Below are 51,629 nucleotides of genomic sequence, written 5' to 3'. Positions count from 1 at the left end.
CTGATCCCATCCCGAACTCAGAAGTGAAACGACGCATCGCCGATGGTAGTGTGGGGCTTCCCCATGTGAGAGTAGGTCATCGTCAAGCTTATACACCAAACCCCCGACCATCTATGATGGCCGGGGGTTTGTCTTTGTGGGCTGGAAAATGATCCACGAGGATGCGAGGCTTCACGTAGATATCTGTTGTGTGAATGTGATTTGTGCTGAGCGCGACAGGGCACGGTCGGCCTCGCTCTGCCATGTTCCTTGAGAATATACCTTGGGGACCGCCTGCTATCCCTTTGAGGCTGTCAGCGAGAAAGCAGCAGTGCGAAGCAGGCGTTAACAGTGTCTTCATCTCGCTGTTCCACTGCGCCGTTAGCGTTATGGGTGCGGCTCGCCTTCAGGCCGGCGAGTCCGGACTATGAGCGATTGGTTTCAGTGCTGGCCGGCCTCGTTACACTTGGATCCGGTTAACCACTAACGAGCCTTGAATGCAGCGATTGAATTCCGATGCTTGTACCGCTTTACCACTGGTCCTGGCCGGACCTTTATTGCGGCGTATAGAAGCGGACAGGCTGGTGTTCTGGCTTGTCGCGTCTGATACGTTGTCGCTGCGCCTGATACTGCAACCTGAGAGCGCCCCAGAACTCGCGATGGAGTGTGACGGCGGGCGTTGCCAACGGGTCCGTTTCGGCGCGTCGGCGTGGCTGCATCTTCTCGATATCCGTCTGGACCAAGCTCTGCCCGTTGACACCTTGGTCGGCTATGACCTTCTTGTTGCTCGCCCCGAGGGCCCGCTTGGGATCGTGGCGTATGCGCCGCACCTGCTCTATCAGGGCGAGTGCCGGCCCGCATTCGTAATCAAGGCGCGATTCGATGATCTCATGCATGGATCCTGTCGAAAGCCGCACCACCCCTCTGCCGATGGGCTGGTGGCCATCGATAGCCTCATCGAGAACGCGCGTCATTGCCCGGCGCGCTGGCCAGCGACACTCTTGATGACCGGGGATCAGGTATATGCCGACGATGTCGCAGGGCCAACGCTCGTCGCCATTCATGCCTTGGTTCGGCGGTTGGGACTCTATGCTGAACAGCTTGAGGGTGCGGTGGTTGGTCACAGCGACGAACTCATGAACCACCCCGCTACCTATTATCGGCGTGAGCAGCTTCTACCGGCCTTCAAATCGAACGAGGCGGTGCGGGAACGCTTTTTTGGCGGAGTGGAGAAGCCAATTTTTACGACTGCTAACGCGCACAACCACCTCGTATCGCTGGGCGAAGTCATGGCGATGTACATGCTGGTGTGGTCGCCCGTGCCTTGGGGCTTGATTGATATGAGCATGCCGATACTCGACGGGAAGCTGGCCGGCCGCTACGCACGGGAAATCCACGCCGTCCAGGCCTTTAGAGCGGGACTGCCGCGGGTCGCCCGAGTATTGGCGCACCTCCCGACATTCATGATCTTTGACGATCACGACATCACTGATGACTGGAACCTGAGTGCCCGCTGGGAAGCGACGGCGTATGGCCATCCCTTCTCGCGGCGGATCATTGGCAATGCCTTGCTTGGTTATCTCCTATGCCAGGCGTGGGGCAACGAGCCTGAGGCCTTTGATGGCTTGCTAGTATCGGTGCAGCGGTTCATGGCAAGCGAAAAGGACGGAACGCTGGATTGCATCGCGCACAACCGCGTCGTCGATGAGGTGTTAAAGCATCCAGGCTGGGGTTACGTCGTGCCGAGCGATCCCCCGGTCGTGGTGCTCGACACCCGTACCCGACGCTGGCGCAGCGAGCGAAACCTGAGCCGGCCTTCCGGGCTGATGGATTGGGAAGCGTTGACGGACTTTCAGCAGGAATTGCTTGATCATCGTTCGGTGATTATCGTCTCGCCGGCGCCGATGTTCGGCGTCAAGCTGATCGAGACCGTACAACGCGCATTCAGCTGGGCCGGGCTGTCGCTGTTGGTCGATGCGGAAAACTGGATGGCCCACCGCGGCGCAGCGCAGGTCATGCTCAACATCTTCCGTCATACCCGCACGCCGGGTAACTACGTGATCCTCTCCGGCGACGTGCACTATTCGTTCGCCTATCAGGTGCATGTCCGTGGGCGGGCAGAAGGGCCGAACATCTGGCAGATCACCAGCAGCGGCGTGAAAAACGAGTTTCCCCGGCGCCTGCTGGATCTGTTCGACCGGCTCAATCGCTGGCTGTATTCACCGCGCTCGCCGCTGAATTGGTTCACCAAGCGCCGCCGGGTGCGGGTCCAACCGTGGTTGCCGAGCCGCAGCCGATCTGGCGAACGCCTGTGGAACGGCTCGGGCATTGGTCGCATTCGGCTCGATGCCGAGGGCCGGCCGTCGCAGGTGCAGCAGATCAACGCCGATGGGTCACCACCTGTGAGCTTCGCTCCCGAACGCGACCAGACGCCTTAGCCGAACGCCGCGCGCAGCTCGGGCAGCGTGGCGTAGTAATACGCTGGCGATTGCGCCATCAGCTCGGCATGGCTGCCGAAGCCGTAGCCCACCGCCGCGGCTTTCAGCCCGTTCTGGTGCGCGCCGATCAGGTCGTGTTTGCGGTCGCCGATCATCAGTGTCTGTTCCCGATCGAGCCCTTCTTCGGCAATCACATGGGCGATCAGCTCGACCTTATTGGTGCGGGTGCCGTCCAGCTCGCTGCCATAGATCAGCTTGAAGTGGTGGTCGAAGGCGAAATGTCGGGCAATCTCGCGGGCGAAGACTGACGGCTTCGAGGTCGCGACGTAGAGCGTCCGGCCTTGCCCGCGCAGGTGTTCGAGCAGCTCCAGCACGCCGTCGAACAGCAGGTTCTCGTACAGCCCGACCGTCTTGAAACGCTCGCGGTAATGACCGACGGCTTCCCAAGCCCGCGCTTCGTCGAAGCCATAGAACTCCATGAATGCCTGCAGCAGCGGCGGCCCGATGAAGGGTTCGAGCTTGCTCAGGTCCGGTTCGTCGATGCCAAGCTGGGCCAGTGCATGCTGAATCGAGCGGGTGATGCCCTCGCGCGGGTCGGTGAGGGTGCCGTCGAGGTCGAAAAGAATGGTGGAGTGGTGCATGGAGGGCGGCCGGCTGCTGGGTGGGTCCACAATTGTCCCGAACCCGCGGCGTCAGGGCAAACGGTGACGGGCTCAGCTGGCCCGCGTTTGCATGTGCTGGGCAAGCGCCTGCGCGGCGGCCAGGTCTTGTTCAATCAGCGCGGCCAGCCAGTCCATGAACGCGCGCACCCGGCGCGGCAGGTTGCGCCGGTGGGCGTATAGCAGCGATGCGCTCATCGGCGCCGGAACGTAGTCCGGCAGCACCATCTGCAGCTCGCCGCTTTCGAGGGCATCGCGGACCCCGGCGAGCGGCACCTGAATCAGGCCAAAACCGCCGATGCAGGCCAGTTTGTAGCTGTCGCTGTTGTTGACCGTCACCCGGCCCTGCATCGGCAGGCACATCGGCTTGCCGTTTTCCTGGTATTCGAAGCCGGCCGAACGTGCGCCGAGCACCGGCACGTAATGGATCAGCTGGTGGTCGGCGAGGTCCGCCAGCGTCTTGGGTATGCCGTGCCGTTCCAGATAGGCCGGGCTGGCGCAGTTCACCAGCGGATAGCGGCCGAGCCGCCGTGCAACCAGGCCGGTGTCTGCCACCTCGCCGATGCGCAACACACAATCGAACCCCTCGCGCACCAGATCCACCAGCCGGTCGGTGGCGCTGACTTCGATCTCGATGGCCGGGTGCCGCTCGAGAAACTCACCCAACCGCGGCATTACCAGGCTGCGCGCCAGGGCCACCGGCAGGTCGATGCGAAGACGCCCGGTGAGCGCGCGGCTGTCACGGAACAGCACCTCGATGTCGTCGGCCTGGTCGAGCATGTCGCGGCTGCGCTCGTACAGCAGCTGGCCATCCTGGGTCGGCTGGACCCGCCGCGTGGTGCGCTGAAGCAGCCGGGCACCGAGGCGTCGCTCCAGCGCGCGAATCTGTTCGGAAACGGTGGAGCGGGGTAGGCCGAGGTTGTCCGCCGCAGCGGTGAAGCTGGCCAGTTCATAGACGCGGACAAAGGTCCGCAGCAGTTCGAGAATGTTGGTCATGACGGTCTCGATTGGTCGGTGTGTACGAACAGTCTATCCAAGCTTAATGGATTTAACCGGGCATCCTGGGCCAATACGCTGGTCCCGTCACCAACCAGTCGGGAGATCCCCCATGAAACGCAAACTCGCTTTGATCACCGGTGCCAGCCGCGGGCTGGGGCGTAGTGCGGCCCTGCATCTCGCCGCAGAAGGCGTCGACATCATCGGCACCTACCACAGCAAAGCGGCCGAGGCGCAGGCGGTGGCGCACGAGATCGAAAACCGCGGCGCGCGGGCCTTGATGCTGCAGCTGGATGTGACGCAAAGCGCGAGCTTCCCGGCGTTCGCCGAGCGCTTGCGCGGTGCGCTGCCGGAGCGCTTCGGCCGTTCCGATATCGATTTTCTGTTCAATAACGCGGGCGTCGGCGAGCACGTGAGCTTCGTCGACACCAGCGAGGCGCAGTTCGACCTGCTGATGAACATGCATCTCAAGGGGCCGTTCTTCCTGACCCAGACGCTGCTGCCGCTGATCGCTGACGGCGGGCGCATCCTCAACGTCTCCAGTGGTCTGGCCCGTTTTTCGCTGCCGGGCTACGCCGCCTACGCCGCGATGAAAGGCGGCATCGAAGTGCTGACCCGCTATCAGGCGCGCGAGCTGGGTGCGCGTGGCATCAGCGTCAACGTGATCGCCCCGGGAGCCATCGAAACCGACTTCGGTGGCGGCGCGGTGCGTGACAACGCCGACCTCAACGCCTTCGTCGCCAGCAACACGGCCTTGGGGCGGGTGGGGCAGGCCGATGACATCGGTCTCGCCGTGGCCGCCCTGTTCGGCGAGGGCGGACGCTGGATCAATGGGCAGCGGATCGAGGCGTCGGGCGGGATGTTTCTCTAGCGGGGCGTGACCGCCGGATCGCGGGCAGAGCCCGCTCTTACAGGAACCGTGCGTGCGAGGATGGCTGCGAGCGGGCGTGGCTGGGTCGGCTTTTGTGGGAGCGACCTTGGTTGCGAATGAGTGTCTGGAGTGGCTCGGCGTGGCTCCGGGGTCGCGGGCAGAGCCCGCTCCTACAGGGGCGTGCGTGTAGGTTGGCTGCGTGCTGGCTTCGCTGGGTCTGCTTTTCTTGTAGGAGCGGCCTTGGTCGCGAATAGGGGCTTGGAGTAGCACGGCGCGGCTCCGGATCGCGGGCAGAGCCCGCTCTTACAGGAACCGTGCGTGCGAGGATGGCTGCGAGCGGGCGTTGCTGGGTCGGCTTTTTGTGGAAGCGACCTTGGTCGCGAATAGGGGCTTGGAGTGGCACGGCGCGGCTCCGGGGCGAGGGCAGAGCCCGCTCCTACAGAGTGTCTAGCAGCGCCGCGCCAGGCCACGGCGCGTTGTGGGCCTGCGTCGGTCGTCAGCCGTCGCAGCCCTCGGCCAAGTGCTGATTTTTCAGCTTCACGTAATTGACGGCGGTATAGCTGAAGAAGCTGCGCTCTTTTTCGGTCAGCGGCCGGGCCTGCTTCACCGGGCTGCCGACGTAGAGGTAACCGCTTTCCAGCGTCTTGCCCGGTGGCACCAGGCTGCCGGCGCCGATGATGACCTCGTCTTCGACCACCGCCCCGTCCATCACGATCGAACCCATGCCCACCAAGATGCGGCTGCCCAGGGTGCAGCCGTGCAGCGTGACCTTGTGACCGACGGTGACTTCGTCGCCGATGGTCAGCGGGAAGCCGTCCGGGTTGAACGGGCCGGCGTGGGTGATGTGCAACACGCTGCCGTCCTGGATGCTGGTGCGCGCGCCGATGCGGATGCGATGCATATCGCCGCGGATCACGGTCAGCGGCCAGACGGAGCTGTCTTCGCCGATCTCGATGTCGCCGATGAGCACGGCGCTGGGGTCGACGAAGACGCGCTCGCCGAGTGCCGGCGTGTGGCCTTGGAAGGTTCGGATGCTCATGGGTGGCTCCTGTAGACGTAAGGACGCTCGGTCACTGATAGACCCGACCTTCGGCGGCGTTGCTGCCGGGACGGAAGAATTCGCCCGGCGTGGCGCCGAACTGTTCACGAAAGGCGGCGATAAACGCCGATAGGGATTCATAACCGCAGCCCAGCGCCACGTCGGTCACCCGCTCGCCACGCTCCAGTGCCGGCAGGGCGCTGAGCAGCCGCATGCGCTGGCGCCAGGCACGGAAGGTCAGGCCGGTTTCGCGCAGGAACAGCCGGCTCAGGGTCCGTTCCGAAACGCCGAGGGTACGGCTCCAGTCGGCCAGCCCTTCCTGGGATTCCGGTTGCGCCTGCAGGCTTTTGCACAACCGATGCAAACGTGGCTCGGCCGGCAGCGGCAGCACCAGTTCGACCTCCGGCGCGCAACCTAGTTGATCGAGCAGCACCTGCACCAGGCGCCCCTCCGCGCCGTCTTCGGCATAGGCTTCGGGCAGGGTGCTGAAATGCCGGATCAGTTCGCGCAGCAGCGGGCTGACCTGCAGCACGCGGCAATGCTCGGGCGCATCGCCGGCCACGGCTCGGTCGATGTAGAGGCTGCGGATGCAGGTGTCCGGCGCGCAGAAGACCTGGTGTGTCACGCCGGCCGGAATCCACACCGCACGCAGCGGTGGCGCAATGAAGCGACCATTGTCGGTGCGCACTTCGAGCACGCCTTCGACCGCGTGGGACAGCTGCACCCAGGGATGGCTGTGGCGGTAGCCAAGCTTGAGGTTGGGCGGTGAGTCGAGCTGGCCATAGACCGGCCGTGGCAGCGACTTGAGCGCACCGAGGCGGGTGATCAGCGCGGCTTCTTGTCCGATTGGCGACATTTCGTGCCTGCTTGGCGTTAGTCGGAAGGTGGCGCCCACGTTAAGGTCGATTCCTGTCGCCCGCAAGCCCAAGGAAGCCGTTCAATGGCCAAGCTCCGAATCGTCTTTGACAACTTCACCCTGGCCCTGCTCGCCGTGGTTGCCATCGCTACCCTGTTTCCCTGCGAAGGGCGCGGCGCGGTGTTCTTCGAATGGCTGACGGCCGCCGCCATCGCCCTGCTGTTCTTCATGCACGGCGCCAAGCTGTCGCGAGAAGCCATCCTCGCCGGTGCCGGTCACTGGCGCCTGCATCTGTTGGTGTTCGCCTGTACCTTCGTCATGTTTCCGCTGCTGGGGCTGGCACTGAAACCGGTGCTGACCCCGCTGGTGGGCAACGAGCTGTACATGGGCATGCTCTATCTCTGTGCGTTGCCCGCCACGGTGCAGTCGGCTATCGCCTTTACCTCACTGGCGCGCGGCAATGTGCCCGCCGCGATCTGCAGCGCCGCGGCGTCCAGCCTGATCGGCATCTTCCTCACACCTCTGCTGGTGCTGCTGTTGATGGGCGTCGAAGGCGATAGCGGCTCGACGCTGGACTCGATCGGCAAGATCGTCCTGCAATTGCTGGTGCCTTTCATCGCCGGGCAGGTCGCGCGCCGCTGGATCGGCGCCTGGGTGACGCGCAACAAGAGCTGGCTGAAGACGGTCGATCAAAGCTCGATCCTGCTGGTGGTCTACACGGCGTTCAGTGGCGCAGTGGTCGAGGGTCTCTGGCAGCTTGTGCCGCTGGGTCATCTGCTGGGGCTGGTCGTCGCTTGCTGCCTGCTGCTGGCCATCGTGCTGTGGCTGACGGCCATGCTGGCCAAGCTGTTCGGCTTCAATCTGGAAGACCGCATCACCATCCTCTTCGCTGGTTCGAAGAAGAGCCTGGCGACCGGCGTGCCCATGGCGCAGGTGCTGTTCGCCACCAGCGCGGTCGGCATGATCATCCTGCCGCTGATGCTGTTTCACCAGATCCAGCTGATGGTCTGCACCGTGCTCGCCCAACGCTATGCGCGGCGGCCTGAATTGCCCGAGGAGGTGGCGGTCCAATAACCGGTACGGATGCCCGCTGCCCGCGTCGTTTGGTCGTACATAGAGCCGCTCTATCGCCGCGTTCCCCAGCTGCGCGGTCGGGCATTTGTCTTTAACATGCACCGGTGATCATTCATTCAGAAGGGGCAACTGCCGTGACCGATACCAACCCGCTGCTTCGGGACTTCGACCTGCCGCCCTATTCCGAGATTCGCCCGGAGCACGTCGAGCCGGCGGTCGATACCGTCCTCGGCGAGAACCGCGTCGCCTTGCAGGAGTTGCTCAGCCGCCCGGCCGAGAGCCTTGACTGGAGCACCCTGGTGGTCGGCCTCGACGAAATGAACGAGCGCCTCAGCCGCGCCTGGGGCCCGGTCAGCCACCTCAACGCGGTGCGCAACAACCCCGAATTGCGCAGCGCCTACGAGGCCTGCTTGCCGAAGCTGTCGGCCTACGCCACCGAATTGGGTCAGAACGCCGACCTGTTTGCCGCCTACCAGGCGCTGTCGGTGAGCCCCGAGGCCGACGGCTTCGATGTGGCGCAAAAGACCATCATCGACCACGCCCTGCGTGATTTCCGCCTCTCCGGCATCGATCTGCCGCCAGCCGAGCAGCAACGCTTCGGCGCGATCCGCATGAAGCTCGCCGAGCTGGGCAGCACCTTTTCCAACCAGCTGCTCGATGCCACCCAGGCCTGGACCAAGCACGTCACCGACGAAAGCCTGCTGGCCGGCATCACCGATTCGGCCAAGGCGCAGATGGCCGAAGCCGCCAAGGCCAAGGAGCTGGATGGCTGGCTGATCAGTCTCGAATTCCCCAGCTACTACGCCGTGATGACCTACGCCGACAATCGTGAGCTGCGCGAAGAGGTCTACGTCGCCTATTCCACCCGTGCTTCCGACCAAGGGCCGAACGCCGGCCAGTTCGACAATGGCCCGGTGATGGAGCAGATCCTTGACCTGCGTCAGGAACTGGCGCAGCTGCTGGGCTTCGGCAACTACGCCGAGCTGTCGTTGGCGACCAAGATGGCCGATAGCACCGACCAGGTGCTGGGCTTCCTGCGGGATCTAGCCACGCGCAGCAAGCCGTTCGCCGAGCGCGACCTGAAAGAGTTGCGCGCCTTCGCCGCTGAGCAGGGTGTCACCGATCTGCAGAGCTGGGATGTCAATTACTTCGGCGAGAAGCTGCGCCAGGCCCGCTACAGCCTGAGTCAGGAAGAACTGCGTGCGTACTTCCCGGTGGATAAGGTGCTGTCCGGCCTGTTTGCCATCGTCAAGCGCCTGTACGGCATCGAGATTCACGAGCTGGAGCACTTCGACAGCTGGCATCCGGATGTTCGCCTGTTCGAAATCCGTGAGAAGGGCGAGCACGTCGGGCGCTTCTTCTTCGACCTTTACGCGCGGGCCAACAAGCGCGGTGGCGCCTGGATGGATGGGGCGCGCGACAAGCGCCGTACCTGCCTCGGCACGCTGCAAACGCCGGTCGCCAACCTGGTCTGCAACTTCACTCCGCCAGTGGGTGAGCGCCCGGCGCTGCTGACGCACGATGAAGTCACCACGCTCTTTCACGAGTTCGGCCATGGCCTGCACCACCTGCTGACCCAGGTTGAGCATGCCGGTGCCTCGGGCATCAACGGTGTGGCCTGGGACGCGGTCGAGCTGCCGAGCCAGTTCATGGAAAACTGGTGCTGGGAGCCAGAAGGCCTGGCGCTGATCTCAGGCCACTACCAGACCGGTGAAACCCTGCCGCAGGATCTGCTCGACAAGATGCTGGCTGCGAAGAACTTCCAGTCCGGCCTGATGATGGTGCGCCAGCTGGAGTTCTCACTGTTCGACTTCGAACTGCACGCCACCCATGGCGACGGCCGCAGCGTGCTGCAGGTCCTGGAGAGCATCCGCGACGAGGTCTCGGTCATGCGTCCGCCGGCCAGCAATCGCTTCCCCAACAGCTTCGCGCACATCTTCTCTGGCGGTTATGCGGCGGGCTATTACAGCTACAAGTGGGCCGAGGTGCTGTCCTCCGATGCCTTCTCGCGCTTCGAGGAAGAGGGCGTGTTCAACCCCGACACCGGCCGCGCCTTCCGCGACGCCATCCTGGCGCGCGGCGGCTCGCAGGAGCCGATGGTGCTGTTCGTCGACTTCCGCGGTCGCGAGCCGTCGACCGACGCCTTGCTGCGCCACCTCGGCCTGACGGAGAACGTGGCATGAGCGACGCGCCCAAGGTGACCACCAAGCGCTTCATCGCCGGGGCTGTATGCCCGGCGTGCAGCGCCAGCGACAGCATCAAGATGTGGGATGTCGACGGCGTTCCGCATCGCGAATGCGTCGAGTGCGGCTACGCCGATACCCTCAACGCCCAGGGCCAGTCGGTGCCCATGGAATTAGGTACGCGGGTCAACCAGGCCAAGCCGAAGCCGGCCGATCCGCAGGTGCAGGCCGTGCAATTCTTTCCCAATCCAAAGCTGAAGAAAAAAACCGACTGATCCGAAGGAGGCTCGCCATGTGGCATCTCACCTGTGGCGACCTCGCGGCGGACAACGTCCGGCAGTTGCTGGCCGAAGGCAATGAGCTTCGGATCCTGCGGGATGATCTTGCGGTTGGCCCCCTTGCCGATATCGAATCACCGCCTTGCGCTGAGCGGGTGGTGTTCTGGGAGCGCGTCTGGCCTGCCAGGCTGGAGCCTCAGCCCGACTTCGCCGGTGTGGCGGCCGACGCCGAATGGCTCGCCAGCATCGGCACCCAGTCGCGCCAATTCACGGTCTGGCATGGCGATAGTGCGTCCGAACAGCTGATGTTGGCGCGCGTGGCGGCGGCGCTTGAAGGCTCGCCGTTACCGTTTTACGAAGTCGTGTGCGGCACTGGTGACAGCCGCGCCGGTGCCCGCATGGCAGTGTCCATGCACGCACCCGATGCCTTGGCAGCGCTTTATCAGCCGCGCCTTGTAGAGCCGATCCGAACGGCCAACCTCGCCAGCCAATGGCGCGCTGCCGTTGCTGAAAATGCAGCGATACGGCGTTGGGTCGATGGGCGCTTCGTTGGCGAGGACAATGCGCAGATCGACGAAGCATTAGTTGGGGCCTGCCGCGACGACTGGATGCCATTGGCACGCGCCATGGCCGAGGTCATGGGCCACTGCAATGGGTTCTTCGCCACGGACATGTTTCTCTACTGGCGCGCCCGCGAGCTGGCGAGACGCGGCGTTCTTTTGCTCAGTGACGACGCGCAGGCTGAATACAGCAAGGTGCAGGTGCGACGTCCTTCGAGCTGACTCGATCTCGGCCGTCTGCAGGGGGCTGGCTCGATAGGCGCAATCAACCTACGCGACGGGCGGGTGCGGTGACATTGGCGATGCTTCGCCATGTTCTGATACTGTATCGATATACAGTATTCCGGAGCCTGCCATGTACCCGCCGAAGAGCACGCCGCGCGGTCGCGGCACTGCGATCAACCCGGACAATCGTTTCGCCCCGACTCGCAGCGAGGCGTACGACGATGGCTGGGAGCAGGACGTGCCCACGACCCGCGCGACCGAAGTGCGATTCGAGACGGCGAAAAGCGTGCTCACCCGCAACCAGTCACCGGATGTCGGCTTCGATCGTTCGGTCAATCCCTATCGCGGCTGTGAGCACGGCTGCATCTACTGCTTTGCGCGGCCGAGCCATGCGTACTGGGACATGTCGCCCGGCATCGACTTCGAGACTCGGTTGATTGCGAAGACCAACCTCGCCGAGCGCCTGGAGCAAGAGCTGAGCAAACGAGGCTACGTACCGCAGCCCATCGCCCTCGGGGTGAACACCGATGCCTATCAACCGCTGGAACGCGAGCAGCAGCTGACGCGTCAGGCGCTGGAGGCGCTGCTGCGCTTCAAGCATCCGGTGCACATCATCACCAAGGGCTCGCTGGTGCTGCGCGATCTCGACCTGCTGGTGCCGTTGGCGGAACAACGATTGGTCAGCGTCTCGGTCAGCCTCACCACGTTAGACGATGAACTCAAGCGCATCATGGAGCCGCGTGCGGCCTCGCCGTCGGCCCGGCTTCGCGTGCTGCGCACATTGAACGAAGCGGGCGTGCCGGTCAGTGTGATGTGCGCGCCGATGATTCCCATGATCAATGACATGGAGCTGGAACGCATGCTCGAGGCCGCACGTGATGCCGGGGCCCGCTCAGCCGGTTACGTGCTGCTGCGGCTGCCCCATGAGGTGGCTACGTTGTTCGATGAGCGGCTGCAGGAGCATTTCCCTCAGCGGGCCGCGCATGTGATGAGCCTGGTCCGCCAGTCACGAGGCGGCAAGGATTACGACAGCCGTTTTGGCAGCCGCATGCGCGGCGAAGGGCAGTTCGCTCAACTGCTGGCCCAGCGCTTCCAGCTGGCCTGCAAGCGATTGGGTTTTACTCGCCGCGACCAGAACTACGGTCTCGACTGCACCCGGTTCGCCGTGCCGGGCGTGCAGATGTCACTGCTCTAGCGCTATTCCATACGCTCGACATGGCATCACTGCGCAATTGGACGTTTCGTCTGAAAGCGGCGAGATAGAGCGGTTCGTTCAGTTTCGGTTAAGTCTCGGTGACTAGCCTCCAGGCAGGCGTGACCAGTCAGTCACGGGCCGCAGTGGGCCCGGACGATGGCGCGCCCATCGCCCATCAGGAGACCCGCCATGCGTGAACCCATCCATACCCGCCCCGAGCCCATCGACTTGCCTGCACGCGGCGAAAGCGCCGACGAGTCCTTCACCCGTCTCGTCGACGGCTTTCGCCGCTTCCGTACTGAGATCTACCCCGAACAGCAGGCGCTGTTCACTCGCCTGGCCAGAGCCCAGCAACCGCGCGCCATGTTCATCACGTGCGCCGATTCGCGCATCGTGCCGGAGCTGATTACCCAGAGTTCGCCCGGCGATCTGTTTGTCACCCGCAACGTCGGCAATGTGGTGCCACCGTACGGCCAGATGAACGGCGGCGTGTCGACGGCCATCGAATACGCCGTGATGGTGCTCAACGTCCAGCACATCATCATCTGTGGCCATTCCGATTGCGGCGCGATGAAAGCGGTGCTGAACCCGCATGGGCTGGAGCGGATGCCCACGGTCCGCGCCTGGCTGCGGCATTGTGAGGTCGCGCGCAGCTTGGTCGAGCAGAACTGTGGCTGCGGCGGCGAGCACCTTGGTGTGCTCACCGAAGAAAATGTCGTGGCTCAGCTGGACCATCTGCGTACGCACCCCTCTGTCGCCGCGCGGCTGGCAGGCGGCCAGCTCGCTATTCATGGTTGGGTGTACTGCATCGAGACGAGTGAGATCCTCGCCTATGACGCCCGGTCGGGCCGCTTTGCGCCCCTCGACGGTGACGGGCAGGTACCGGTGGCGACGCCGGTTCCGCGCTATGCGTCAGCCTGAGGAGGTGACCATGAACCTAGATTCGATCAAGGCGAACCTGCCGCGGGACCTGATGGCCTCGGTGGTGGTTTTCCTAGTAGCGCTTCCGCTCTGCATGGGCATCGCCATCGCATCGGGCATGCCCCCGGCCAAAGGCGTGGTGACCGGCATCATCGGCGGATTGGTGGTTGGCTGGCTGTCTGGCGCACCGTTGCAGGTCAGCGGCCCGGCCGCAGGGCTTACGGTATTGGTGTTCGAGCTGGTGCAGCAGTATGGCGCGGCCATGCTGGGGCCGATTCTGTTGTTGGCTGGCGCGCTCCAACTGCTGGCGGGGCGGCTGAAGTGGGGATGCTGGTTCCGAGTCACGGCGCCTGCGGTGGTATACGGGATGCTGGCGGGCATCGGCATCCTCATCGTGCTATCGCAGCTGCATGTGATGATGGATGCTCAGCCGGCTGCCTCGGGATTGGGCAACCTCAGCGCTTTTCCGGGCGCGCTGTGGTCGGCGTTGCCGTTTCAAGGTAATGGCGACGGCATGCTGGCCGCGTCGCTCGGTTTGCTGACGATCGCCTGCATGTGGCTGTGGGATCGCGTCCGGCCTCAGCGCCTGCGCCTGTTGCCAGGTGCATTGCTCGGGGTCGCGGCGGCGACGTTAGTAGGCTTGTGGTTGGGGCTGGACGTGCGCCGCGTCGAGGTGCCAGACAACCTCGCCGAGGCGGTGACCTGGCTGCGACCGGCCGACATGTTGGCGCTAGCCGATCCAGGGCTGCTGGTCGCAGCGCTGGCACTGGCCTTCATCGCCAGTGCCGAGACGCTGCTTTCGGCTGCTGCGGTGGACCGTATGCACCAGGGCCCGCGGGCTGATTTCGATCGAGAGCTGGCGGCGCAGGGTATCGGCAACATGCTGTGCGGTGTAGTCGGCGCGCTGCCGATGACCGGCGTGATCGTACGCAGCTCGGCGAACGTGCAAGCAGGGGCGCGGACGCGCCTGTCAGCGATGCTGCATGCGGTGTGGCTGCTCGCGGCGGTGGTGCTGTTGGCGACGTTGCTCGAGCGAATCCCGGTGGCGAGCCTGGCGGGCGTGCTGATTTATACCGGCTTCAAGCTGATCGACTTGAAGGCGCTGCGCCAGCTGGGCCGTTACGGGCGCATGGCGATGCTGATCCACGTCGCGACGGCGCTGACCATTGTCGCCACCGACCTGCTGACCGGCGTGCTGGTGGGCTTTGCCTTGACCCTCGCGCAATTGGCCTGGCAGGCGTCGCGCCTGAAGATCAACCTGACCTGCAACGGCCGCCAGGTCGAGTTGCGCATGCAGGGCGCGGCGACCTTTCTCAAGGTGCCACAACTGTCGAAGGCGCTCGAATCGGTCCCACAGGGTGCCTGGCTGCAGGTGCCGATGGAGCATCTGCGCTACATCGACCATGCCTGCATGGAGCTGCTCGAGGAGTGGCGGCGTTCCAACGACGTGCACGGCGCTCGGCTGATCATCGAGCCACGCGCACTGACGCGGCGTGTCGAGGGGCGGCGTCGACAGGCGGAGCACTTGGCCGGCACCGCATAGGGGAACTAATCGGAGCCGCAGGCCACCTGACTCTCTGGCAAGGGGCGCTTGAAGTGCGTTCCCAGATCGCAGCGCATCGGCTATCCCGGTGCGCTGCTGTTCGTTCTGGAGGACTGAATTGGACGTTTTTATCGATCTGCTGCAGTGGCCCGCTATGGTCGTCACGGTTCTGGCGGCCTGGCTTATCGGCTCGCTGAAGCCGCGGCGGCGCACGGTGGGCTTCTGGTGCTTTCTGCTGAGCAACCTGCTCTGGGTGATCTGGGGTTGGTCCGCCGAAGCCTGGGCGTTGATCACGCTGCAGGTGTGCCTGGCGCTGATGAACATCCGTGGCGTGAAGAAAAACGACCACCCCGCAGAGGCCGAAGCCAGAGCCTGATGTTGACTAAATTGCCAGTCTTCAAACGCTGTCTATACTCCGATCGTAGGCGTACTGATCGAATCCGACTGTGCGTGCAAAGCGAAGCCTGGCAACCAGGAATTGGGGGGAGCCAGTTCGGAGCCTAGTCTGGATGTTGGTGCGAGCGATTTGCTTGCCCGCAGCCGGACAGCAGCAGTCGGCGGGATAACAAGAACCATAAGGGGAACCCGCAATGCCGCGACATCCACGAGCCTGGATGGGGATCGGACTGTGTTCGCTGTTCGGTCAGGCCGAAGCGGCCTGGGACGTGAACATGCGCTCCGGCGCCACAGAAGTCAGTCGTTCCGTCTTCGACCTGCACATGACCATCTTCTGGATCTGCGTGATCATCGGCGTGCTGGTGTTCGCTGTGATGTTCTGGTCGATGCTTGCGCACCACCGCTCCAAGCGGAAGACGTCAGCCAATTTCCATGAAAACACCAAAGTCGAAGTGCTTTGGACCATCATCCCGTTGCTGATTCTTGTCGGCATGGCAGTACCGGCCACGCGCACGCTGATCCACATCTACGATGCGTCGGAGTCGGACGTCGACATCCAGATCACCGGTTATCAGTGGAAGTGGCACTACAAGTACCTGGGTGAGGACGTCGAGTTCTTCAGCAACCTCACCACCCCACGCGACCAGATCAACAACCTCGAACCGAAGGGCGAGCATTACTTGCTGGAGGTTGATGAGCCTCTGGTGATCCCGACGGGCGCCAAGGTGCGCTTCCTGATCACCGCGGCCGATGTCATCCATTCCTGGTGGGTGCCGGACCTGGCGGTGAAAAAGGACGCCATCCCAGGATTCATCAATGAATCCTGGACCCGCATCGATGAGCCCGGCATCTACCGCGGCCAGTGCACCGAACTCTGTGGCAAGGACCACGGCTTCATGCCCGTGGTGGTCGACGTCAAGACGCCCGAGGACTACGCCACCTGGCTCGGCGAGAAGAAAGCCGAGGCTGCCAAGCTTGCCGAGCTGACCAGCAAGGAATGGACGCTCGAAGAGCTCGTCGAGCGTGGCGAGAAGGTGTACCAGTCCAACTGCGCCAGCTGCCACCAGCCCACCGGCGAAGGCCTGCCGCCGATGTTCCCGGCGCTCAAGGGTTCGCCCATCGCCACCGGCGAACCGGAAGGGCACATCACTATCGTCGTCAAAGGTAAGCCGGGCACCTCGATGCCGGCGTTCGGGCCGCAGCTATCGGAAGTCGATATTGCCGCAGTCATCACCTACGAGCGTAACGCCTGGGGCAACGACAAGGGCGACATGGTCACGCCGAAAGACGTGCTCGACTTCAAACAGGCCGAAGAAGCCAGTCAATAAGAGGAGTGGCGGCGATGAGTGCAGTGATCGACGATCATGGTCATGCCGGGCATGACCACCACCATGGCCCGGCCAAGGGGATCTCCCGCTGGCTGCTGACCACCAACCACAAAGACATCGGCTCGATGTACCTGTGGTTCAGCTTCTGCGCCTTTCTGCTGGGCGGTTCGATGGCGATGGTGATTCGCGCCGAGCTGTTTCAGCCGGGCCTGCAGATCGTGCAGCCCGAGTTCTTCAATCAGATGACCACCATGCACGGCCTGATCATGGTCTTCGGCGCGGTGATGCCCGCCTTCGTCGGCCTCGCCAACTGGATGATCCCGCTGATGATCGGCGCACCGGACATGGCGCTGCCGCGGATGAACAACTTCAGCTTCTGGCTGCTGCCCGCCGCGTTCGGATTGCTGGTGTCGACCCTGTTCATGGAGGGTGGCGGGCCGAACTTCGGCTGGACGTTCTACGCGCCGCTATCGACGACCTATGCACCGGAGTCGGTGACCTTCTTCATCTTCGCCATCCACCTGATGGGCATCAGCTCGATCATGGGCGCGATCAATGTGGTTGCCACGGTGCTCAACCTGCGCGCGCCGGGCATGACATTGATGAAAATGCCCCTGTTCGTCTGGACCTGGCTGATCACTGCCTTCCTGCTCATCGCGGTGATGCCGGTACTGGCTGGCGTGGTGACGATGATGCTGATGGACATCCACTTCGGCACCAGCTTCTTCAGCGCCGCGGGCGGCGGCGACCCGGTGTTGTTCCAGCATGTGTTCTGGTTCTTCGGGCACCCAGAGGTGTACATCATGATCCTGCCAGCGTTTGGCGCGGTCAGCTCGATCATCCCGGCGTTCTCCCGCAAGCCGCTGTTCGGCTACACCTCCATGGTCTACGCCACCGGTGCCATCGCCTTTCTCTCGTTCATCGTCTGGTCGCACCACATGTTCACCGTCGGCATCCCGCTGACCGGGGAGCTGTTCTTCATGTACGCGACCATGCTGATCGCGGTGCCCACCGGGGTGAAGGTGTTCAACTGGGTGTCGACCATGTGGCGCGGCTCGCTGACCTTCGAGGCGCCGATGCTCTTTGCGGTGGCCTTCGTGATTCTCTTCACCATCGGCGGTTTTTCCGGGCTGATGCTGGCCATCGCGCCGGCTGATTTCCAGTACCACGACACCTACTTCGTGGTGGCGCATTTCCATTACGTGCTGGTGCCCGGCGCGATCTTCGGCATCTTTGCCTCGGCCTACTACTGGCTGCCCAAGTGGACCGGGCACATGTATGACGAAACCCTGGCCAAGCTGCATTTCTGGATGAGTTTCGTCGGCATGAACCTCGCGTTCTTTCCGATGCACTTCGTCGGGCTCGCTGGGATGCCGCGACGGATCCCGGACTACAACATGATGTTCGCCAACTTCAACATGGTCTCTAGCATCGGGGCGTTCATGTTCGGGGCGACGCAGTTGCTGTTCTTGTTCATCGTCATCAAGTGCATTCGCGGCGGTCCGGCGGCGGCGGCCAAGCCCTGGGACGGTGCCGAGGGGCTGGAGTGGAGTGTGCCGTCGCCTGCGCCGTATCACACCTTCAGCGTGCCGCCGAGCGTGGAAGAACTGCACGAGCACCGGACGGGCCCGAAGCATGACTAATCTGCCCACCTCGGAGCGTCGCCATGAACACTGAGCTGCCGTTGGGCCGCCTAGTACGTCGACTGTTGCTGGTGGTCGTGGCGATGTTCGCCTTCGGCTTTGCTCTGGTGCCCATTTACGACGTGATGTGCAAGGCGTTCGGCATCAACGGCAAGACGGCGGGCGCCTATGAAGGTGCTCAGACCGCAGACGAGGCGCGCGAGGTGCGGGTGCAGTTCCTGGCCACCAACGCGTCGGGAATGGTTTGGGAATTCAAGCCCGTCGCCGACCAGCTCAGCGTCCACCCGGGCTCCAGCCGGGAAATGCGCTTCGTCGCCTACAACCCGACCGACAAGCCGATGACCGCGCAGGCGGTGCCCAGCGTGTCGCCGTCCAAGGCGGCGGCGTATTTCCACAAGACCGAATGCTTCTGCTTTACCCAGCAAGTACTGCAACCCGGTGAGCGCATCGAAATGCCAGTGCGCTTCATCGTTGATCGTGATCTGCCTGCGGATGTGCGTCACCTGACGCTCGCGTACACCCTGTTCGACATCACGTCTCGCCAGCCTCCCGTCGCCGTAGCCCAGGCGTCTTCGAAGCCGGCCAAGGAGAGTCTGCAATGAGCCAACAGACCACCACGCACGAGAACTACTACGTTCCCGCCCAAAGTAAATGGCCGATCGTGGGGACCATCGCCCTGCTGACGACGGTCTATGGCCTGGGCACCTGGTTCAACGACCTCAAGGCCGAGCGCGACGAGATCAGCGGCCCGGTCATTTTCTTCATCGGCGGGCTGCTGATCGCGTACATGATGTTCGGCTGGTTTGGCTCGGTGGTGCGCGAGGGTCGAGCCGGGCTCTATAGCGCGCAGATGGACCGCTCGTTCCGCTGGGGCATGAGCTGGTTCATCTTCTCTGAAGTGATGTTCTTTCTCGCCTTCTTCGGCACGCTTTTCTATATCCGCTACTGGGTCGGACCCTGGCTGGACGGTGACGGCGACAAGGGCGTGAGCGCCATGCTCTGGCCGAACTTCGAGTACAGCTGGCCACTGCTGAACAACCCCGATCCGCAGGTGTACCCGGCGCCGGAAGGCACGATCAGCCCGTGGGGCTTGCCGCTGATCAACACCATCCTTCTGGTCAGTTCCAGTTTCACCCTGACCTGGGCGCACCACGCCCTGCGCAAGGGCAATCGCAAGCAACTGAAACTGGGGCTGGGCATCACCGTACTGCTGGGCGTGATCTTCCTGCTGCTGCAGGCAGAGGAATACGTGCATGCCTACACCGAGCTTGGGCTGACGCTCGGCTCGGGCATTTACGGCGCAACCTTCTTCATGCTGACGGGTTTCCACGGTGCGCACGTCACCATGGGCGCAATCATCCTGACCGTCATGTTGGTGCGCAGCTTCCGCGGCCACTTTACGCCTGAGCAGCACTTCGGCTTCGAGGCAGCGGCCTGGTATTGGCACTTCGTGGACGTGGTCTGGATCGGCCTGTTCGTCTTTGTCTATGTGCTGTAGGGCGGGAGTAACCCGCCGATGCGCCGCCGGCCTCTCGCTAGAAGCGGCTGCGGCTTAACCGAAGCCTGGATGCAGCTGGCCGGAATAGAAGCCCCAGGCGATCAACGCAACCGTCAGGGCGGTGAGTGACACGCGGACGAAGAGGGCGGTAATCAGGCGCGAGCTGCGGCTTTCGTCCTTGACCAGAAAAAACAGACCACTGAACAGACTGACCAACGTGGCCACTAATAACAGAACAATCGCCGCCTTGAGCATGAGCGGGTCCGCCGTGACAGGGGAACTGGGGGAAGTGGGGGTGCAGTATAGCCAGCCTTATCGACGTGCCGGGGTGCGTGGCATGACCGGGTTCCGGCCCGGGCTCGTGCCGACGCTCGTGGTGCTTGTTTTGCTGCCGTTGCTGGTCTGGCTCGGAATTTGGCAGCTCGAGCGCGGCGAGCAGAAGCGCGAACTGCTGGCGCGGCAGGAAGCTCGTGAACAAGCGCCGCCGGTTGGCCCAGACCAGATCGAACGGCTCGCCGAGCCTGGCTACAGCCGTATCTACCTCCAGGGCACCTTCGACGCTGAACACAGCTTTCTGCTCGATAGCCGCACCCGCGATGGTCAGGTCGGGGTGGAGTTGATTCAACCCTTGCAGGACGAACCCAGTGGGCGCTGGGTGCTGGTCAATCGTGGCTGGATACCCTGGCCGGACCGGCGCGTGCCACCGCAATTCGATACACCGGACCAGCCGGTGAAGCTCGCCGCCTGGGTCTATGCACCACCCGGCAAACCCTTCGTGTTGAACAAGCGGCAGGCCGAGGGCTGGCCGAGGCTGATCAATCATGTGGACGTCGAGGCGCTGTGGCAAACGCTCGATCGCGACGGCGTCGCCTACGAGCTTCGGCTCCAGCCCGGCCCGGCCGCTTACCGTGCCGACTGGCCGGTAACCACCATGCAGCCTGCGCAGCATCTGGGCTACGCCGTGCAATGGTTCGCCCTGGCCGCCGCGCTGCTGGCGCTGTTTATTTACTTTGGCGTGCATCAGGCACGGGGGAGCAAGCAGTGAGCGCGATGAATCCCAGCTATCACCCCGTTCAGCCCTCGCGCCGCCGCGGGCGGCTGCAATTGCTGTTGATCTTTGCCGTAGTGATCGGGCCCATGTTGCTGGCCTCGGCCATGTATCGCTATGGCTTCTGGGTGCCGGAGACGCGCAACTACGACGGCGTGCTGATCGCCACGGGCGAAGGCCGCGAAGCGCTCGGCATCAGCCTGCCGGAGGGCAGCGAACCGCATTGGGAGTTGCTAGTGACCGCTCCGCAAGGCTGCGCTGACGCCTGTCAGGAATTGGTCTATCTGGCGCGGCAGATCAATATCGGCCTGGCTCGCGAAGCCGGGCGCGCCAGCCACGCGCTGGCCAGCGGCACACCGCTTGAGCCTGGCTACGAGGCGCGCCTGCATCGCGAATACCCGCAGCTCAAGCGCTACCCGCTGGACGCGGCGAGGTATGGCGCCAACCCCGCGCTGCCGACCGGTGCGCAGCTCTGGATTGTCGACCCACACGGCAATCTGGTGTTGCGCTACGACGAGCAGGCCAACGGCAAGGCGATCCTCGATGACCTCAAACACCTGCTGAAGATTTCCCAGATCGGTTGAGCCATACGCGCTGAAACCCTAAAGCACGCCCAAGGAGCACCTGATGGCCAAACCCGGATTCCGTCTAGCCGTATTCGCCACGCTGCTCGCCGTGGTGGTGGTGTTACTGGGTGCCTACACCCGGTTGACCCACGCCGGCCTCGGTTGCCCGGATTGGCCCGGTTGCTATGGGTTTCTCGCCGTGCCGATGAGTGAACAGGCGCAGACCTTGGCCGCGCAACGCTTCCCGGACGCACCGGTGGAAGTGCACAAGGGTTGGAACGAGATGGTCCATCGCTACTTCGCCGGCGCGCTGGGCCTGGTGATTCTCGCGCTCTCGGTAAGGGCGGTGCGCCAGCGAGACCTGCCGGGCCAACCACTGAAGTTGCCTCTGCTCCTGCTCGCCGTGGTGATCGCGCAGGCGGCGTTCGGGATGTGGACGGTCACTCTGCAGCTCTGGCCGCAGGTCGTCACGGCACACCTGTTGGGCGGTTTCACCACCCTCAGCCTGTTGTTCCTCCTGAGCCTGCGTCTGGCCGGAAGGCGGCCAGCGATCCCTCCCATTCCACGCCGCTTGAGAACCCTGGCGGTACTCGGCATGGCCGCGGTGATCGGTCAGGTCACGCTCGGTGGGTGGGTCAGCAGCAACTACGCGGCAGTCGCCTGTACTGATTTTCCGACCTGCCACGGCGAGTGGTGGCCAACGATGGACTTCGCCAATGCGTTCAATCTCGCGCATCACGACATTGGCCCCAATTACCTCGGCGGATTGCTCTATGGCGAGGCGCGTACCGCTATTCATGTAACGCACCGGCTCGGTGCGCTGGTCGTCATGCTCGTGTTGCTCGGGCTTGCCTGGCAACTCTGGCGCCACGGCCTTTCGCGCCTGGCTGGGCTGCTCGTAGCGGCGCTCGCGCTGCAGGTCGGCCTGGGCATCAGCAATGTCCTACTGAATCTTCCGCTTGCCGTTGCGGTCGCACACAACGGGGGAGGCGCGTTGCTGCTGCTGGTAACGGTGCTGATCAATCACCGCCTGAGCCTCGGGGCCAGGGCCGTAGCGCCTGAACCTCGGGCGCACCTCGATTCGAACACGACGGGTAGGCTCGACCTGCCACGCGCTTGACCAGAAGGAGAAACCCCATGGCGACTCTACTCAGCGAACGCGGCGCCCAAGCGACGTGGCGGGATTACCTTGAACTGACCAAACCGAAGGTGGTGCTGCTGATGCTCATCACCTCGCTGGTGGGCATGTTTCTCGCGACACGTGCCGGCGTGCCCTGGACCGTGCTGCTATTTGGCAACCTGGGCATCGCCCTGTGTGCCGGCGGTGCGGCGGCCGTCAATCATGTCGTGGATCGACGCATCGATTCGGTCATGGCCCGTACCCACCGCCGTCCGTTGGCCGAGGGGCGAGTCTCGCCAGCCGCCGCCTTGCTTTTCGCCCTGGCTCTCGCTGTGGCGGGCATGGCGCTCCTGCTGACCTTCACCAACGCGCTGGCTGCCTGGCTGACGCTCGCTTCGCTGGTCGGCTACGCGGTGATCTATACCGGCTTTCTCAAGCGCGCCACGCCTCAGAACATTGTCATCGGCGGCCTCGCTGGCGCTGCCCCGCCGCTGCTGGGCTGGGTCGCGGTAACAGGGCACGTGACAGCCGAACCGCTGCTGCTGGTGCTGATCATTTTCGCCTGGACCCCACCTCACTTCTGGGCGCTGGCCATTCACCGCAAGGACGAATACGCCAAGGTCAACGTACCGATGCTGCCCGTGACCCATGGCGAGCACTACACCAAGGTGCACATCCTGCTCTACACCGCCATGCTGCTGGCGGTGAGCGTCATGCCGTTTGCCATCCACATGAGTGGTGTGCTGTACCTGGCCGCAGCCGTACTGTTGGGCGCCCGCTTCCTGTTCTGGACGGTCGTGCTCTATCGCGACAGCCGCCCACATGCCGCGATCAAGACATTCAAGTTCAGCATCTGGTACCTCTTCGCGCTGTTCATCGCTTTGCTGGTTGATCATTATTTGCCGCTGACCTTCTAACCGGCCAAGGACGTTCATGACGCGCATCCACAAAACCGTTTTCATCCTCGTGGCGCTGGTTGCGCTGGTCATTGGCCTGACGGCTTATCGTGTTCTCAACACCGGACAGCAGGTCGACACCGCCGCTCAGCTCGACGCCGGCATCGTCATGCTGCCCCAAGGGCGCGACATACCGGACGTGACACTGACGAATCAGGACGGCGAACCCGTCTCCACGGCTGAGCTCGAGGGGCAATGGAACCTATTGTTCTTCGGCTATACCTTCTGCCCGGATATTTGCCCGGCCACGCTCGCTGAATTGCGTCACCTGCGCGGCAAGCTGCCTGACGAGGTGAAGCAGCGTCTCCAGCCGATACTGGTCAGCGTCGACCCCGAGCGTGATACGCCGGAACAGCTCAAGCAGTACCTGGACTATTTCGGCGCTGGATTCATCGGCCTCACCGGTCCGCTCGAGGATATCCAGACGCTCGCCAACGCGGCCGGCGTGCCGTTCATTCCCGCGGATACCTCCAAGGAAAACTACACGGTCGACCACGGCGGCAACCTCGCACTGATCGGCCCGGACGGTCGCCTGCGCGGTTTCATCCGCGCGCCGCTGCGTACCGACAAGCTGGCCGAGCAGTTGCCCGTCTTGATCGGGCAAGAAGGCTGAGCGTCTCGACTGCTGGCGGCCGAGCAGGCCTGGCAGCCACACGTCGGCCTTCGCCTATCGCGCCGCGGCTGCCTGCCAAGCTGGCGGCGTTGTGCGCAGCCTTTTATCCTCACGCGCAAGCCCTTACCGAAACGTCCCGATGACCCGCGTCTTGCCCCCGCGCCTGCTGTTCGCGCTGCTGGCGGTCCTGCTAGTGCTCTCGATCTGGTTGTCCCTCGCCCTCGGACCGGTGAGCCTGGCGCTGGGTGACACCTGGCGCGCCGCGCTCAGCCTGTCCGGGCTAAGCGAGCCCAATCCGCGGCTGGCGCAGGCAGAACTTATCCTGGGCCAGATTCGCTTGCCCCGCACGCTGCTCGGCCTCGCCGTGGGTGCGGTGCTGGCGCTGACCGGCGTAGCCATGCAGGGACTGTTTCGCAACCCGCTCGCCGACCCAGGGCTTATTGGCGTCTCCAGCGGCGCCGCTCTCGGTGCTGCGGTCGCGATCGTCTGCGGCGCCCTGCTCGGTGGCCTGCCGGCAAGCCTTGAGCCTTATCTGCTGTCAGGTAGCGCCTTTGCCGGCGGGCTGGTTGTGACCGCGACGGTCTACCGGCTAGGCCGCCGAGACGGCCAGACCAGCGTCGCCACCATGCTGCTGGCCGGCATCGCCCTGACCGCATTGGCGGGCGCTGGCATCGGCCTGTTCACTTATCTCGCCGATGACGCGACCCTGCGCACCCTGACCTTCTGGAATCTTGGCAGCCTCAACGGGGCCAGCTACGTGCGGCTCTGGCCGTTGTTGCTGATCACCGTGGCCGTGGCGGCCTGGTTGCCTCGCCGAGCGCAGGCCCTCAATGCATTGCTTCTCGGGGAGTCGGAAGCGCGCCACCTGGGCTTTCAGGTGGAGCGGCTCAAGGGTGAGCTGGTGTTTCTAACGGCGCTTGGCGTCGGCGCTGCAGTCGCAGCGGCAGGGTTGATTGGCTTTATCGGGCTGGTGGTACCGCACCTGATTCGCCTGCTCAGCGGGCCGGATCACTGCGTCCTTCTACCAGCCTCCGCGCTCGCCGGTGCCAGCCTGTTGCTATTGGCCGACCTGCTGGCGCGCCTGCTGCTGGCGCCGGCGGAACTGCCGATCGGCATCGTCACGGCGCTGCTTGGCGCGCCGTTCTTCCTGTTCCTGCTGGTGCGGGAGCGCCGCTGATGCTCATTGCCCACGCTCTATCGGTCAGCCGCGGAACGCGCCCGGTCCTGCAAAACGTCGATCTACAGGTCGGTGCAGGCGAGGTGCTGGGTGTGCTTGGTCCGAACGGTGCGGGGAAGAGCACGTTGCTCGGCGCGCTCTGCGGAGAATTGCCTGCGAGCGCTGGTCAGGTCCTGCTTGCAGGCCGGCCGCTTGCCCAGTGGCCGTCGCGCGAGCGAGCACAGCGGCTTGCCGTGCTGCCGCAGCAGTCCAGCCTGAGCTTTGGCTTTTATGTCGAAGACGTGGTCGGCATGGGCCGGTTGCCGCATGCTGAAGGCCGCGCCGCGGACCGGCGCATCGCGGGCGAGGCCCTCGCTGCGGCCGACGCAGGCCATCTGGCAGGCCGTAATTACCTGTCGCTCTCCGGCGGCGAGCGCCAGCGCGTACATCTGGCGCGGGTGCTGGCACAGCTCTGGCCGGGAGCGGAAGGGCGAGTGCTGTTGCTCGATGAGCCTACTGCGGCGCTCGACCCGCTCCATCAGCACAGCACGCTGCAAGCGGTACGCGGCTTTGCCGAGCGCGGCGCGGCGGTGCTGGTGATCCTGCATGACCTCAACCTGGCGGCACGTTATTGCGATCGGCTCGTGCTGCTGCACCAGGGCCGGGCGCACATCAAGGGCGCCGTGGAAGAGGTGATCAGGCCCGAGCCGCTGCGTGAGGTGTTCGGGCTCGATGTGCTGGTGCAGCGCCATCCCGAGCGTGGCCATCCGCTGGTGGTGGTGCGCTAAAAAAAACGGGCCCTGAAAGGGCCCGTTCTTACTGCAAAGGGTGAGCGGTGACGCTCGGTGTGCCGGTAATCAGAACGCCGGAACGACTGCGCCCTTGTACTTCTCGTTGATGAACTGCTTCACCTCTTCGCTGTGCAGCGCTTCGACAAGCTTCTGCATGGCGGCGCTGTCCTTGTTGTCCGGGCGGGCAACGAGGATGTTCACGTAAGGCGAGTCGCTGCCCTCGATGTACAGGGCGTCTTCGGTGGGGTTCAGCTTGGCTTCCAGCGCGTAGTTGGTGTTGATCAGCGCCAGGTCGACCTGTGTCAGCACACGCGGCAGGGTCGCCGCTTCCAGTTCGCGGATCTTGATCTTCTTCGGGTTCTCGGCGATGTCCTTGACGGTGGCAGTGATGCCGGCGCCGTCCTTCAGGGTGATCACGCCGGCCTTTTGCAACAGCAGCAGCGCACGGCCGCCGTTGGTGGCGTCGTTGGGGATGACCACGGTGGCGCCGTTGGGCAGCTCATCCAGCGACTTCAGCTTGCTCGAGTAGGCGCCGAAGGGCTCGATGTGCACGCCCGCGACGCTGACCAGCTCGGTGCCCTTGCCCTTGTTGAACTCATCCAGGTACGGCTGGTGCTGGAAGAAGTTGGCGTCCAGACGCTTCTCGGCGACTTGGATGTTCGGCTGAACGTAGTCGGTGAAGACCTTCACCTTGAGATCAACGCCCTGCTCGGCGAGCTGGGGTTTGACGAATTCGAGAATTTCCGCGTGCGGTACGGCGGTCGCGGCGACGTTCAGTTCGTCGGCAGCCTGGGCGGAGAAGGCCGCGGCAGCGGCGAAGGCGGCAAGCAGTTTTTTCATGAAGGGCTCCTTGTGGGTTCCTGTAGCGATGCCGGTTAGGCAGTTATTTTCTGGAGAAATGCGTTACCAGCTTGTCACCGACGCTCTGCAGCACCTGAACGAGCACTAGCAGAAGCACCACGGTAACCACCATGACGTCCGTCTGGAAGCGCTGGTAGCCGAAGCGGATGGCCAGGTCGCCCAGTCCGCCTGCGCCCACGACGCCGGCCATGGCGGTGTAGGAGACGAGCGTGATGGCGGTGACGGTCACCGCGGCGATGATGCCCGGTCGTGCTTCGGGCAACAGTGCGTTGAAGATGATCTGCCGGGTGGTCGCGCCCATGGCCTGGGTCGCTTCGATGATGCCGCGGTCGACCTCGCGCAGGGCGGTTTCTACCAGCCGCGCGAAGAACGGCGCCGCACCCACCACCAGCGGCGGAATGGCACCGGCGACGCCCAGCGAGGTGCCGGTAATCAGCACCGTGAAGGGAATCATCACGATCAAGAGGATGATGAACGGCAGCGAACGCAGCACGTTTACCGCAAAGGACAGGAAGGCATACAGGGGGCCGTTCTCGAACAGCTGGCGCGGGCCGGTGAGGAACAACAGCACGCCCAGCGGCAGCCCGAGGATGATCGTGAACAACAGCGAGCCACCGAGCATCAGCAGGGTGTCCAGCGTTGCCAGCCAGATTTCGTACCAGTCGACATTTCCCAGCAAGGAGCTGAACAAGGCGTCCATCAGCGCAATACCTCCACGTGCACGTCCGCTGCATTCAGTTGGGCCAGTGCCGCGGCCATATCGCCCCCCACCAGGGCCAGGGTCAGCTGGCCGTAGGGCGTGTCTTTTATGCGGTCGATGCGACCCGAGAGAATGCTGAAATCGACACCTGTCTCGCGCGCGACCGTGCCCAGCAGCGGTTTATAGGTTGCCTCGCCCTGGAAGGTCAGACGCAGGATGCGGCCGGGCACATGGGAAAAGTCGTCGCGCTGGGCGTTCTCATCGACTGCCTCGTCTTCCAGTACGAAGCGCTGAGTAGTCGAGTGTCTGGGGTGCAGGAACACGTCGGTCACGGGCCCCTGTTCGACGATCTCGCCACTATCCATCACCGCAACGCGGTCACAGACGCGTCGGATGACGTCCATTTCATGGGTAATCAGCACGATGGTCAGCTTCAGCTCGGCGTTGATCTCGGCCAGCAACTGAAGTACCGATGCCGTCGTTTGCGGGTCTAGTGCGCTGGTGGCTTCGTCGCAGAGCAGGATGTCCGGTTCGGTGGCCAAGGCACGGGCAATGCCTACGCGCTGCTTCTGCCCGCCCGAAAGTTGCGCGGGGTATTTTCGCGCCTGGTCCTTCAGGCCGACGCGCTCGAGCAGGGCTGCGACTCGGCGATCGATCTCACCGCGCGAGTGATTGCCGGCCAGGCGCAGGGGCATGGCGACATTGTCGGCAACGGTTTTGGACATCAGCAGGTTGAAATGCTGGAAGATCATTCCGACGCGCTGGCGGAAGCGCCTCAGGCCATCGGCGTCCAGCGCGGTGACATCCTCGCCATTGACCAGGATGCGACCGCCGGACGGCTCCTCGAGACGGTTGATCAGCCGCAGCAGGGTACTTTTGCCCGCGCCGGAATGGCCGATCAGGCCAAATACTTCGCCGGCACCGATACTCAGCGCGGTCGGTTTGAGCGCAGGCACTTCGCGGCCGCCGGCCACCCGGTAGGTTTTGTGGACTTGCTGGAATTCGATCACGGGCGAACCTTGTGGGTACGGTCGTAGATGCCGGGATGATTGGCGAAAGGCGAGCATTCTACGCGTTTAGGCCCGCCTGGCGTAGCGATCACGCCCCGATTGATGTTGGGCATCGAGGCGATAGACGACGCGAATCGTCGCAGCAGGCAACCTCTTGGCGCCGTGCGTGGTCACTAAAACGGCATGCCGTGAATCGATCAGCTCTCAGGCCACGCTAGAACGGCCCGGTCATTTCGCGGTTCGGCTCACCTGCCCAACCGAGGCCCAAGATGACGGACAAGACGCTCAAGAACAGTGAACTCGCCGGTACCGACACCGTCGACCGCAAGAACCACAACACGAAGCTCGACCAGCTCGACACCTTTCGCTCCGACGCCACGGGCGAAGCCCTGAGCACCAACCAGGGCGTGAAGATCGCCGACAATCAAAACACCCTCAAGGCTGGAGGCCGTGGCCCCTCGCTGCTCGAAGACTTCATCATGCGCGAGAAGCTCACTCACTTCGACCACGAGCGCATCCCCGAGCGTATCGTCCATGCCCGCGGCGCGGCGGCGCATGGCGTGTTCGTCAGCTACGACGACCACAGCGCGCTGACCAAGGCGTCGTTTCTTTCGGCGAAGGGCAAGGAGACGCCCGTCTTCGTGCGCTTTTCCACGGTGCAGGGCTCTCGCGGCTCGGCCGATACCGTGCGCGACGTGCGCGGCTTCGCCACCAAGTTCTACACCGACGAGGGTAACTTCGACCTGGTCGGCAACAACATGCCGGTGTTCTTCATTCAGGACGCCATCAAATTTCCGGACTTCGTCCACGCCGTCAAACCCGAGCCGCACAACGAGATTCCCCAGGGCCAGTCGGCCCACGACAACTTCTGGGATTTCGTCTCGCTGACGCCCGAGTCGGCGCACATGGTGCTGTGGACCATGTCCGACCGCGCCATCCCGCGCAGCTACCGGGCGATGGAAGGTTTCGGCGTGCACACCTTCCGCCTGATCAATGCCGAAGGCGTGAGCCGTTTCGTCAAATTCCACTGGAAGCCGGTCGCAGGCGCTTTCTCGCTGGTCTGGGACGAGACGTTGAAGCTGGCCGGCAAGGACCCGGATTTCAACCGTCGTGACATGTGGGAATCCATCGAGATGGGCGACTATTTCGAGTGGGAGCTGGGCGTACAGGTGGTCGAGGAAGCCGATGAGCACAAGTTCGACTTCGATCTGCTCGACCCGACCAAAATCATCCCCGAAGAGCTGGTGCCGGTGCAGAAACTCGGCAAGATGACGCTCAATCGCAACCCGGACAACTTCTTTGCTGAGACCGAGCAGGCCGCATTCCATATCGGCCATATCGTGCCGGGCATCGATTTCACCAACGACCCGCTGCTGCAGGGCCGGCTGTTCTCCTACACCGACACGCAGCTATTGCGTCTTGGCGGACCGAATTTTCACGAGATCCCGATCAACCGCCCGGTCGCACCGGTGCACAACAACCAGCGCGATGCGTTCCATCGGCAGACCGTCAATCGCGGGCGCGCGAATTACGAACCCAATTCCATCGACAACGGCTGGCCCAAGGAGACCCCGCCCGCAGCCCAGGGTGGCGGTTTCGAAAGTTACCCAGAGCGCGTCGAGGGCCACAAGATCCGTAATCGCAGTGAATCCTTTGGCGATCACTTCTCTCAGGCCACGCTGTTCTGGAACAGCATGAGCGCGCCGGAGAAGGAACACATCATCGGTGCCTATAGCTTCGAGCTGGGCAAGGTCGAGCGGGTGTTCATCCGCGAGCGGCAGGTCAACGAGATCCTTGCCAATATCGATCTGGAGCTGGCCCGGCGTGTCGCCGAGAACATCGGCGTTACCCCGCCCACCGCACCAACGGCGAGCCCTCGTCAGCCGAACCCTGCTTCGTCGCCGGCCCTGAGCCTGCTCAACCACCTGTCCGGCAATATCAAGTCGCGCAAGGTGGCGATCCTCGTGGCCAACGGCGTGGACGGCGCGATGATCGATGCCTTCAAGAAGAAACTCGCCGATGAAGGCGCACTGGCCAAACTGATCGGCCCGTCGCCCGCCCCGGTGAAAACCGCTGACGGCAAGCTGCTTATGCCCGATGCAGCAATGGACGGCATGCCCTCGATCGCTTTCGACGCGGTGTTCGTGCCCGGTGGCGCTCAGAGCGTGCAGGCCATGCTCGGCTCCGGCGTGGCCAAGCACTACTTGCTCGAGGCCTACAAGCACCTCAAGCCGATCGCGGTTCTAGGCGATGCTCGGCAGCTGCTCACCGCGCTTAACCTGCCGGAAGATACCGGGCTGGTCGCTGGCGATGCGGGCGATCTGAGCACCGTCTTCAGTGCCTTCGCCAAGGCGCTGGCACAACATCGGGTTTGGGCGCGCGAGGCAGTGGCAGCTCAGGTCCCGGCGTAGCGCTCGGTGTAGCCGCAGCGTGCTGGCGGGCGGTCGGCCTGTGGGTTCGTTCAGGTCCCGGCCGATTCGCCAGCACTCGGGCTATGGGACTGAATCCGCTGGTGACCTGATCCCTTTTTCGTGGGTAGCAGGGGGCTGGCGAAGCGATCAACCGCTAGGCTGCTTTCGTCAACGCGCTGCCAGTTCCCGCCAATGCAAATAGCAGCGCAGATCGAATTCGGTCTGCGCATAACCCGGCATCATGTGCTCGCACAGCTTGTAGAAGGCGCGGTTGTGGTCGCTTTCTCTCAAGTGCGCCAATTCGTGTACCACGATCATCTGCAGAAAATCGGCGGGCGCCTCGCGAAACAGCGCGGCGACGCGGATCTCCTTTTTTGCCTTCAACTTGCCGCCCTGTACGCGCGAGACGGCGGTATGCAGGCCCAGCGCGCGGTGAGTCAAATCCAGGCGGTTGTCATAGCGCACCTTGTCTATAGGCGGGGCGCTCCGGAGGTAGTCCTGTTTGAGCTGCTGTACGTAGCCGTAGAGCGCCTTGTCGCTCTGCACCTGATGGCGCCCCGGGTAGCGTCGCTCCAGGTAGTCACCCAGCCGCTGTGACTCGATCAACTCACGCACCTGGGCCAGCAGCGGCTCGGGATAGCCGCGCAGGTACTTCAGGTCGGTCACGTGCGCTTCGGCCAGGCAAAACTGAGTAGAAAGAGCGCGGCGGCGCTGACCACGATGGACGGCCCAGCCGGGGTGTCTTCGTACCAGGACAATGACAGCCCCAGGCACACCGCCACGATGCCCAGCACGCTCGCGCCCAATGCCATCTGCTCCGGTGTGCGAGCGTGACGCTGCGCTGCAGCGGCAGGGATGATCAGCAGCGAGGTGATCAGCAGCACGCCGACGATCTTCATCGCCACGGCGATCACCATGGCGATCAGCAGCATCAGCGCCAGGCGGATGGCTGTTACCGGCAACCCTTCGACGCGAGCCAGTTCTTCATGCACCGTGACCGCCAGCAATGAGCGCCACAGCGGAATCAAGGCCAACAACACCAGGGCGCAACCGCCGATGATCCAACCAAGGTCGGTGAGGCTGACCGCGAGCAGGTCGCCGAACAGGTAGCCCATCAGGTCGATGCGCACGTCCTGCATGAAGCTCAGCGATACCAGCCCGAGTGACAGGCTACTGTGCGCGAGGATGCCGAGCAGCGTATCGGAGGCCAACGGCTGGCGTTGCTGCAGCGTGACCAGCAGCACCGCGAGCAGCACGCAGCAGACCGTGACGGCAAGCGTCAGGTTGACGTCGAGCATCAACCCCAGCGCCACACCGAGCAGCGCCGAGTGGGAAAGGGTGTCGCCGAAGTACGCCATCCGCCGCCAGACGACGAATGAGCCGAGCGGACCGGCCACCAGCGCCAGCGCGAGGCCGGCCAGCAGGGCGTTAAGCAGGAAATCGGGCATTGCGCGGGCTATCCGTGTTTACAGTCGGGGCCGTGGACGTGGGGTTTACCGGTGACCACGCTGCCATGCAGGTCATGGCTGTGGTCGTGCTGGTGGTGGTAGACCGCCAGGCTGCGTGCATCTTGACCAAAGAGTTCGACGAAGGCCGGATCGGTACTGACCTGTTCCGGGTGACCGGAGCAACAGACATGCCGGTTCAGGCAAACCACCTGATCGGTCGCGCTCATCACCAGATGCAGATCGTGCGAGACCATCAGCACGCCGCAGCCATAGCGCTCTCGCAGCCGACCGATCAGCCGGTACAGGTCGGCCTGGCCAGCGACGTCGACGCCTTGAACCGGCTCGTCCAGCACCAACAGCTCAGGTTGGCGCAGCAGGGCACGAGCCAGCAGGACCCGTTGCATCTCGCCGCCCGAGACCGATTGCAGCGGGCTATCGATGACATGTTCGGCGCCCACTTCACTCAGCGCAGACAGCGCACCCGCACGATCCACGCCCGGAACCAGGCGCAGAAAACGCAGCACCGACAGCGGCAAGGTGGCGTCTACATGCAGCTTCTGAGGCATGTAGCCCACGCGCAGCTTGGGTTTACGCCAGACCTTGCCGCGGTCCGGCTTGATCAGCCCGAGCACCGCGCGCACCAGGGTCGTTTTGCCGGCGCCGTTGGGGCCGATCAGCGTGACGATCTCGCTCCGATTGACCTGCAGCTGAGCTCCTTCGAGCACCGCCTGGTTGGCGAAGCGCACATGGATGTCATCCAGGCGGATCAGCGCATCGCTCATGCCGCATCCCGGCAATGGCCGCAGAGACCGACCACTTCGACCGTTTGGCCTTCCACTGTGAAGCCCACGCTTTGCGCAGCCTGGTCGATGGATTCGCTGATGGCTGGCTGCTCGAGTTCGATCGCCGTATGGCAGTTGCGGCAGATCAGGAACTGCCCCTGATGCGGGTGCGCCGGGTGATTGCAGCCGATGAAGGCATTGAGCGATGCGATGCGATGCACCAGCCCGTTTTCAAGCAAGAAATCCAGTGCCCGGTACACCGTGGGCGGCGCGGCGCGGCGGCCGTCCTGTGCGCTTAGCTCGGCAAGGATGTCATAGGCGCCGAGCGGCTTGTGGCTCTGCCATACCAGCTCCAGCACGCGCTTGCGCAACGCAGTCAGGCGAACACCGGCGCGTTGACAGAGGTGGTCGGCTTCGGCCAGCGCATGGCTCACGCAATGGTCGTGATCATGAGGCGTACAGGCCAGGGGGGACTTAGGCATGGGCGGAGACGATGTGGCTGAGAGACGTTATTATGTTACCCATTCAGTTCGTACGAGTGTTGCCCGTGTTCCGTCTTTTTTCGCTTCCCCTGGTCCTCTCCGCCTTGTTGCTCACCACCGTTCCGGCCCATGCCGATGTGCAATTGGTAACGAGCATCAAACCCCTGCAACTCATTGCTGCCGCGGTTCAGGATGGCGCCGGCACGCCCGCTGTGCTGCTGCCGCCAGGCGCTTCGCCCCATCATTACGCGATGCGTCCATCCGACGTACGGCAAGTGCGCAGCGCCGATCTTCTCTACTGGATCGGCCCGGATATGGAAGGCTTCCTGTCACCCGTGTTGGAAGGCCGCAAGGGGCCGACCATTGCGGTACAGGCGCTCCCTGGCATGAGCTTGCGCCATTTCGGCGAGGCGCATGCGCACGATGAGCAGGGCGATGATGGCCATGCGGCACATGACGAGCATGACGAGCACGACCATGACCATGAAACGTCGGCCGTCGAGGCCCACGAGCATGATCATGATCACCGTCCCGGCAGCCTCGATGCCCATCTCTGGCTGCTGCCGGCCAACGCGCGGGTGATCGCCGAGGACATGGCCCGCCAGCTCGCCGAGGTCGATCCGGCCAACGCCGAGCGCTACGCCGCCAACCTGGCCACCTTCCGCCAGCAGCTGGACGCCCTCGATGCGCGGTTGCAGGAACGTCTGGGCAAGGTGCGTTCCAAGCCGTATTTCGTTTTCCACGAAGCCTATGACTACTTCGAAGCAGCCTACGGACTTCGGCATGCCGGCGTCTTTAGCGCAGGCGGTGAAGCCCAGCCCGGCGCCCGCCACGTTGCAGCCATGCGTGAGCGCCTGGAACAGGCCGGCCCGAGTTGCGTGTTCTACGAGCCGCCGGTACGCCCTCGGCTGGCCGACAGTCTGGTTCGCGGCCTGCCGGTCAAAGTAGCGGAGTTGGACGCCCTCGGTTACGAGATTGCCCCGAACGCGCAGGGTTATGAGCGTTTGATCGACACTCTTGGCAGCTCGCTGGCCGGGTGCCTCGAGTCGCTCTAAGGGCCAGCCTGCCGACGCCGTCCGGCGGCCAGTGGGTCATCCGTCGGTCGACTTGATGCACGTCATAGTGCCGCTGGCGCTGCTGACTATTCTTCGTGCTTTGGATTTCATCGACACGAGGATGCGTAGCGCATGGCGAAGACGGACGGGCCCACCGCGGCAGAAACCAGAACCACCCCCGACGTCGCCCTGCAGGCGGCTTCCGAAGATATCTGGGCGCAGAAGTACCGCCTGACCCGCAAGGACGGCAGCGCGGTCGACGACAGCGTCGATGCCACCTGGCAGCGCGTTGCCCGGGCGCTGGCCGATGTCGAGCCGGCCGAGCAGCGCGAGCATTGGCACGAACGTTTTCTCTGGGCGCTGCGCAACGGCGCCATCCCCGCCGGGCGGATCATTTCGAATGCCGGCGCGCAGGACTACAAGCCCGCCACCTCGACCATCAATTGCACCGTGTCCGGCACCATCGAAGACTCGATGGATGACATTCTCGGCAAGGTTCACGAGGCCGGGCTGACACTCAAGGCCGGGTGCGGCATCGGCTACGAATTCAGCACCCTGCGCCCGCGTGGCTCCTTCGTCTCCGGTGCCGGTGCGCACACCAGCGGCCCGCTGTCGTTCATGGATATCTTCGACAAGATGTGCTTCACCGTGAGCTCGGCCGGTGGCCGCCGTGGCGCGCAGATGGGCACTTTCGACGTCTGCCACCCGGACGTGCGCGAATTCATCCGCGCCAAGCGCGAGGATGGTCGCCTGCGCCAGTTCAACCTCAGCCTGCTCATCACCGACGAATTCATGCAGGCCGTGGAAGCCGACCAGGACTGGCCATTGATCTTCCCGCTGCACCTCAAGGAAAAGGCCGATCTCGATCTTGACGACCCGGACCAGGTGCTCTGGCGCGAGTGGCCGAGCCATGGCGGCTACATCGTTCGCGAGGACGGCCTGGTGGCCTGCAAAATCTACGGGCGGGTCAAGGCGCGTCACCTGTGGGACATGATCATGGTGTCCACCTACGACTACGCCGAGCCGGGCTTCATCCTCATTGACCGCGTCAACCAACTGAACAACAACTGGTGGTGCGAGGCGATCCGCGCCACCAATCCCTGCGGCGAGCAGCCGTTGCCGCCCTACGGGTCTTGCCTGCTGGGCTCGATCAACCTGACCCGTTTCGTCATCGACCCGTTCGGCACCGATGCGCGCTTCGATTGGGACAAGTATCGCGAGGTGGTGCGCGTCTTTACCCGCATGCTGGACAACGTGGTCGAGGTCAACGGCCTACCGCTGGCGCAACAGCGGCACGAGATCGAAACCAAGCGGCGTCATGGCATGGGCTTCCTCGGCCTGGGTTCGGCGCTGACGCTACTAAAGCTGCGGTACGGCAGCCCGGAGGCCTGCGTGTTCACCGAAGAAGTCGCGCGCGAGATGGCGCTGGTTGGCTGGGAAGAGGCGTTGGCGCTGTCGAAGGAGAAGGGCCCGGCACCGTTGCTGACCGAGACATTCGAGATCACCGCCGAGATGCTTCGCAAGCGTCCGGAGATGGCTAAGGATGGCTACAAGGTTGGCGACAAAATACCCGGCCGCGTCCTTCATGCACGTTACTCGCGCTACATGCAAAAGGTTGCCGAGTTCGCGCCGGATCTTGTTGACGCCTTGGCCGAGCAGGGCGCGCGCTTCACTCACCACAGCTCAATCGCGCCCACCGGCACCATCAGCTTGAGTCTGGCCAACAACGCCTCCAACGGCATCGAGCCGAGCTTCGCTCACCAGTACTCGCGCAACCTCATCCGCCCGGGTCGCAAGGCCAAGGAAAAAATCGAGGTGTTCAGCTACGAGCTGCTGGCTTACCGCACGATGATCAACCCCAACGCCACGCCGGGTGGCACCGAGCCGGGGCAGGAACTGCCGGACTACTTCGTGACCGCTGACGACATCACGCCGACTCAGCACGTCGATATCCAGGCCGCCGCACAGAAGTGGGTCGATTCGTCCATCTCCAAGACCGCCAACGTACCGACCGACTATCCCTTCGAGGCATTCAAGGACATCTACCGCTACGCCTGGCATCAGGGCCTCAAGGGCTGTACCACGTTCCGCTTCAACCCGGCGGCCTTTCAGGGCGTGCTGGTCAAGGAAGCCGACCTGGAAAAGACCAAGTACCGTTTCGTGCTCGAGGACGGCAGTGTGGTCGAGCTCAGGGGCAACGAGGAAGTGGAGTACGACGGCGAGGTAAACACCGCCGCCAACCTGTTCGATGCCTTGAAAGAAGGCTACTACGGCAAGTATTGAGCCCGACCTGAAGCCGGGCGGCTGGTGCCGTCCGGATGGAGAATTTGCAATGACTGTAAAAATCACCCAGCGCATCAAGGGCTTTAAGGTCGTGGACGAGACGCTCGAAAAGCCCGCTACCGCCAGTGACGGCAAGACCACCAAGGTCACCGTAATCGAGATGGACGAGAGCCTGGAGCGCCCCGAGACGCTCATCGGCATGACCTACAAGATCAAATCCCCTCTATTCGAGCACGCGCTGTACGTTACGGTGAACGACGTGGTGCTCAACGCCGGCACGCCCCACGAACAGCGCCGGCCGTTCGAGATCTTCATCAACTCGAAGAACATGGACCACTTCCAGTGGATCGTCGCGCTCACGCGGATCATGTCGGCCGTGTTCCGCAAGGGCGGGGATTGCACCTTCCTCGTCGAGGAGCTGAAAGCCGTATTCGACCCGCGCGGCGGCTACCTGAAGAAAGGTGGCGTCTATATGCCCTCGATCGTCGCCGAGATCGGCGCCGTGCTGGAGCGGCACCTGATCGCCATCGGCATGCTCGAAGGCCATGCGCTGGACGAAACCCAGCGCCAGTACCTGGCCGAAAAACGCGCCGCTTACGAAGCCAGCCAGGGCGCCGCTACGGTCGAACCGGGCGAAGGCTTCCCGGCAGGCGCGCAGCTGTGCACCAAGTGCAGCACCCAGGCCGTGGTGCAGATGGATGGCTGCGCGACCTGTCTGAACTGCGGCAATTCGAAGTGCGGATGAGGCTGCGGGCGTAAATCCAGGGGCCGGAATGCCGCCAGGCCTCTTTACGGGGCGATCCTGGCTCTGCTAGGTTCGCTCCATTACCACCTTCCCTGGTATTGATCTGATGTCCTCCCACGCTCGCAGCCCTCTTTCAGCGAAGCCAGCCGGTCTCGGCGCGGCGCGGCTGTGCGCAATCGCACCACCCCCATCTGTCGTTGCCGTTCCGGCAATCGCGCCACCACCTCAGGTGGTAGCGCTGGGCTGATCCGCCCACTTCACAGCTTCAGCCTCGTCACTTCGGCCTTCGAGAGCCGAAGCACATGCTTGCTTGTCCGCGGCTGAGGCCTGTTTCGATTCGACAGGTGATGATTCATGAACTTCAACAAATCGGTTTGGACGTCCTATGGCGTCATGACGCTCTTCGTGTTGCTTTGGGGCAGCGCCGCCATCTTTACCCGCTGGGGTCTGGACCATGGCACCCCGTTCGCCTTACTGATCGTGCGGTTCACGTTGGCACTGGGCGCGGTCGTCTGCATAGGACTTTATCGGGGCCGTTTGTGGCCTGTTCCGGGCTCCGGCCCGCTGGTCCTGGTCACCGGCTTTTTGATGGTCGGTTGTTATTCGATCTGCTACTTCCAGGCCATGGCATTCGGTATCACGCCGGGCGTCATGGCGACACTGCTGGGTGTTCAGCCGATCCTCACGCTGCTGTTACTCGAGCGCCGTTTCTCACCGCTACGCCTTGCAGGATTGTTGTTGGCACTGGTTGGGTTATCAGCGGTCGTGTTCCAGAGCCTGGTGCTGGCGCGTTTCTCAATTTACGGCATGCTGTTCGCCGCGGGAGCACTGCTGTGCATGACGTTCGGTGCGATTTTCCAACGCCGCATACGTCAAAGTCCGGTCGAGGTGCTGCCCCTGCAGTACGCGGCGAGCGTGGTGCTGTGCTTGCTGTTCGTGCCTTTTCAGCCCGTACGATTCGAGGCGGTAGTGGGGTTCGTCGTACCGGTCCTATGGCTGGGCCTGGTCATTTCGGTTGCGGCGCAGTTGTTGCTGTACCGGATGATCCAGACCGGCAATTTGGTCAATGTCACCAGCTTGTTCTATCTGGTGCCCGTCGTGACCGTGGGAATGGACTATCTGTTCCTCGGTAATGCCTTGTCGCGTCTCGGGCTTTTAGGCATGGGAGCGATATTGGTGGGCCTGGCGCTGGTGTTCAGAGCCGCACCTCAGCAGCGGTCCTGAGGCGTGAGCCAGGCAGCCGATCGGCTGCCTGGCTCACGCGGCTGCGTTCAGGTCACCACGCGATAGCAGGGCTCGTACGGGCGCCCGCCCGGGAGCTTCATGCGGTGCTGCTCGACGAATGCCTGGAGCAGCTCGTCGAGCGGCTTCATGATCGTCGGGTGGCCGTGAATCTCGTAACGCCCGTATTGCTCGATGCGGCGGATGCCCTTGTCCTTCACGTTGCCGGCCACGATGCCCGAGAAGGCGCGGCGCAGGTTCGCTGCCAGGATGTGCGGCGGCACTTCATGGGTGAGTTGAAGGCTGGCCATGTTCTCGTGGGTCGGATCGAAGGGGTGCTGGAAGCCTTCGTCGATTTTCAGCAGCCAGTTGAAATGGAAGGCGTCGTTGCGCTCGCGACGGAATTGCTTGACTGCCTTGAGCCCCTCGGCCATCTGCCGCGCGACCTCGGCCGGGTCGTCGATGATGACCTGATAGAGCTTCTGCGCCTCATCGCCGAGCGTGGCGCCGACGAAGTCACGCAGTTGCCGCAGGTAAGGCGCGGCGCTTTCCGGCCCGGTGAGGATGACAGGGAAGGGCAGCTCGCGGTTATCCGGGTGCAGCAGAATCCCGAGCAAATAGAGAAATTCTTCCGCGGTGCCGACGCCACCCGGAAAGATGATGATGCCGTGACCGACTCGCACGAAGGCTTCCAGGCGCTTCTCGATGTCGGGCAGGATCACCAGCTCGTTGACGATCGGGTTCGGCGCCTCGGCGGCGATGATGCCCGGCTCGGTCAGCCCGAGGTAGCGCCCGCCATTGATGCGCTGCTTGGCATGGGCAATGGTCGCGCCCTTCATCGGGCCCTTCATCACGCCCGGGCCGCAGCCGGTGCAGATGTCCAGCTTGCGCAGGCCCAGCTCATGGCCGACGCGCTTGCTGTATTTGTATTCCTCGGTACTGATCGAGTGGCCGCCCCAGCACACCACCATGTTCGGCTCGACACCCGGGCGCAGGGTGCGGGCGTTGCGCAGCAGGTGGAAGACATAGTCAGTGATGCCCTGCGAACTGGTGAGGTCGATGCGCGGGCTGCCCAGTTCGCTTTCGGTGTAGACGATGTCGCGCAGCGCGCTAAAGAGCATCTCGCGCGTGCTGGCGATCATCTCGCCGTCGACGAAAGCGTCGGCCGGAGCATTGAGCAGCTCCAGTCGCACACCGCGATCCTGTTGATGGATGCGCACTTCGAAATCGTCGTAGGCCTCCAGAATCGTTTTGGCATTGTCGATGCGCGCGCCGGTATTGAGGATCGCCAGCGCACATTGCCGAAACAGCGTGTAGGTGCTGCCGGAGCCGGCTTCGCTGAGCTGCTGTACTTCGCGTTGGGAAAGGGTTTCCAGGCTGCCCTTGGGGCTCACCGAGGCATTGATTACATAGCGTGAGGTCATTGTTCTATTCCCTTGAACCCATGCGAGCCTGGCTGCATGGGAATGGTAGGCGCCGGCGCCGATGGCGGCGACGCGGAAATCAGGTCGTGAGTGCTGCGCAGGGTTCGGCCGATCGGCCCGCCAGGTGGGCAACAGGGAGCATGTGCGTTGCGTCGACCGCTCGCGCCGGCCCGCAGCGAGTGGTGTAAACCGGCTTTACTTGACGCCGCACCGGCGATTTCGTTCCTTGCCGGCTTCGCAGGGAGTTGAGTCGTGGGCATTCGCGCGTTCCGCCTGGCCATCCGTGTCATGAGCTTCGACATCATGTATGGCCGTTTGATTGCACGGTGGTCGCGATCACATCGCAGGCGGGCACCGTCAGAAGGCAAACGGCAGGGCGCTGTGGCAGTCCCGGCGGGCGCGGAGCAGGCGGCCAAACTCGTCGGGCTCCTTGATAAGCACCGACTGGCCGGCGAAAGCTTGCTTTGCGATCAGGCGCGACAGCCAGAAGCGCACGCAGGCGACACGCAGCATAGGCCGCCACAATTCGGCCTCAGCAGGGCTGAAGCGACGCAAGGCGGAGTAGGCCGCTAGCAGCGCCTGGCTGCGCTCCTCGTCCAGCTCGCCATTGGGATGCGTACACCAGTCGTTCACAGCAATGGCGATGTCGTACAGCATTGGCCCGGAGCAAGCGTTATAGAAGTCGATCACGCCGCTCAGGTGGTTACCTTCGAACAGCACATTGTCTCTGAACAGATCGGCGTGCAGGTTGGCGCGAGGCAGGGCAAGGATTTTCGGCTTGAGTTCGGCGATCTCGGCCAGGCTGTCGCGCAGCAGCGCAAGCTCGTCGTGTGGCAGGCTCATGGCAAGGGCAGGTCCTTCCTGTTGCATCCAGTCCAGGCCGCGGTCGCTGCGTCGCTCGAGAATCTGCGCCTGCGTCGCCACGTGCAGCCGCGCCAGTAACCGACCTACTTCCGCGCAGTGGTGCGGGTTCGGCGAGGTGACATGTTTGCCGGCGAGCCGCGGCTGCAGCAACGCCGGCTTGTCGGCAAGGCTGCGCAGCGCGTCGCCGGTGCCTGTGCGAAGCGCGAAAGGCACCGGCAGGCGGGCCTGGTGTAGCACGTCGAGCAATTCGATGAAGAATGGCAGGTCGTCGACCGGCCCGCGCTCGACCAGCGTCAGCACGTATTCGCCGCGCTCCATGCTAACGAAGAAGTTGCTGTTCTCGCTGCCGGCAGCGATGCCCTCGAACTCGCGCAGCCGGCCAAGGCCATAGGGCGCGAGAAAGGCTTCCAGTTCGTCGCGTTGCAGGGGGGTGAAAACCGACATTCTGCTCGTTCCGTTATCCGTGGCTTACCAGCTGAAGATTTCCCAGGCGGGAATCAACATATCCGGCCTGTCGCTGCGGATGAAATTGCTGTCGCCGTCGGCGCGTACCAGGAAGTAAGGCTTGCCAGTCTTCGGAATAACTTTGACCGCATAAAGGAAGCCGTTGACGCGATATTCCTCGACGGTCCGTTCGCCTTCCTGACGGATGGTGACGTCCGGCTCGCCCTCGACCGACTCCTGAGCGAAGCCGCTCAGCGGCACCACAACCAGCAGGCTGGCCAGCAGCCAAGCTTTGATCGAACGCATGTTAACCTTGCCCCTTTGTCGACACGTTGTCCGGTGCATTCTAGCCCCGGACCCGCCGAAAAGGTTGATCCCGCTCATGAGCCAAGCCCCCCTCGTTCTGGTGGACGGTTCGTCCTACCTCTACCGCGCCTTTCACGCCCTGCCGCCGTTGACCACTTCGACCGGCAAGCCCACCGGCGCGGTGAAGGGCGTGCTGAACATGCTGCTGTCGCTGCGCCGGCAGTACCCAGACAGCCCCTTTGCGGTGGTCTTCGATGCGAAGGGCCCGACCTTCCGCGACACCATGTTCGCCGAGTACAAATCGCACCGGCCGCCGATGCCCGACGATCTGCGCTCCCAGGTCGAGCCGCTGCATGCCAGCGTGCGCGCCCTGGGCATGCCGCTGCTGTGTGTGGAAGGGGTCGAAGCCGATGACGTCATCGGCACCCTGGCGCGTCAGTGTGCCGCGCTCAAGCGCGACGTGATCATCTCCACCGGCGACAAGGACATGGCCCAGCTGGTCTGCCCGCACGTCACGCTGGTCAACACCATGACCGGCAGCGTGTACGACATTGAAGGCGTGAAGAACAAGTTCGGCGTCGGCCCGGAGCTGATCATCGACTTCCTCGCGCTGATGGGCGACAAGGTCGACAACATCCCGGGCGTGCCCGGCGTCGGTGAGAAGACCGCCTGTGGCCTGCTCAACGGCATTGAGGGCGGCATCAAGGGGCTCTACGAGAACCTTGAAAAGGTCTGTGAGCTGCCGATCCGCGGCGCCAAGTCGCTGGCCGCCAAGCTCGAAGAGCATCGCGACGCCGCGTTCATGTCCTACGAGCTGGCCGCCATCAAGATCGACGTCCCGCTAGATGTAGAGGTCGGCGACCTGATGCCCGGCGAGCCGCACCGCGAAGCCTTGATTGCGCTGTACCGGGAGCTGGAGTTCAAGAACTGGCTCGACGAGTTGCTGCGCGAGGCCAAGGCTGCTGGCGAAGACTGCGAGGTGCAGCCCGAGGGCTGCTCGATTCAGGCTGAAGCCGAGTACAGCACGATTTTCGAGCAGGCCGATTTCGACGCCTGGCTCGAGCGCTTAAAGGCTGCGGATTGCTTTGCCTTCGATACCGAAACCACCAGCCTCGATGCGCAGAAGGCGCAACTGGTCGGCGTCTCCTTTGCCATCGAGCCGGGCAAGGCCGGCTACGTACCGCTCGGCCACAGCTACATGGGCGTGCCGCAGCAGCTCGACCTCGACGCGGTGCTGGCTGCGCTCAAGCCGCTGCTCGAAGACCCGAACAAGCGCAAGATCTGCCAGCACGGCAAGTACGACATGAATGTGCTGATGCATTACGGCATCGAGATCCGCGGCATGACGTTCGACACCATGCTCGAATCCTACGTGCTCGACGCCACCGCCACGCGCCACGACATGGACAGCCTGGCGCTCAAATACCTGGGTCGCGGCACCATTCGCTTCGAGGACATCGCTGGCAAGGGTGCCAAGCAGCTGACCTTCGACCAGATCGCTGTCGAGCAGGCAGGGCCCTATGCTGCTGAGGATGCGGATGTCACCCTGCGCCTGCACCAGACGCTGATGGGCAAGCTGGAAGCCACGCCGTCGCTGCTCAAGGTCCTCAACGAAATCGAAATGCCGCTGGTGCCGGTGCTCGCGCGTATCGAGCGCAACGGCGCGCTGGTCGATGCCAATCTGCTCGGGCTGCAGAGCGTCGAGATTGGCAACAAGCTCGTCGAGCTGGAGCGCCAGGCGTTCGAAATGGCCGGCGAGGAATTCAACCTCGGTTCCCCCAAGCAGCTCGGCGCGATTCTGTATGACAAGCTTGGGTGCCCGGTGCTTTCAAAGACCGCCAGCGGGCAGCCATCCACCGCCGAAGCCGTACTCGCGGAGCTCGCCGAAAAAGACTATCCGCTGCCCAAGGTGATCATGCAGCACCGCTCGCTGAGTAAGCTCAAGGGCACCTACACCGACAAATTGCCTTTGCAGATCAATCCGCGCACCGGGCGCATCCACACGAGCTACCACCAGGCCGTGACGGCGACCGGGCGGCTTTCGTCGAGCGATCCGAACCTGCAGAACATCCCGATCCGCACGGCCGAGGGGCGGCGTATTCGCCAAGCCTTCGTCGCCGCGCCGGGGTACAAGCTGCTGGCGGCTGACTACTCACAGATCGAGCTGCGCATCATGGCGCACCTGGCTCAGGATGCCGGCCTGCTATACGCCTTCCAGAATGATCTGGACGTGCATCGCGCCACGGCGGCGGAGGTCTTCGGTGTCGAGCTGGATCAGGTCAGCAACGACCAGCGGCGTAGCGCCAAGGCCATCAACTTTGGCCTGATCTACGGCATGAGCGCCTTTGGCCTGGCCAAGCAGATCGACGTCGGTCGCGGCGAGGCGCAGGCCTACATCGACCGTTATTTTGCGCGTTACCCCGGTGTGCTCGCCTACATGGAGCGCACCCGCGCCCAGGCGGCTGAGCAGGGCTATGTCGAGACGCTGTTCGGGCGCCGGCTGTACCTGCCGGAGATCAACTCGAAGAACGGCGCCATGCGCAAGGGTGCCGAGCGCACCGCGATCAACGCACCGATGCAGGGCACCGCGGCCGACATCATCAAGCGCGCCATGATCGCCGTGGATAACTGGCTGCAGGCGAGCGGGCTGGATGCGCGCGTCATCCTCCAGGTGCACGATGAATTGGTCGTGGAGGTGCGTGAGGATCTGGTCGAGCAGGTTCGCGAGCAGATCATCCCGTTGATGAGCGGGGCGGCTCAGCTGGACGTGCCGCTGCTGGTCGAAGCCGGCGTCGGCAATAACTGGGACGAAGCGCACTAGAGCGGGGCCCCGCCAGGGCGAATGAAATTTTTTTCTTTTCGCGTTGAACTGATGGAGTCATCGGCCGGTCCTAGGCTACGAAGGGTGTAGAAGCCCTTCGATGCTCCTTGTTGTGTTAAGTGTTGGCAGATCTCTGGAAACGCTCTAGGCGTTCCGGACTTGGACCTCGAACTTCCCCCTCCCCCAACGAAGTTCGAGGTTTTTTTTCGTCTCGAGAAAAGTCGCGGGTCGCAAGAAGGGCATGGTGACGGGTCGTAAGCAGAGCTTGCACCTATAGAAGCGAGCGCGTGGCGCGTGCGACCGGCTCGGGCATGGCTTTTTGTAGGAGCGGGCTCTGCCCGCGACCTGGGTCTGCGAGGTAACGGCGCACCGCGCGATGAACGTCAGGGCAGTTGGAGCCCGCCTCCGGCCTTGTGCAGCGCCCGCAGGTGGGTGCCGATCTGTGCCAGGTTGGCCTCAACGGCGTCCAGTTCGTCTTGGCGCGCCTTACCAAGCAGGCGGCGCACTTCTTCGTTCAACGTTTCGGTCAGCTGGTTCAGGCGCGCCTGTCGTGCGCTGCTTTCCTGCTCCAGGCGCTGCCATTCGTTGGCCAGGGGCAGGCCATAGCCTCTATTGTCGAGCAACTGCGCCGGCTGGCTCAGGAAGCCGCTGTTAGCGAGGATCCCCTGCAGGGTTTCGTCCGCCTTGGCCAGGCTGGCGTCGCCGCGGCCGCCCAGATAGCGATTTTTAAGCTCCTCCTGAGCGAGCAGAAGATGCCGGCGTAAGGCCGCCTGCTCCACCAGTAGCAGGGCGGCGCTTGCGCGCAGGTCGGCTTTGGCGATCCAGGGGCGACGTTCTATAGCTGGTAGGTCCAGCCACTGTTCGACGTCGGTCTGCGGCAGGCCGAGGCGCTTGCTCATCACGGCAAACATTGCCTGGTAGCGGTCGCGGTAGGAGTCGAAGCGATAGCCAAGGCGCAGCGCTTCGTGCGGATCGTCGAGCACGCTGGCGTCGGCCAGCCCGCGGTTGATGAGGATCTCCAGCAAGCCGCTGGGCAGGATGCTGTCCAGCGCGCTGAGTTCAGGCCGGGCGGTGCCGCTGCGCAGCAGCTTGAGCGTTTCGACTGCGCAATTGTTGGAGAGGAAGTAGTAGTCGCCGTCGTAGCTCCAATGCATTTCGGCGCTGCGCGTGACCAGCCGCTCGATTTCGTCGCGCGCCAGTTTGAGCGGGACCGAGGCAAGGCTGCGCAGCTCCACCTTGGTGTATTCATCGATCACCTGGTCCAGTGGCAGCACGAACAGCCGAGAGGGGTAGACGCCGGTAAGACCGTCCCAACTCGATAGCTGCAGGTCTCCGACGAAGGCGCGAAAGGACAGTACCAGGTGCTGATCCAGGTCGAGCCTGCAATCCGGCCCGCGGGGACGTCCTGGCGCGCAGATGACCAGGCGCAGCATGCTGTGGCCCCAGCGGCTGACCCAGGCGTCGTTGGCTTCTGCGAACAGGTAGTCGACCGCGTAGACGCGTTCGGGGTCGAGCTTGACCAGCGGCGTGCGTGCAAAGTCGTGCCCGGCGTTGAGGATCGGCAAGCCTACACCGCAGTCGGGCTGGCCGGCCGGTTGCCAGCCGAAGTGCTCGCTAAAGTAGCGATGCAGCAATGGGCGGCGGCAGGCAAAGCGGGGATCGAGCAGGAAATATTCGAGGTTCACCGCGACGAATTCGAGCGGGCTGGTCAGCTCATAACTGTCCGGGCTGCGCGCTTGCTGTGCATTGGCTCGCTCGCGCTCGCCGCGCTGGCCAACGCGTTGCGGCCATCCGGCCAGGTCGAGCAGGTGCGGATCGTCACTGAGGGTGAAGCGCCGTTCGGTCTGGCCGCGGCAGGCATCCGGCAGGCCGACCGGGCCGAGGCTCTGAGCGCGGCTGCGGCACAAGCCGAACTCGCGACGTTCTTCCAGTGACCAGAGGCGCGCGCGGTCATAGAGATGACCGAGCTCGTGAATCAGGGTTGCCAGCAGCTCGCGGCGAACCGTGCCGTGCGGGCGTTGGGTGCGTTGCGTGGCCGCGCCGCCGTCGGTCAGCGATGGCAGCAGACGTCGGTTGAGCAGGATCAGGTTGCCACCCGCGCTGCCGTAGGCTTCGTGCGCTAGTCCGTCATGCCAACGTACGCGGACGTTGTGGTCGAGGCGCTCGGCCATACGCGGCGGCAAGGCTGCCATGGCTTCGCTGATCAGCGCCTGGCTAGCGGCTCGTTCGGCAGGGGTGAGGTCACGCGAATCCAGCGTCAGCCGCAGGTCGGCCTGGCACAGGGTGGCAAAGGCACCGAGCAGGATGCCCAGCCACCAGCTGCGCGAGGTGCTCACTGTGCGAGGATGGTTTCGGCCAGGGCCTGGTCGCTGGCCTGGCGCGCCTCGGGGAAGCGGCTGCGCAGCGCGCCGAAAGCGGCCTCAAGGCGGGCGCTGCGGATGTCGCCTTCGCTGGCGACGAAGCCGGCGGCATCGTCCTGGGCTTCGCGCACGATCTTCATGTCGCTGATGCGGCTGGTCACGTCGGAGGTGAAGTTGATGCTGCGATCCAGGGCGTTGACCAGGATGTTGCTGGTGGCGACCAGCGTCTGCGCCTGTACGGCACCCGCGAAGAGGGCCAGCGCGACGGGCAGGGTGATCAGGGTGGGCTTCATAGTGTACTCATGAAAACGGTTGGGTCATTGGACGAGGATCGCCTCGGCCAGTTCAAGATCGCCTGCCGCCAGGTCCGGGTGCTCGGCGCGCAACCAGTGCAGCGCCGCTTCCAGGCGCGCGCTGCGCCACTGGCCATGGCTGGCGACGAAGCGTGCCGCGTCGTCGCGGGAGTCACGGATCAGCTTGTTGTCGAAGGGGGCGCTGGTCACCTGGCTGGCGACATAGCTGGAGGCGACGACGGCACCGGTCAGGCTATCGAAGGCCTGAGCGCTGCCGCATAGGCAACAGCCGACAAGAGCGAGGTAGAGCGAACGCATGCGAATCCTGGCGTCTGAAACGAACGGGCGCCAAGGCTAGCGAAACGCCGGTACCGGGACCAGCGCTGCGCTCGCGGAAATTCCGTTCAGAGCGCCAAGATAGCGCCGGCGAGTTCCAGGTCGCTCGCCTGCAGCGCCGGGGCCTGCTGGCGGATGTGCTGCAGGGCCGCTTCGAGCTCGGCACCGCGGGCTTCGCCATTGCTGGCAACGAAGCGGGCGGCATCGTCGCGGGCATCGCGTACCAGCTTGTTGTCACCAACGTTGGAGGTGATGTCGGAGGTGCCTTCGATGGTATTCACCAGCGACCCACCAATCGCATCGAGGGTGCCGGTGACGCTCCCGGCCGAGGCAGTACCCGCGGCCAGGCAGGCTGCGGTGGCGATAGACAACAGATATTTGTTCATAGCGTTCTCCAGGCTAGATACGGCGCCCTGCCGATAGCCGCTTCGACCGCCGGGCGAGGGTGCCGTTCAGCTTGGCAGCCGAGGTAATCGCCGGTAAAGCGTTGCGTCAGCGCCAGAAGGGTTTGTTCAGTTCGTCCTGTCGTTCGCTGTGGCTGATGCCGACGTCGGCCAGTTGGCGCTCGTCCAGCGCCGCCAGCTGCTGCCGCGTGCGGGCACGTTGCTGCCAGAGCCTGAGCAGGTGTGCGATCCGGCGCAGTGAGGGCAGGCTGATCGTCGGTGAGTCTCGCTCCAGTACGCGTTCCACGTGCCGCTCCTTCCCGCATTCGGCGGGGATGGGGTATGGGCAAACAGGTTCGCGTGCCGGGCTGTTGCGCAACAGTCACAGGCGAGGGGAATTGTGCGGGTGCAGTCGCGTGTGGCGGGCAACTGTACTGCTTTGCGGTCGAGAAACTGTTCAGCGCAACGGCCGGGCCGGCTCGCTGCTGGGCGCGCTGAGCATGTTCACGGGGCGGATCTCGACATCGCGCGTGAGATACATCATTTGCTGTTCACGGAAGTGCTGCATATGTGGCAGAGCGTTGTGTGCCTCCAGATGCGCCGCGGATTGCCAGACCTCGAAGAAGATGAACAGCGTCGGGTCTGCCGCATCGCGCAGCATGTGGTACTCGATGCAGCCCGCTTCGGCCCGGCTGGCGGCGACGTAGCGGCTGAAGAGCGCTTCGAACTTGGCGGATTTTTCTGGCCGGGTGTGGGTGTGGAGGATGAAGGCGCAGCGGTCGTTCATGGAGAGCTCCAAGTCTGAGGTCGCTCAGCCTAGCGTAGGCGCGCGCCCACCATTCATGACTTCCAGTCAAAAGCCATTTGCCAGCGCCGCTCTGGATCGCCCTGGTGCTGATCGTTAGGCTGCTCGCCATTCTGATTCGTGGAGCGTTATTCATGACCAACATCCTGCTTCTCAACGGTGGTAAGCGGTTCGCCCATTCCGAGGGCCAATACAACGCGACCCTCCATCAGACTGCGCTGAGCCTGCTCGATCGCGCCGGCTTCGACGTCAAGCAAACCCAGATCGACGCGGGTTACGACCTGGCCGAAGAAATCGCCAAGTTTCTCTGGGCGGACGTGATCATCTATCAGATGCCCGGCTGGTGGATGGGCGCGCCTTGGACGGTGAAGCAATACCTCGACGAGGTGTTCACCGAGGGCCACGGCAGCCTCTATGCCAACGACGGGCGCACGCGCGCCGATGCCTCGCAGAAATACGGCAGCGGCGGGCTGTTGCAGGGCAAGCAGTACATGATTTCGGCGACCTGGAACGCGCCGCAACAGGCCTTCGACGATCCCTCCGATTTCTTCGAAGGCAAGGGCGTGGACGCGGTGTACTTCCCGTTCCACAAGGCCAACCAGTTCCTTGGCATGACGAGTCTGCCGACGTTCCTGTGCGACGACGTCATGAAGCGCCCGGCCATCGAAGCCGATATCAAGCGCTACGAAACGCACCTGGCTTCGGTGCTGGGCATCTGATCCGACAAAACAAAGCCCCTCGCGGCGGCGCCGGGAGGGGCTTTGGTGTCGCGGTGTCGCTTATTCCACAGCCTTGACCATGTCCTCGACGACCTTCTTGGCGTCGCCGAAGACCATCATGGTCTTGTCCATGTAGAACAGTTCGTTATCCAGGCCGGCATAGCCGCTGGCCATGGAGCGCTTGTTGACGATGACCGTCTTGGCTTTGTAGGCCTCGAGGATCGGCATCCCGGCGATGGGCGACTTGGGATCGTTCTTCGCCGCCGGGTTGACCACGTCGTTGGCGCCGAGCACCAGCACCACGTCGGCCTGGCCGAACTCCGAGTTGATGTCCTCCATCTCGAAGACCTGCTCGTAGGGCACCTCGGCTTCGGCCAGCAGCACGTTCATATGCCCCGGCATGCGGCCGGCGACCGGGTGGATCGCGTATTTCACGGTCACGCCCATGTGCGTCAGCTTCTCGGCCAGCTCCATCAGCGCGTGCTGCGCGCGAGCCACCGCCAGGCCGTAGCCAGGGACAATGATCACGGTATCGGCGTTCGACAGCAGGAAGGCGGCGTCGTCGCTGGAGCCGGATTTCACCGGACGCTGCTCCTTGCTGCCGGCCGCCGGTCCGGCATCGGCGTCGGCACCGAAGCCGCCGAGGATCACGTTGAAGAACGAGCGATTCATCGCCTTGCACATGATGTACGAGAGGATCGCGCCGCTCGAACCGACCAGGGAACCGGCGATGATCAGCATCGAGTTGTTCAGCGAGAAACCGATCCCGGCCGCCGCCCAGCCCGAGTAGCTGTTGAGCATCGACACCACCACCGGCATGTCCGCGCCGCCGATGGGGATGATGATCAGCACGCCGATCACGAAAGCCAGCGCCACGAGGATCATGAACGCGGTGAAATTGCCGCTGAAGGTGTAGAGCAGGCCCAGCACCAGAATCGCCACGCCGACAGCGAGGTTGACCTTGTGCTGGTTGGCGAACACCACCGGCGCGCCCTGGAACAGGCGGAACTTGTATTTGCCCGAGAGCTTGCCGAAGGCGATCACCGAACCGGAGAAGGTGATGGCACCGATGGCCGCGCCGAGGAAGAGCTCCAGACGGTTACCGGCCGGAATCGGATAGCCGAGCGCCTGGACGATGCCCAGCGATTGCGGCTCGAGCACGGCGGCGATGGCAATGAATACCGCCGCCAGGCCGATCATGCTGTGCATGAAGGCGACCAGCTCGGGCATCTTGGTCATCTCGACGCGTTTGGCCATCAGCGTACCGATGCTGCCGCCGATCAACAGGCCAAGGACGATGAAGCCCAGGCCGCTCCAGGGGCTGGCGCTCTCAGCCAGCTGTGAGCCGAGCTTGAACACCAGGAATACCGTGGTGACCACGGCGATGCCCATGCCGACCATGCCGAACAGGTTGCCGCGGCGCGAAGTAGTGGGGTGCGACAGGCCTTTGAGGGCCTGGATGAAGCTCACCGAAGCGACGAGGTAGAGCAGGGTGATCAGGTTCATGCTCATGGCTTGGCCTCCGCCTTGGCGCCAGCAACGGCACGCTCCTTCTTCTTGAACATTTCCAGCATGCGGCGGGTGACGAGGAAGCCACCGAAGACGTTGACCGCGGCCAGGGTCACGGCCAGGGTGCCCATCAGCTTGCCCATCGGCGTGACGGTCAGCGCAGCGGCCAGCATGGCGCCGACGATGACGATCGCGGAGATGGCGTTGGTGACCGCCATCAGCGGTGTATGCAGCGCCGGGGTGACGTTCCAGACCACGTGGTAGCCGACGTAGATCGCCAGCACGAAGATGATCAGGTTGTAGATGCCATCGGATATCAGGTCCATCGTTCGGGCTCCCTTAAGCGTTGGTGCGCACGACCTGGCCATCGCGGCACATCAGGCACGCGGCGACGATGTCGTCTTCAAGATTGAGCTGGAACTTGGCTTCGCCATC

Annotated in this window: 52 protein-coding genes and 1 rRNA gene (1 of these 53 only partly in view); 29 read left to right on the top strand and 24 right to left on the bottom strand. The window is 63.7% G+C overall.

Translation table 11 applies throughout. The features are described 5' to 3' along the window. Together rrf and KXR72_RS18255 are read left to right on the top strand one after the other, a co-directional pair. Positions 1-88 (top strand): 5S ribosomal RNA (gene rrf, locus KXR72_RS18260); the annotation flags it as partial. Between the two features lie 388 nt (positions 89-476). Further along, on the top strand, positions 477-2,417 hold the full coding sequence (locus KXR72_RS18255) for an alkaline phosphatase family protein (protein WP_437422498.1): 1,941 nt from the start codon (positions 477-479) through the stop codon (positions 2,415-2,417). On the opposite strand, the gene KXR72_RS18250 is transcribed toward KXR72_RS18255, so the two are convergent. Both KXR72_RS18250 and KXR72_RS18245 read right to left on the bottom strand, forming a co-directional pair. After that, on the bottom strand, positions 2,414-3,058 hold the full coding sequence (locus KXR72_RS18250) for an HAD family hydrolase (protein ID WP_437422497.1): 645 nt from the start codon (positions 3,056-3,058) through the stop codon (positions 2,414-2,416). The genes KXR72_RS18255 and KXR72_RS18250 overlap by 4 nt on opposite strands. A gap of 72 nt (positions 3,059-3,130) precedes the next feature. Beyond that, positions 3,131-4,072 carry a LysR family transcriptional regulator gene (locus KXR72_RS18245; RefSeq protein WP_437422496.1) on the bottom strand — a complete coding sequence of 314 codons (942 nt, stop codon included), beginning with the start codon at positions 4,070-4,072 and terminating at the stop codon, positions 3,131-3,133. 112 nt (positions 4,073-4,184) lie between these two features. On the opposite strand from KXR72_RS18245, the gene KXR72_RS18240 reads away from it, so the two are divergent. Further along, complete coding sequence (locus tag KXR72_RS18240; RefSeq protein ID WP_437422495.1) at positions 4,185-4,943, top strand: SDR family NAD(P)-dependent oxidoreductase; 759 nt, start codon at positions 4,185-4,187, stop codon at positions 4,941-4,943. Between the two features lie 496 nt (positions 4,944-5,439). Here the strand turns inward: KXR72_RS18240 and KXR72_RS18235 are convergent, their stop codons facing one another. Then, on the bottom strand, positions 5,440-5,982 hold the full coding sequence (locus tag KXR72_RS18235; RefSeq protein ID WP_437422494.1) for a gamma carbonic anhydrase family protein: 543 nt from the start codon (positions 5,980-5,982) through the stop codon (positions 5,440-5,442). 31 nt (positions 5,983-6,013) lie between these two features. Continuing rightward, the gene (locus KXR72_RS18230) at positions 6,014-6,838 is read right to left on the bottom strand and encodes an AraC family transcriptional regulator (protein ID WP_437422493.1); all 825 of its coding nucleotides are present in this window, start codon (positions 6,836-6,838) and stop codon (positions 6,014-6,016) included. An 84-nt stretch (positions 6,839-6,922) separates the two neighbouring features. Here KXR72_RS18230 and KXR72_RS18225 point away from each other — a divergent pair, with 84 nt between their 5' ends. The 12 genes from KXR72_RS18225 (at position 6,923) to KXR72_RS18170 (ending at position 19,682) form a co-directional block, all read left to right on the top strand. Beyond that, on the top strand, positions 6,923-7,912 hold the full coding sequence (locus KXR72_RS18225; protein WP_437422492.1) for a bile acid:sodium symporter family protein: 990 nt from the start codon (positions 6,923-6,925) through the stop codon (positions 7,910-7,912). 134 nt (positions 7,913-8,046) lie between these two features. After that, positions 8,047-10,095 (top strand): oligopeptidase A, encoded by a 2,049-nt coding sequence (gene prlC / locus KXR72_RS18220; RefSeq protein ID WP_437422491.1) that lies wholly within the window; start codon positions 8,047-8,049, stop codon positions 10,093-10,095. After that, positions 10,092-10,370, top strand: coding sequence for a YheV family putative zinc ribbon protein (locus KXR72_RS18215; protein ID WP_437422490.1), 279 nt, complete (start codon positions 10,092-10,094; stop codon positions 10,368-10,370). The genes prlC and KXR72_RS18215 overlap by 4 nt, the downstream gene beginning before the upstream one ends. Positions 10,371-10,387: 17 nt before the next feature. Further along, the gene (locus KXR72_RS18210) at positions 10,388-11,155 is read left to right on the top strand and encodes a DUF3658 domain-containing protein (RefSeq protein ID WP_437422489.1); all 768 of its coding nucleotides are present in this window, start codon (positions 10,388-10,390) and stop codon (positions 11,153-11,155) included. A 133-nt stretch (positions 11,156-11,288) separates the two neighbouring features. Then, positions 11,289-12,353, top strand: coding sequence for a PA0069 family radical SAM protein (locus KXR72_RS18205; RefSeq protein ID WP_437422488.1), 1,065 nt, complete (start codon positions 11,289-11,291; stop codon positions 12,351-12,353). A gap of 189 nt (positions 12,354-12,542) precedes the next feature. Next, positions 12,543-13,274 (top strand): carbonic anhydrase, encoded by a 732-nt coding sequence (locus KXR72_RS18200; protein WP_437422487.1) that lies wholly within the window; start codon positions 12,543-12,545, stop codon positions 13,272-13,274. A gap of 10 nt (positions 13,275-13,284) precedes the next feature. After that, a complete protein-coding gene (locus KXR72_RS18195; RefSeq protein WP_437422486.1) occupies positions 13,285-14,817 on the top strand; it encodes a SulP family inorganic anion transporter in 1,533 nt (510 codons plus the stop codon). Positions 14,818-14,935: 118 nt separating this feature from the next. Next, positions 14,936-15,193: a hypothetical protein gene (locus KXR72_RS18190; protein WP_437422485.1), complete on the top strand. Its 258-nt coding sequence runs from the start codon at positions 14,936-14,938 to the stop codon at positions 15,191-15,193. Between the two features lie 214 nt (positions 15,194-15,407). After that, positions 15,408-16,541, top strand: coding sequence for a cytochrome c oxidase subunit II (gene coxB / locus KXR72_RS18185; protein ID WP_437422484.1), 1,134 nt, complete (start codon positions 15,408-15,410; stop codon positions 16,539-16,541). Between the two features lie 14 nt (positions 16,542-16,555). Then, complete coding sequence (gene ctaD / locus KXR72_RS18180; RefSeq protein ID WP_437422483.1) at positions 16,556-18,184, top strand: cytochrome c oxidase subunit I; 1,629 nt, start codon at positions 16,556-16,558, stop codon at positions 18,182-18,184. 23 nt (positions 18,185-18,207) lie between these two features. Beyond that, positions 18,208-18,786 (top strand): cytochrome c oxidase assembly protein, encoded by a 579-nt coding sequence (locus tag KXR72_RS18175; RefSeq protein ID WP_437422482.1) that lies wholly within the window; start codon positions 18,208-18,210, stop codon positions 18,784-18,786. Continuing rightward, positions 18,783-19,682 (top strand): cytochrome c oxidase subunit 3, encoded by a 900-nt coding sequence (locus tag KXR72_RS18170; RefSeq protein WP_437422481.1) that lies wholly within the window; start codon positions 18,783-18,785, stop codon positions 19,680-19,682. The genes KXR72_RS18175 and KXR72_RS18170 overlap by 4 nt, the downstream gene beginning before the upstream one ends. Before the next feature lie 54 nt (positions 19,683-19,736). Here the strand turns inward: KXR72_RS18170 and KXR72_RS18165 are convergent, their stop codons facing one another. After that, positions 19,737-19,937, bottom strand: coding sequence for a twin transmembrane helix small protein (locus tag KXR72_RS18165; RefSeq protein WP_437422480.1), 201 nt, complete (start codon positions 19,935-19,937; stop codon positions 19,737-19,739). Between the two features lie 82 nt (positions 19,938-20,019). Here KXR72_RS18165 and KXR72_RS18160 point away from each other — a divergent pair, with 82 nt between their 5' ends. The 7 genes from KXR72_RS18160 to KXR72_RS18130 all read left to right on the top strand — a co-directional run bounded on the left by KXR72_RS18160 (position 20,020) and on the right by KXR72_RS18130 (position 25,929). After that, positions 20,020-20,727 (top strand): SURF1 family protein, encoded by a 708-nt coding sequence (locus KXR72_RS18160; RefSeq protein WP_437422523.1) that lies wholly within the window; start codon positions 20,020-20,022, stop codon positions 20,725-20,727. Between the two features lie 5 nt (positions 20,728-20,732). Continuing rightward, complete coding sequence (locus tag KXR72_RS18155; RefSeq protein ID WP_437422522.1) at positions 20,733-21,314, top strand: hypothetical protein; 582 nt, start codon at positions 20,733-20,735, stop codon at positions 21,312-21,314. Positions 21,315-21,357: 43 nt separating this feature from the next. After that, a complete protein-coding gene (locus KXR72_RS18150) occupies positions 21,358-22,416 on the top strand; it encodes a COX15/CtaA family protein (protein ID WP_437422479.1) in 1,059 nt (352 codons plus the stop codon). 17 nt (positions 22,417-22,433) lie between these two features. Next, complete coding sequence (gene cyoE / locus KXR72_RS18145) at positions 22,434-23,333, top strand: heme o synthase (protein WP_437422478.1); 900 nt, start codon at positions 22,434-22,436, stop codon at positions 23,331-23,333. A gap of 16 nt (positions 23,334-23,349) precedes the next feature. Beyond that, the gene (locus KXR72_RS18140) at positions 23,350-23,985 is read left to right on the top strand and encodes an SCO family protein (RefSeq protein WP_437422477.1); all 636 of its coding nucleotides are present in this window, start codon (positions 23,350-23,352) and stop codon (positions 23,983-23,985) included. 139 nt (positions 23,986-24,124) lie between these two features. After that, positions 24,125-25,162, top strand: a complete 1,038-nt coding sequence (locus KXR72_RS18135) for a FecCD family ABC transporter permease (protein WP_437422476.1) — start codon at positions 24,125-24,127, stop codon at positions 25,160-25,162. After that, positions 25,162-25,929, top strand: a complete 768-nt coding sequence (locus KXR72_RS18130; protein ID WP_437422475.1) for a heme ABC transporter ATP-binding protein — start codon at positions 25,162-25,164, stop codon at positions 25,927-25,929. Before KXR72_RS18135 ends, KXR72_RS18130 begins: the two co-directional genes overlap by 1 nt. A gap of 69 nt (positions 25,930-25,998) precedes the next feature. Here KXR72_RS18130 and KXR72_RS18125 read toward each other — a convergent pair whose 3' ends face one another. Genes KXR72_RS18125 through KXR72_RS18115 form a run of 3 tightly spaced genes read right to left on the bottom strand, consistent with a single transcriptional unit; the run spans position 25,999 to position 28,503 of the window. After that, entirely contained in the window at positions 25,999-26,772 is a 774-nt protein-coding gene (locus KXR72_RS18125) for a MetQ/NlpA family ABC transporter substrate-binding protein (RefSeq protein WP_437422474.1), read from the bottom strand. Between the two features lie 43 nt (positions 26,773-26,815). Then, complete coding sequence (locus KXR72_RS18120) at positions 26,816-27,493, bottom strand: methionine ABC transporter permease (RefSeq protein ID WP_437422473.1); 678 nt, start codon at positions 27,491-27,493, stop codon at positions 26,816-26,818. Beyond that, positions 27,493-28,503 carry a methionine ABC transporter ATP-binding protein gene (locus tag KXR72_RS18115; RefSeq protein WP_437422472.1) on the bottom strand — a complete coding sequence of 337 codons (1,011 nt, stop codon included), beginning with the start codon at positions 28,501-28,503 and terminating at the stop codon, positions 27,493-27,495. Before KXR72_RS18115 ends, KXR72_RS18120 begins: the two co-directional genes overlap by 1 nt. Positions 28,504-28,772: 269 nt before the next feature. On the opposite strand from KXR72_RS18115, the gene katE reads away from it, so the two are divergent. After that, positions 28,773-30,914, top strand: coding sequence for a catalase HPII (gene katE, locus KXR72_RS18110; RefSeq protein ID WP_437422471.1), 2,142 nt, complete (start codon positions 28,773-28,775; stop codon positions 30,912-30,914). Positions 30,915-31,082: 168 nt separating this feature from the next. Here the strand turns inward: katE and KXR72_RS18105 are convergent, their stop codons facing one another. From KXR72_RS18105 to zur, 4 genes are read right to left on the bottom strand one after another with little or no spacing between them, the layout of a single operon-like run. Further along, positions 31,083-31,580 carry a YgjP-like metallopeptidase domain-containing protein gene (locus KXR72_RS18105; RefSeq protein WP_437422470.1) on the bottom strand — a complete coding sequence of 166 codons (498 nt, stop codon included), beginning with the start codon at positions 31,578-31,580 and terminating at the stop codon, positions 31,083-31,085. Continuing rightward, on the bottom strand, positions 31,577-32,362 hold the full coding sequence (gene znuB / locus KXR72_RS18100; protein WP_437422469.1) for a zinc ABC transporter permease subunit ZnuB: 786 nt from the start codon (positions 32,360-32,362) through the stop codon (positions 31,577-31,579). The genes KXR72_RS18105 and znuB overlap by 4 nt, the downstream gene beginning before the upstream one ends. 8 nt (positions 32,363-32,370) lie before the next feature. Beyond that, positions 32,371-33,144 (bottom strand): zinc ABC transporter ATP-binding protein ZnuC, encoded by a 774-nt coding sequence (znuC, locus tag KXR72_RS18095; RefSeq protein ID WP_437422468.1) that lies wholly within the window; start codon positions 33,142-33,144, stop codon positions 32,371-32,373. Then, entirely contained in the window at positions 33,141-33,626 is a 486-nt protein-coding gene (zur, locus tag KXR72_RS18090) for a zinc uptake transcriptional repressor Zur (RefSeq protein ID WP_437422467.1), read from the bottom strand. Before zur ends, znuC begins: the two co-directional genes overlap by 4 nt. A 65-nt stretch (positions 33,627-33,691) precedes the next feature. Here zur and znuA point away from each other — a divergent pair, with 65 nt between their 5' ends. The 4 genes from znuA (at position 33,692) to KXR72_RS18070 (ending at position 38,933) form a co-directional block, all read left to right on the top strand. Beyond that, a complete protein-coding gene (gene znuA / locus KXR72_RS18085; protein WP_437422466.1) occupies positions 33,692-34,681 on the top strand; it encodes a zinc ABC transporter substrate-binding protein ZnuA in 990 nt (329 codons plus the stop codon). A 132-nt stretch (positions 34,682-34,813) separates the two neighbouring features. Then, positions 34,814-36,964, top strand: a complete 2,151-nt coding sequence (locus KXR72_RS18080) for an adenosylcobalamin-dependent ribonucleoside-diphosphate reductase (protein ID WP_437422465.1) — start codon at positions 34,814-34,816, stop codon at positions 36,962-36,964. A 49-nt stretch (positions 36,965-37,013) separates the two neighbouring features. Continuing rightward, positions 37,014-37,709, top strand: a complete 696-nt coding sequence (locus KXR72_RS18075) for a TSCPD domain-containing protein (RefSeq protein WP_437422464.1) — start codon at positions 37,014-37,016, stop codon at positions 37,707-37,709. Positions 37,710-38,063: 354 nt separating this feature from the next. Next, the gene (locus KXR72_RS18070) at positions 38,064-38,933 is read left to right on the top strand and encodes a DMT family transporter (protein WP_437422463.1); all 870 of its coding nucleotides are present in this window, start codon (positions 38,064-38,066) and stop codon (positions 38,931-38,933) included. Positions 38,934-38,980: 47 nt separating this feature from the next. On the opposite strand, the gene ppnN is transcribed toward KXR72_RS18070, so the two are convergent. The 3 genes from ppnN to KXR72_RS18055 all read right to left on the bottom strand — a co-directional run bounded on the left by ppnN (position 38,981) and on the right by KXR72_RS18055 (position 41,968). Further along, complete coding sequence (gene ppnN, locus KXR72_RS18065; RefSeq protein ID WP_437422462.1) at positions 38,981-40,354, bottom strand: nucleotide 5'-monophosphate nucleosidase PpnN; 1,374 nt, start codon at positions 40,352-40,354, stop codon at positions 38,981-38,983. Positions 40,355-40,711: 357 nt separating this feature from the next. Further along, complete coding sequence (locus KXR72_RS18060; protein WP_437422461.1) at positions 40,712-41,662, bottom strand: homoserine kinase; 951 nt, start codon at positions 41,660-41,662, stop codon at positions 40,712-40,714. A gap of 24 nt (positions 41,663-41,686) precedes the next feature. Then, positions 41,687-41,968 (bottom strand): DUF2782 domain-containing protein, encoded by a 282-nt coding sequence (locus tag KXR72_RS18055; RefSeq protein WP_437422460.1) that lies wholly within the window; start codon positions 41,966-41,968, stop codon positions 41,687-41,689. Positions 41,969-42,044: 76 nt separating this feature from the next. Here KXR72_RS18055 and polA point away from each other — a divergent pair, with 76 nt between their 5' ends. Then, the gene (gene polA / locus KXR72_RS18050; RefSeq protein ID WP_437422459.1) at positions 42,045-44,789 is read left to right on the top strand and encodes a DNA polymerase I; all 2,745 of its coding nucleotides are present in this window, start codon (positions 42,045-42,047) and stop codon (positions 44,787-44,789) included. Between the two features lie 383 nt (positions 44,790-45,172). On the opposite strand, the gene KXR72_RS18045 is transcribed toward polA, so the two are convergent. From KXR72_RS18045 to KXR72_RS18020, 6 genes are all read right to left on the bottom strand, one after another. Further along, positions 45,173-47,101, bottom strand: a complete 1,929-nt coding sequence (locus KXR72_RS18045; protein ID WP_437422521.1) for a DUF7844 domain-containing protein — start codon at positions 47,099-47,101, stop codon at positions 45,173-45,175. Between the two features lie 20 nt (positions 47,102-47,121). Beyond that, positions 47,122-47,442: a DUF2388 domain-containing protein gene (locus tag KXR72_RS18040; RefSeq protein WP_437422458.1), complete on the bottom strand. Its 321-nt coding sequence runs from the start codon at positions 47,440-47,442 to the stop codon at positions 47,122-47,124. A 24-nt stretch (positions 47,443-47,466) separates the two neighbouring features. Beyond that, complete coding sequence (locus KXR72_RS18035) at positions 47,467-47,760, bottom strand: DUF2388 domain-containing protein (protein ID WP_437422457.1); 294 nt, start codon at positions 47,758-47,760, stop codon at positions 47,467-47,469. Positions 47,761-47,846: 86 nt separating this feature from the next. Continuing rightward, a complete protein-coding gene (locus tag KXR72_RS18030; RefSeq protein ID WP_437422456.1) occupies positions 47,847-48,164 on the bottom strand; it encodes a DUF2388 domain-containing protein in 318 nt (105 codons plus the stop codon). Between the two features lie 106 nt (positions 48,165-48,270). Next, positions 48,271-48,429, bottom strand: coding sequence for a DUF1127 domain-containing protein (locus tag KXR72_RS18025; RefSeq protein ID WP_437422520.1), 159 nt, complete (start codon positions 48,427-48,429; stop codon positions 48,271-48,273). A gap of 189 nt (positions 48,430-48,618) precedes the next feature. Next, a complete protein-coding gene (locus tag KXR72_RS18020) occupies positions 48,619-48,948 on the bottom strand; it encodes a putative quinol monooxygenase (RefSeq protein WP_437422455.1) in 330 nt (109 codons plus the stop codon). A gap of 152 nt (positions 48,949-49,100) precedes the next feature. Between KXR72_RS18020 and KXR72_RS18015 the strand changes: the two genes are divergently transcribed. Further along, complete coding sequence (locus KXR72_RS18015) at positions 49,101-49,685, top strand: NAD(P)H-dependent oxidoreductase (protein WP_437422454.1); 585 nt, start codon at positions 49,101-49,103, stop codon at positions 49,683-49,685. A 60-nt stretch (positions 49,686-49,745) separates the two neighbouring features. On the opposite strand, the gene KXR72_RS18010 is transcribed toward KXR72_RS18015, so the two are convergent. The 3 genes in view from KXR72_RS18010 to KXR72_RS18000 are tightly spaced (at most 13 nt apart) and all read right to left on the bottom strand, a layout consistent with a single transcriptional unit that may run on beyond the window. Further along, on the bottom strand, positions 49,746-51,197 hold the full coding sequence (locus KXR72_RS18010; RefSeq protein ID WP_437422453.1) for an NAD(P)(+) transhydrogenase (Re/Si-specific) subunit beta: 1,452 nt from the start codon (positions 51,195-51,197) through the stop codon (positions 49,746-49,748). Further along, positions 51,194-51,520, bottom strand: a complete 327-nt coding sequence (locus tag KXR72_RS18005) for an NAD(P) transhydrogenase subunit alpha (RefSeq protein ID WP_243607259.1) — start codon at positions 51,518-51,520, stop codon at positions 51,194-51,196. The genes KXR72_RS18010 and KXR72_RS18005 overlap by 4 nt, the downstream gene beginning before the upstream one ends. A gap of 13 nt (positions 51,521-51,533) precedes the next feature. Then, on the bottom strand, positions 51,534-51,629 hold the final stretch of the coding sequence (locus KXR72_RS18000) for a Re/Si-specific NAD(P)(+) transhydrogenase subunit alpha (RefSeq protein WP_437422452.1). It continues 1,026 nt past the right edge of the window; only the last 96 of its 1,122 coding nucleotides appear in the window; the start codon falls outside the window, past its right edge; its stop codon occupies positions 51,534-51,536.

Source organism: Stutzerimonas chloritidismutans (assembly GCF_051486945.1).
Taxonomy (GTDB): Bacteria; Pseudomonadota; Gammaproteobacteria; order Pseudomonadales; family Pseudomonadaceae; genus Stutzerimonas; species Stutzerimonas chloritidismutans_B.
Note: the sequence above shows the minus strand (reverse complement) of the source record. Positions and strands in the feature narration are given on the sequence as shown.

Coding starts and splice junctions, on each gene's coding strand:
- KXR72_RS18155 (WP_437422522.1), top strand. CDS start 20,733: ATGAATCCCAGCTATCACCCCGTTCAGCCCTCGCGCCGCCGCGGGCGG.
- KXR72_RS18210 (WP_437422489.1), top strand. CDS start 10,388: ATGTGGCATCTCACCTGTGGCGACCTCGCGGCGGACAACGTCCGGCAG.
- KXR72_RS18125 (WP_437422474.1), bottom strand. CDS start 26,772: ATGAAAAAACTGCTTGCCGCCTTCGCCGCTGCCGCGGCCTTCTCCGCC.
- KXR72_RS18140 (WP_437422477.1), top strand. CDS start 23,350: ATGACGCGCATCCACAAAACCGTTTTCATCCTCGTGGCGCTGGTTGCG.
- ppnN (WP_437422462.1), bottom strand. CDS start 40,354: ATGACCTCACGCTATGTAATCAATGCCTCGGTGAGCCCCAAGGGCAGC.
- KXR72_RS18070 (WP_437422463.1), top strand. CDS start 38,064: ATGAACTTCAACAAATCGGTTTGGACGTCCTATGGCGTCATGACGCTC.
- ctaD (WP_437422483.1), top strand. CDS start 16,556: ATGAGTGCAGTGATCGACGATCATGGTCATGCCGGGCATGACCACCAC.
- KXR72_RS18020 (WP_437422455.1), bottom strand. CDS start 48,948: ATGAACGACCGCTGCGCCTTCATCCTCCACACCCACACCCGGCCAGAA.
- KXR72_RS18005 (WP_243607259.1), bottom strand. CDS start 51,520: ATGGACCTGATATCCGATGGCATCTACAACCTGATCATCTTCGTGCTG.
- znuB (WP_437422469.1), bottom strand. CDS start 32,362: ATGCCCGATTTCCTGCTTAACGCCCTGCTGGCCGGCCTCGCGCTGGCG.
- KXR72_RS18135 (WP_437422476.1), top strand. CDS start 24,125: ATGACCCGCGTCTTGCCCCCGCGCCTGCTGTTCGCGCTGCTGGCGGTC.
- cyoE (WP_437422478.1), top strand. CDS start 22,434: ATGGCGACTCTACTCAGCGAACGCGGCGCCCAAGCGACGTGGCGGGAT.
- KXR72_RS18250 (WP_437422497.1), bottom strand. CDS start 3,058: ATGCACCACTCCACCATTCTTTTCGACCTCGACGGCACCCTCACCGAC.
- znuC (WP_437422468.1), bottom strand. CDS start 33,144: ATGAGCGATGCGCTGATCCGCCTGGATGACATCCATGTGCGCTTCGCC.
- polA (WP_437422459.1), top strand. CDS start 42,045: ATGAGCCAAGCCCCCCTCGTTCTGGTGGACGGTTCGTCCTACCTCTAC.
- KXR72_RS18235 (WP_437422494.1), bottom strand. CDS start 5,982: ATGAGCATCCGAACCTTCCAAGGCCACACGCCGGCACTCGGCGAGCGC.
- KXR72_RS18205 (WP_437422488.1), top strand. CDS start 11,289: ATGTACCCGCCGAAGAGCACGCCGCGCGGTCGCGGCACTGCGATCAAC.
- KXR72_RS18225 (WP_437422492.1), top strand. CDS start 6,923: ATGGCCAAGCTCCGAATCGTCTTTGACAACTTCACCCTGGCCCTGCTC.
- KXR72_RS18150 (WP_437422479.1), top strand. CDS start 21,358: ATGGCCAAACCCGGATTCCGTCTAGCCGTATTCGCCACGCTGCTCGCC.
- KXR72_RS18075 (WP_437422464.1), top strand. CDS start 37,014: ATGACTGTAAAAATCACCCAGCGCATCAAGGGCTTTAAGGTCGTGGAC.
- KXR72_RS18010 (WP_437422453.1), bottom strand. CDS start 51,197: ATGAGCATGAACCTGATCACCCTGCTCTACCTCGTCGCTTCGGTGAGC.
- katE (WP_437422471.1), top strand. CDS start 28,773: ATGACGGACAAGACGCTCAAGAACAGTGAACTCGCCGGTACCGACACC.
- KXR72_RS18175 (WP_437422482.1), top strand. CDS start 18,208: ATGAACACTGAGCTGCCGTTGGGCCGCCTAGTACGTCGACTGTTGCTG.
- KXR72_RS18055 (WP_437422460.1), bottom strand. CDS start 41,968: ATGCGTTCGATCAAAGCTTGGCTGCTGGCCAGCCTGCTGGTTGTGGTG.
- KXR72_RS18040 (WP_437422458.1), bottom strand. CDS start 47,442: ATGAAGCCCACCCTGATCACCCTGCCCGTCGCGCTGGCCCTCTTCGCG.
- KXR72_RS18255 (WP_437422498.1), top strand. CDS start 477: ATGCAGCGATTGAATTCCGATGCTTGTACCGCTTTACCACTGGTCCTG.
- KXR72_RS18015 (WP_437422454.1), top strand. CDS start 49,101: ATGACCAACATCCTGCTTCTCAACGGTGGTAAGCGGTTCGCCCATTCC.
- KXR72_RS18060 (WP_437422461.1), bottom strand. CDS start 41,662: ATGTCGGTTTTCACCCCCCTGCAACGCGACGAACTGGAAGCCTTTCTC.
- KXR72_RS18080 (WP_437422465.1), top strand. CDS start 34,814: ATGGCGAAGACGGACGGGCCCACCGCGGCAGAAACCAGAACCACCCCC.
- KXR72_RS18200 (WP_437422487.1), top strand. CDS start 12,543: ATGCGTGAACCCATCCATACCCGCCCCGAGCCCATCGACTTGCCTGCA.
- zur (WP_437422467.1), bottom strand. CDS start 33,626: ATGCCTAAGTCCCCCCTGGCCTGTACGCCTCATGATCACGACCATTGC.
- coxB (WP_437422484.1), top strand. CDS start 15,408: ATGCCGCGACATCCACGAGCCTGGATGGGGATCGGACTGTGTTCGCTG.
- KXR72_RS18160 (WP_437422523.1), top strand. CDS start 20,020: ATGACCGGGTTCCGGCCCGGGCTCGTGCCGACGCTCGTGGTGCTTGTT.
- KXR72_RS18215 (WP_437422490.1), top strand. CDS start 10,092: ATGAGCGACGCGCCCAAGGTGACCACCAAGCGCTTCATCGCCGGGGCT.
- KXR72_RS18245 (WP_437422496.1), bottom strand. CDS start 4,072: ATGACCAACATTCTCGAACTGCTGCGGACCTTTGTCCGCGTCTATGAA.
- KXR72_RS18165 (WP_437422480.1), bottom strand. CDS start 19,937: ATGCTCAAGGCGGCGATTGTTCTGTTATTAGTGGCCACGTTGGTCAGT.
- KXR72_RS18230 (WP_437422493.1), bottom strand. CDS start 6,838: ATGTCGCCAATCGGACAAGAAGCCGCGCTGATCACCCGCCTCGGTGCG.
- KXR72_RS18035 (WP_437422457.1), bottom strand. CDS start 47,760: ATGCGTTCGCTCTACCTCGCTCTTGTCGGCTGTTGCCTATGCGGCAGC.
- KXR72_RS18195 (WP_437422486.1), top strand. CDS start 13,285: ATGAACCTAGATTCGATCAAGGCGAACCTGCCGCGGGACCTGATGGCC.
- KXR72_RS18170 (WP_437422481.1), top strand. CDS start 18,783: ATGAGCCAACAGACCACCACGCACGAGAACTACTACGTTCCCGCCCAA.
- KXR72_RS18240 (WP_437422495.1), top strand. CDS start 4,185: ATGAAACGCAAACTCGCTTTGATCACCGGTGCCAGCCGCGGGCTGGGG.
- KXR72_RS18030 (WP_437422456.1), bottom strand. CDS start 48,164: ATGAACAAATATCTGTTGTCTATCGCCACCGCAGCCTGCCTGGCCGCG.
- KXR72_RS18120 (WP_437422473.1), bottom strand. CDS start 27,493: ATGGACGCCTTGTTCAGCTCCTTGCTGGGAAATGTCGACTGGTACGAA.
- KXR72_RS18130 (WP_437422475.1), top strand. CDS start 25,162: ATGCTCATTGCCCACGCTCTATCGGTCAGCCGCGGAACGCGCCCGGTC.